The sequence below is a fragment of the Pseudaeromonas sp. HNCC25DJ180 genome, from assembly GCF_055413345.1.
In genome coordinates this window covers 1-57671 of sequence record NZ_JBVAYF010000015.1, presented here as the reverse complement: position 1 = coordinate 57671, position 57671 = coordinate 1, and the positions used below count along the sequence as shown (strand labels likewise).

Annotated in this window: 44 protein-coding genes, 1 tRNA gene and 1 rRNA gene (1 of these 46 running past the window's edge); 17 read left to right on the top strand and 29 right to left on the bottom strand. The window is 57.3% G+C overall.

The window, feature by feature from the left end; all coding sequences use genetic code 11:
- The 5 genes from ACZYTD_RS14185 to ACZYTD_RS14165 form a co-directional block, all read right to left on the bottom strand.
- Nucleotides 1-1343, bottom strand: the 5' portion of a protein-coding gene (locus tag ACZYTD_RS14185) for a hypothetical protein (protein ID WP_463892962.1). 79 nt of this gene lie to the left of the window's left edge; 1343 of the gene's 1422 nt are visible here — the first part of the coding sequence; it begins with the start codon at nt 1341-1343; its stop codon lies beyond the left edge, outside the window.
- 680 nt (nt 1344-2023) lie between these two features.
- The gene (locus ACZYTD_RS14180) at nt 2024-2764 is read right to left on the bottom strand and encodes a phosphoadenylyl-sulfate reductase (protein ID WP_463892961.1); all 741 of its coding nucleotides are present in this window, start codon (nt 2762-2764) and stop codon (nt 2024-2026) included.
- Nucleotides 2757-4463, bottom strand: coding sequence for an assimilatory sulfite reductase (NADPH) hemoprotein subunit (cysI, locus tag ACZYTD_RS14175; RefSeq protein WP_463892959.1), 1707 nt, complete (start codon nt 4461-4463; stop codon nt 2757-2759). Before cysI ends, ACZYTD_RS14180 begins: the two co-directional genes overlap by 8 nt.
- On the bottom strand, nt 4463-6280 hold the full coding sequence (locus ACZYTD_RS14170) for an assimilatory sulfite reductase (NADPH) flavoprotein subunit (RefSeq protein ID WP_463892957.1): 1818 nt from the start codon (nt 6278-6280) through the stop codon (nt 4463-4465). The genes cysI and ACZYTD_RS14170 overlap by 1 nt, the downstream gene beginning before the upstream one ends.
- Before the next feature lie 353 nt (nt 6281-6633).
- Entirely contained in the window at nt 6634-7266 is a 633-nt protein-coding gene (locus ACZYTD_RS14165) for a TIGR04219 family outer membrane beta-barrel protein (RefSeq protein ID WP_463892956.1), read from the bottom strand.
- A 165-nt stretch (nt 7267-7431) separates the two neighbouring features.
- On the opposite strand from ACZYTD_RS14165, the gene ACZYTD_RS14160 reads away from it, so the two are divergent.
- The gene (locus ACZYTD_RS14160; protein ID WP_463892954.1) at nt 7432-8310 is read left to right on the top strand and encodes a transporter; all 879 of its coding nucleotides are present in this window, start codon (nt 7432-7434) and stop codon (nt 8308-8310) included.
- A 64-nt stretch (nt 8311-8374) separates the two neighbouring features.
- Here the strand turns inward: ACZYTD_RS14160 and ilvN are convergent, their stop codons facing one another.
- The 5 genes from ilvN to ACZYTD_RS14135 all read right to left on the bottom strand — a co-directional run bounded on the left by ilvN (nt 8375) and on the right by ACZYTD_RS14135 (nt 12919).
- The gene (gene ilvN / locus ACZYTD_RS14155; RefSeq protein WP_463892953.1) at nt 8375-8872 is read right to left on the bottom strand and encodes an acetolactate synthase small subunit; all 498 of its coding nucleotides are present in this window, start codon (nt 8870-8872) and stop codon (nt 8375-8377) included.
- Nucleotides 8872-10590, bottom strand: a complete 1719-nt coding sequence (locus ACZYTD_RS14150; protein WP_463892951.1) for an acetolactate synthase 3 large subunit — start codon at nt 10588-10590, stop codon at nt 8872-8874. Before ACZYTD_RS14150 ends, ilvN begins: the two co-directional genes overlap by 1 nt.
- A gap of 466 nt (nt 10591-11056) precedes the next feature.
- Nucleotides 11057-11221, bottom strand: a complete 165-nt coding sequence (locus ACZYTD_RS14145) for a hypothetical protein (RefSeq protein ID WP_463892950.1) — start codon at nt 11219-11221, stop codon at nt 11057-11059.
- Nucleotides 11222-11317: 96 nt separating this feature from the next.
- Nucleotides 11318-12415 (bottom strand): MJ1255/VC2487 family glycosyltransferase, encoded by a 1098-nt coding sequence (locus tag ACZYTD_RS14140; RefSeq protein WP_463892949.1) that lies wholly within the window; start codon nt 12413-12415, stop codon nt 11318-11320.
- A gap of 9 nt (nt 12416-12424) precedes the next feature.
- Nucleotides 12425-12919 (bottom strand): phosphatase PAP2 family protein, encoded by a 495-nt coding sequence (locus tag ACZYTD_RS14135; RefSeq protein WP_463892947.1) that lies wholly within the window; start codon nt 12917-12919, stop codon nt 12425-12427.
- Nucleotides 12920-13311: 392 nt separating this feature from the next.
- Between ACZYTD_RS14135 and leuA the strand changes: the two genes are divergently transcribed.
- The 4 genes from leuA to leuD are packed head-to-tail and all read left to right on the top strand — an operon-like array spanning nt 13312 to nt 18000.
- Nucleotides 13312-14877, top strand: a complete 1566-nt coding sequence (leuA, locus tag ACZYTD_RS14130; RefSeq protein WP_463892945.1) for a 2-isopropylmalate synthase — start codon at nt 13312-13314, stop codon at nt 14875-14877.
- A complete protein-coding gene (gene leuB / locus ACZYTD_RS14125; protein WP_463892944.1) occupies nt 14877-15974 on the top strand; it encodes a 3-isopropylmalate dehydrogenase in 1098 nt (365 codons plus the stop codon). Before leuA ends, leuB begins: the two co-directional genes overlap by 1 nt.
- 3 nt (nt 15975-15977) lie before the next feature.
- Complete coding sequence (leuC, locus tag ACZYTD_RS14120) at nt 15978-17390, top strand: 3-isopropylmalate dehydratase large subunit (RefSeq protein WP_463892942.1); 1413 nt, start codon at nt 15978-15980, stop codon at nt 17388-17390.
- 10 nt (nt 17391-17400) lie between these two features.
- The gene (gene leuD, locus ACZYTD_RS14115) at nt 17401-18000 is read left to right on the top strand and encodes a 3-isopropylmalate dehydratase small subunit (protein WP_463892941.1); all 600 of its coding nucleotides are present in this window, start codon (nt 17401-17403) and stop codon (nt 17998-18000) included.
- Between the two features lie 351 nt (nt 18001-18351).
- On the opposite strand, the gene ACZYTD_RS14110 is transcribed toward leuD, so the two are convergent.
- The 8 genes from ACZYTD_RS14110 to ACZYTD_RS14075 form a co-directional block, all read right to left on the bottom strand.
- Nucleotides 18352-19620: a cytosine deaminase gene (locus tag ACZYTD_RS14110; protein ID WP_463892940.1), complete on the bottom strand. Its 1269-nt coding sequence runs from the start codon at nt 19618-19620 to the stop codon at nt 18352-18354.
- 170 nt (nt 19621-19790) lie between these two features.
- Nucleotides 19791-21179 (bottom strand): glycoside hydrolase family 53 protein, encoded by a 1389-nt coding sequence (locus tag ACZYTD_RS14105; protein ID WP_463892938.1) that lies wholly within the window; start codon nt 21177-21179, stop codon nt 19791-19793.
- Nucleotides 21180-21529: 350 nt separating this feature from the next.
- Nucleotides 21530-21862 carry a glucose PTS transporter subunit EIIB gene (locus ACZYTD_RS14100; protein ID WP_463892936.1) on the bottom strand — a complete coding sequence of 111 codons (333 nt, stop codon included), beginning with the start codon at nt 21860-21862 and terminating at the stop codon, nt 21530-21532.
- Nucleotides 21863-21961: 99 nt separating this feature from the next.
- Nucleotides 21962-24022: a beta-galactosidase gene (locus ACZYTD_RS14095; RefSeq protein ID WP_463892934.1), complete on the bottom strand. Its 2061-nt coding sequence runs from the start codon at nt 24020-24022 to the stop codon at nt 21962-21964.
- Nucleotides 24023-24092: 70 nt separating this feature from the next.
- A complete protein-coding gene (locus tag ACZYTD_RS14090) occupies nt 24093-25304 on the bottom strand; it encodes a glycoside hydrolase family 53 protein (protein WP_463892932.1) in 1212 nt (403 codons plus the stop codon).
- Nucleotides 25305-25322: 18 nt separating this feature from the next.
- The gene (locus ACZYTD_RS14085) at nt 25323-26174 is read right to left on the bottom strand and encodes a sugar ABC transporter permease (protein ID WP_463892930.1); all 852 of its coding nucleotides are present in this window, start codon (nt 26172-26174) and stop codon (nt 25323-25325) included.
- A 12-nt stretch (nt 26175-26186) separates the two neighbouring features.
- Nucleotides 26187-27491, bottom strand: a complete 1305-nt coding sequence (locus ACZYTD_RS14080) for a carbohydrate ABC transporter permease (protein ID WP_463892929.1) — start codon at nt 27489-27491, stop codon at nt 26187-26189.
- Between the two features lie 79 nt (nt 27492-27570).
- Nucleotides 27571-28806: an extracellular solute-binding protein gene (locus tag ACZYTD_RS14075; protein WP_463892927.1), complete on the bottom strand. Its 1236-nt coding sequence runs from the start codon at nt 28804-28806 to the stop codon at nt 27571-27573.
- Between the two features lie 591 nt (nt 28807-29397).
- Between ACZYTD_RS14075 and ACZYTD_RS14070 the strand changes: the two genes are divergently transcribed.
- The 3 genes from ACZYTD_RS14070 to ACZYTD_RS14060 all read left to right on the top strand — a co-directional run bounded on the left by ACZYTD_RS14070 (nt 29398) and on the right by ACZYTD_RS14060 (nt 33694).
- Nucleotides 29398-30480, top strand: a complete 1083-nt coding sequence (locus ACZYTD_RS14070; protein WP_463892925.1) for an ABC transporter ATP-binding protein — start codon at nt 29398-29400, stop codon at nt 30478-30480.
- A 649-nt stretch (nt 30481-31129) separates the two neighbouring features.
- Nucleotides 31130-33151 carry a methyl-accepting chemotaxis protein gene (locus ACZYTD_RS14065; RefSeq protein ID WP_463892923.1) on the top strand — a complete coding sequence of 674 codons (2022 nt, stop codon included), beginning with the start codon at nt 31130-31132 and terminating at the stop codon, nt 33149-33151.
- Between the two features lie 111 nt (nt 33152-33262).
- Complete coding sequence (locus ACZYTD_RS14060) at nt 33263-33694, top strand: early set domain-containing protein (RefSeq protein WP_463892921.1); 432 nt, start codon at nt 33263-33265, stop codon at nt 33692-33694.
- 772 nt (nt 33695-34466) lie between these two features.
- On the opposite strand, the gene ACZYTD_RS14055 is transcribed toward ACZYTD_RS14060, so the two are convergent.
- From ACZYTD_RS14055 to galR, 4 genes are all read right to left on the bottom strand, one after another.
- Nucleotides 34467-35420, bottom strand: a complete 954-nt coding sequence (locus ACZYTD_RS14055; protein ID WP_463892919.1) for a 5'-nucleotidase — start codon at nt 35418-35420, stop codon at nt 34467-34469.
- A gap of 523 nt (nt 35421-35943) precedes the next feature.
- Complete coding sequence (locus ACZYTD_RS14050; RefSeq protein WP_463892917.1) at nt 35944-37065, bottom strand: glycoside hydrolase family 53 protein; 1122 nt, start codon at nt 37063-37065, stop codon at nt 35944-35946.
- A gap of 71 nt (nt 37066-37136) precedes the next feature.
- Complete coding sequence (gene lamB, locus ACZYTD_RS14045; RefSeq protein WP_463892915.1) at nt 37137-38387, bottom strand: maltoporin LamB; 1251 nt, start codon at nt 38385-38387, stop codon at nt 37137-37139.
- 757 nt (nt 38388-39144) lie between these two features.
- Complete coding sequence (gene galR, locus ACZYTD_RS14040) at nt 39145-40155, bottom strand: HTH-type transcriptional regulator GalR (RefSeq protein WP_463892913.1); 1011 nt, start codon at nt 40153-40155, stop codon at nt 39145-39147.
- Between the two features lie 334 nt (nt 40156-40489).
- Here galR and galE point away from each other — a divergent pair, with 334 nt between their 5' ends.
- The 6 genes from galE (at nt 40490) to ACZYTD_RS14010 (ending at nt 47990) form a co-directional block, all read left to right on the top strand.
- Nucleotides 40490-41512, top strand: a complete 1023-nt coding sequence (gene galE, locus ACZYTD_RS14035) for a UDP-glucose 4-epimerase GalE (RefSeq protein WP_463892911.1) — start codon at nt 40490-40492, stop codon at nt 41510-41512.
- Between the two features lie 49 nt (nt 41513-41561).
- Nucleotides 41562-42602 carry a galactose-1-phosphate uridylyltransferase gene (gene galT, locus ACZYTD_RS14030; RefSeq protein WP_463892909.1) on the top strand — a complete coding sequence of 347 codons (1041 nt, stop codon included), beginning with the start codon at nt 41562-41564 and terminating at the stop codon, nt 42600-42602.
- A 16-nt stretch (nt 42603-42618) separates the two neighbouring features.
- Nucleotides 42619-43779, top strand: coding sequence for a galactokinase (gene galK, locus ACZYTD_RS14025; protein WP_463892907.1), 1161 nt, complete (start codon nt 42619-42621; stop codon nt 43777-43779).
- Nucleotides 43780-43786: 7 nt separating this feature from the next.
- Nucleotides 43787-44845, top strand: coding sequence for a galactose-1-epimerase (gene galM / locus ACZYTD_RS14020; RefSeq protein ID WP_463892905.1), 1059 nt, complete (start codon nt 43787-43789; stop codon nt 44843-44845).
- A 387-nt stretch (nt 44846-45232) separates the two neighbouring features.
- Nucleotides 45233-46939 (top strand): ABC transporter ATP-binding protein/permease, encoded by a 1707-nt coding sequence (locus ACZYTD_RS14015; RefSeq protein ID WP_463892903.1) that lies wholly within the window; start codon nt 45233-45235, stop codon nt 46937-46939.
- 64 nt (nt 46940-47003) lie between these two features.
- A complete protein-coding gene (locus tag ACZYTD_RS14010; protein WP_463892901.1) occupies nt 47004-47990 on the top strand; it encodes a transglutaminase domain-containing protein in 987 nt (328 codons plus the stop codon).
- Here ACZYTD_RS14010 and ACZYTD_RS14005 read toward each other — a convergent pair.
- Entirely contained in the window at nt 47939-48208 is a 270-nt protein-coding gene (locus tag ACZYTD_RS14005; protein ID WP_463893089.1) for a PilZ domain-containing protein, read from the bottom strand. The genes ACZYTD_RS14010 and ACZYTD_RS14005 overlap by 52 nt on opposite strands.
- Nucleotides 48209-48439: 231 nt before the next feature.
- On the opposite strand from ACZYTD_RS14005, the gene thiB reads away from it, so the two are divergent.
- From thiB to thiQ, 3 genes are all read left to right on the top strand, one after another.
- Nucleotides 48440-49432, top strand: coding sequence for a thiamine ABC transporter substrate binding subunit (gene thiB / locus ACZYTD_RS14000; RefSeq protein WP_463892899.1), 993 nt, complete (start codon nt 48440-48442; stop codon nt 49430-49432).
- Between the two features lie 75 nt (nt 49433-49507).
- Nucleotides 49508-51154, top strand: coding sequence for a thiamine/thiamine pyrophosphate ABC transporter permease (thiP, locus tag ACZYTD_RS13995; protein ID WP_463892897.1), 1647 nt, complete (start codon nt 49508-49510; stop codon nt 51152-51154).
- The gene (thiQ, locus tag ACZYTD_RS13990; RefSeq protein ID WP_463892895.1) at nt 51138-51866 is read left to right on the top strand and encodes a thiamine ABC transporter ATP-binding protein; all 729 of its coding nucleotides are present in this window, start codon (nt 51138-51140) and stop codon (nt 51864-51866) included. Before thiP ends, thiQ begins: the two co-directional genes overlap by 17 nt.
- 11 nt (nt 51867-51877) lie before the next feature.
- On the opposite strand, the gene ACZYTD_RS13985 is transcribed toward thiQ, so the two are convergent.
- The 6 genes from ACZYTD_RS13985 to ACZYTD_RS13960 all read right to left on the bottom strand — a co-directional run bounded on the left by ACZYTD_RS13985 (nt 51878) and on the right by ACZYTD_RS13960 (nt 57615).
- Nucleotides 51878-53260 carry a PhoH family protein gene (locus ACZYTD_RS13985; protein ID WP_463892894.1) on the bottom strand — a complete coding sequence of 461 codons (1383 nt, stop codon included), beginning with the start codon at nt 53258-53260 and terminating at the stop codon, nt 51878-51880.
- 238 nt (nt 53261-53498) lie between these two features.
- Entirely contained in the window at nt 53499-54170 is a 672-nt protein-coding gene (locus tag ACZYTD_RS13980; RefSeq protein WP_463893087.1) for a TSCPD domain-containing protein, read from the bottom strand.
- A 64-nt stretch (nt 54171-54234) separates the two neighbouring features.
- Nucleotides 54235-56379, bottom strand: coding sequence for an adenosylcobalamin-dependent ribonucleoside-diphosphate reductase (locus ACZYTD_RS13975; protein ID WP_463892893.1), 2145 nt, complete (start codon nt 56377-56379; stop codon nt 54235-54237).
- A gap of 329 nt (nt 56380-56708) precedes the next feature.
- Nucleotides 56709-57185, bottom strand: coding sequence for an early set domain-containing protein (locus ACZYTD_RS13970; protein WP_463892891.1), 477 nt, complete (start codon nt 57183-57185; stop codon nt 56709-56711).
- A gap of 223 nt (nt 57186-57408) precedes the next feature.
- Nucleotides 57409-57523 (bottom strand): 5S ribosomal RNA (gene rrf, locus ACZYTD_RS13965).
- A gap of 16 nt (nt 57524-57539) precedes the next feature.
- Nucleotides 57540-57615, bottom strand: a tRNA-Thr gene (locus tag ACZYTD_RS13960).
- Nucleotides 57616-57671: the final 56 nt, after the last annotated feature.

Sequence of the window (57671 nt, the reverse complement as noted above, 5' to 3'; positions counted from 1 at the left end):
TTTCTAACATCTTCTGATTTACTTTCAATTACTTTTATAAGACTTTTAAAGCCAGGGATTTTATCAAGTTTTTCTATGGAGTCGGTAAGTTTTGTACTCTTATCCAATACATCAATAATCGGATGATCTGCCTTATTGTAATCAGATATTAACTTACCAGGGTTTTCTTGGCTTGCATCAAGAACATTGTATAACAACTTTATTTTCAACTCTGTTGAAATACTATCGCTTTCTATTTCCTGTATCTGACTTGAGAGGCCTTCAAATGTTTTGCTCAAAACTTCCTTATGCGTATACTCTTCAACCAAACGCTTAGATAAATTGATTCTTTTGTTAGAAAAATATGCAAGCCATAGAAAAGGTAAATATATCGGCAATATTGCCAAAACAATCCTAGGAATATCAAGAATAACAGCTTCCAACGTTTTCCCTTGGTACATCATATAGATGCTAACACCAAAAGGTATAATTGAAACCATTACAAGACCGAGCAATGCCCAGTTAAAGCTTGCATCTGAACGTCTTATTTCTGCAAGCTCTGCAATTCTTTTTTCTGAATAAGCATGACTAAGTCCAGCAGTGAGTGCTCCAGGTAGCAATGATTTTATTTTCGTTAAAATAGAACCATATTCAGACTCACTCCGCTCAACTGACTTATCTAAATTTTCTTTGCAAGAGTTTAGATGGTGTTGAAATTCATTCTTAGCCATCACTTGAAAACCAGATAATTCTTTCCTTATATTTAACATCTCATCTTTAATTTGCTTGTATGAATATTCTAGTTGATCTCTTAATCCATCAATATGACGTTCTTCGTTCGTCTCAGGGTCTTCTTCTTCATATCCATATATTTCATAATACAGATCGTCAATTTCACTTTTCCGTTTATTGATATTTGTGAAGGCAGCATTAATTTTTGATATTAAATCCTTACCCGAAGTATAAAATGACTCTAAATCAGAAAGCCTCTGCGTTAAATCATCTTTATTTTCATAGATAGAATTAATTACATCCACTTTGTTTGTTAAAGCATCTATTATCTCGATACAATTTTGCGCAGTTTCTGTTGTGCTATTTATAAAATCAATTTTTTGCGATACAGAAGCATAGCTATTCTCAATGCCATTGATTTTAGCATTTACATTTGCAACTAACGATTCAAGAGTATTCTTGTGTTCGAAGCATTTGTTTTTAAACTCAGCAGCTTTTTTGGAGTGTTGTCTTGCTTCCTTTTCGATTTCAGGTGTTTTCTTAGTAACCAGCTCCTCTAACTCAACCAGCCTAGCCCATGTTTTTTCTCTTTCGACATTAAGAAAATCTAGTGTTATTAGATTACTATCCATGATTTATCCCTTGTGAAAATAATCTTTTTATTAAAAAACAACCATCGAATAATTGGCGTTCTCCGCATTCCAGAGTGAAATTACGCCTTCAACTTGCAGCTGTCACATCACCGATAGCGAGATGGCTGCGCCACCTCACCAGCTTGATAGCTATATGGCTCTAGGCTAACGCAAACGTTTTTCAGATGAAACCGCCAAGGATTAAGCCAGATCAAGCTTTGCCCGGTTTTTAGCCAAAAATCCGCAAAACCCCAAGCCGTTTGTCGGGCCGAGGGGCCAAATCGGGGTTTGGACGGAATTGAGTATTCCGGCCCCGATTTGGCGCGAGGGCAAGGATAGCCCGAGCGGATTGCGAAGCCATGGATGGCGTAGCGAGGCCTTTTCCCCCTTGCCGCCCCCGCCAACGGCAGGTTGGCAATTCTCCCTAGCCAAGGGGCGGAACCAGATCAACAAAACCGAGTTTGACAACCCTTCGACAAGCTCAGGGCGAACGGTTGGTGTAGTCAGACAGGTACGCGCAAACCCCGCCCCTGCCCTCCCCTTGAAAAAAGGGGAGGGAGCAAGACAAAAGCTTCGCAAGCTCAGTTGCCAAGCCCGGCAGCGGGCCACGCGGCCAGCAACGCAAACACCAAGGGCGCCTCTCGGCGCCCTTGGCAATTACAGCGATGACAGGACTGTCATCAACCCCCTTCATGCAGCCCGCATTCGCGTTTTAGGCCGAAGAAGCGGGTCTCTTCTTCACTCATACCCGGTTCCCACTTGGTGGTGGTGTGGGTGTCGCCGACCGAGAGGTAGCCTTGCTCCCAGAGTGGGTGGTAGGGCAGGTCGTGCTCCTTGAAGTAGTAGAAGACATCCTTATTGCTCCAGTCGATGACCGGCAGGAACTTGAAGCGGCCGCGCTGGATGGCCAGCACTGGCAGGTTGCCACGGCTGCCGGATTGCTCGCGGCGCAGGCCGGAGAACCAGGTCCTGGCGTTCAGCTCGCTCAAGGCCCGGGCCATGGGCTCGACCTTGTTCAGCTGGTTGTAGCGCTCAATCCCTTCGACGCCCTGCTCCCAGAGCTTGCCGTAGCGCGCCTCTTGCCAGGCGGCCGACAGCTCGGCACGGTAGACCTTCAGGTTAAGCTGCAAACGCTCGGTAAGCTCATCGATAAACTGGTAGGTCTCGGGGAAGAGATAGCCGGTGTCGGTGAGGATCACCGGAATATCGCGCTTTTGCTGGCTGATCAGATGCAGCATCAGCGCCGCCTGGATGCCAAAGCTCGAGGAGAGCACAAACTCGCCCGGCAGATGCTCCAGAGCCCAGGCCACCCGCTCCTGGGCGCTTAAGGCTTCAAGCTCGGCATTGGTATCCGCCAGGGCCGCCACCTGCTGCTCTTTCGTGAGGGCCAGCAGGCCCTCCAGATCCAACCGCTTAGTCATAGAAGTCTCTCGCAGAATCGATCACCGGCTTGACGATACCGGCGCGGATCACGAAGTCACCAAAGCCCTCCCCTGCCTCGCGCTCGCTGGCCCAGCGGCCCACTAGCGTGTCGATCTCGGCGAGGATCTGCGGCTCGGTGATGTTCTCGCGGTACATGCGCGGAATACGGGTGCCCGCCACGTTGCCACCGATATAGAAGTTGTAGCGCCCCGGCGCCTTGCCCACCAGACCGATCTCCGCCAACATGGCGCGACCGCAACCGTTGGGGCAGCCGGTGACACGGAAGATGATGCTCTCATCCGGTATGCCGTGCTTGGCCAGCACCCCTTCGATCTGGGTGACAAAGGCGGGCAGGAAGCGCTCGGCTTCGGCCATGGCCAGCGGGCAGGTCGGCAGGGCCACACAGGCCATGGACTCTTCGCGCTGTCTGGAGACCGGGGCCAACAGACCATACTGGATGGCCAGCGCCTCGATGGTCGCCTTCTGCTCGGCGGGGACGCCGGCGATGATCAGGTTCTGATTCGCCGTCATACGCAGATCGCCCTGATGCACCTTGGCAATCTCGGCCAGCCCCGTCTTGATGGGCTTGCCAGGGAAATCCAGGATACGGCCATTCTCGATAAACAGGGTCAGATGGTGCTTGCCATCGATGCCCTCTACCCAACCGAAACGATCGCCACGGCTGGTGAACTCATAAGCACGGCTATCTGCAAACTTCACACCGGCACGCTTCTCCACCTCGGCCTTGAAGGCCTCGACACCGACGCGCTCGAGGGTGTACTTGGTCTTGGCGTTCTTGCGGTTGACCCGGTTGCCCCAGTCGCGCTGGGTGGTGACCACAGCCGCCGCCACCGCTAGCGTGTGCTCCTTGGGGATAAAGCCAAAGTCGTCGGCCTTGCGCGGGAAGGTCTCCTTCTCGCCGTGAGTCATGGCCAGACCGCCACCCACCAGCACGTTAAAGCCCACCAGCTCGCCATTTTCGGCAATGGCCACGAAGTTCAGATCGTTGGCGTGCACATCGATATCGTTGTGCGGCGGGATCACGACCGTGGTCTTGAACTTGCGCGGCAGGTAGTTGGAGCCGAGGATTGGCTCCTCATCCGGCCCCAGCTTCTCGCCATCCAGCCAGATCTCGGCATAGGCGCGGGTCTTGGGCAGCAGATGCTCGGAGATGGCCTTGGCCCACTCGTAGGCTTCGGCATGCAGCTTGGACTCCACCGGATTGCTGGTGCACAGCACGTTGCGGTTTACATCCCCTGCCGTGGCTATGGAGTCCATGCCGTACTGGTTCAGGGTCTGGTGCATCAGCTTGATATTGGGCTTGAGCACGCCGTGGAACTGGAAGGTCTGGCGCGTGGTCAGACGGATGCTGCCATACATAGTATGGTCACGGGCAAACTCGTCGATGGCCAGCCACTGGGTCGGGGTGATGATGCCGCCGGGCATACGGGCGCGCAGCATGACGTTATGCAGCGGCTCGAGTTTTTGCTGGGCGCGCTCGGCACGGATGTCGCGGTCATCCTGCTGATACATGCCGTGAAAGCGGATCAGCTGGAAGTTATCGCCGTTGAAGCCGCCGGTGAGGGGATCGCGCAGATCCTGCTCTATGGTGCCACGCAGAAAGTTGCTCTCGCGCTTTAGGCGCTCGTTGTCAGCCAGAGGCCCTTCAACCGGGCCGGGAACAGTTTGGTAGCTCATCAGTAGACATCCCTCTGGTAGCGCTTGGCGCGACGCAATTCATTCAAATACTCTTCGGCCGCTTCGCGATCTTTGTTGCCGTACTGGGCAATGATATCGATCAGGGCTTCCTGCACATCCTTGGCCATGCGATTGGCATCGCCGCAGACGTAGAAGTGGGCACCCTGCTCCAGCCAGGCATAGACTTCGGCACCCTGCTCGCGCAGGCGATCCTGCACATAGATCTTTTGCGCCTGATCGCGACTGAAGGCCAGATCGATCTTGGAAAGCAGACCGGACTTGACGTACTTCTGCCACTCCACCTGATAGAGGAAATCCTGGGTGAAGTGGGGGTTGCCGAAAATCAGCCAGTTCTTGCCACTGGCGCCATCGGCGTCACGCTGCTGGATAAAGGCGCGGAACGGCGCAATGCCGGTGCCCGGGCCCACCATGATGACCGGCGTATTGCCATCCTCCGGCAGACGGAAGTTATCGTTATGCTCGACAAACACTCGCAGCTGGCTCCCCTCGGCCAGACGATCGGCCAGGTAAGAAGAAGCACCGCCGGAGCGCACCGTGCCATCGGCCTGCGGGTAACGCACCACACCGACGGTCAGATGCACCTCTTCCTCTACCTCGGCCTGAGATGAGGCGATGGAGTACATGCGCGGGGTAAGCGGACGCAAGAGCGCCACCAGCTGCTCGGCGGCCAGTGCCTGCGGATAACGCTTAAGCACATCGACGATCTGGGCAGAAGCCGCCAGCGCCGTGGTCTGGGCCTTGTCGGCAGCAATGGCCTTTAACTCGGCATTGTCAGAGTGCTCCGCCAGACCGCTGATAAAGCCGCCATGCAGACGGGTCAGCTCGAAGTGGCGGGTCAAGGCTTCGCTAAGCGCAAGGCTCTTGCCTTCCACGCTCACGCTTTCGCTACCGGAGAGGCCAGTCAGCGCCAGCACCTCGGCCACCAGGGCGGCATCGTTATCAAACCAGACACCCAGGGCATCACCGGGCTGATAGCTGATGCCAGACTCTTCCAACGAGATCTCGATATGGCGGATATCCTTGGTGGAGTCGCGGCCGGTGATCTTCTGGTTGGTAGAGAGCATCGCCAGATAGGGGTTGAACTTGTCGTACTGGCTATGAGCCGTGGCAACACCGGCCACCCCTGATGCGATTCCAGAGGCGGCAGAGGCAGAGCCACCTAAGGTAGCAGCCAGGGCAGAAACCGCCTGCTCGGCCCACTCGGCGGCAGCGGCGCGATAATCCACATCAAGATCGGCACGGGCCAGCACACGCTCGGCACCACCCTGCTCCAGATGGGCATCAAAATCCTTGCCCGCCTGGCAGAAGAATTCGTAAGAGGAGTCGCCCAGCCCCAGCACGGCGAATTTAAGACCATCGAGCTTGCCCAGCTTGCCCGCCTTGAGCTGACCGAGCAGATCCACGGCGTTCTCCGGCGGCTCGCCCTCACCCAGGGTGCTGGTGACAACGATAAGATGGGTCTCTTTTTTCAGCTGCTTGGGCTTGAAGTCGCTCATGCTGGCAAGCTGCACCTGCAGCCCCTTGCCTAACGCCTGCGATTTGATGGACTCGGCCACGCCCTTGGCATTGCCAGTCTGGGAGCCGTAAAGAATGGTAAGCGTGCCCGCTGGCACACTGGCGGTGGTGGCCACACCCGCATCGCCACCGGCAGCCACAGCACCACCGGCCTGGGCCAGACCAAACAGATAACCACTGGCCCAGATCAGCTCATGAGCCGAAAATCCGGCCACGGCCTCGGCCAGTCTGGAGAGTTGCGGTACGGGCAGTACCGCTGCTTGTGTTCCCTTTGAAGTCATATCGCCGATTTCCCTCTACTCTGATGGTCCCAGCTTAAGGAGTGCTTATATGCTTATCAAAGAACAAAACCGCATTTTTAATTCCATTTAGACATAAACGATATAAATAACCCATTTTAAGGCCGCTGATCCCTAATCATGTTGGTCATCCACCATAGGGTTTAATGGCTCATGAATGCGGTGACGGGATCACCTTTAAGCCGACCTTAGGCCTCAGGGACGAGTACCAACGAAAGTGGGTGTCCCCGTTGAACTCACGAATGAACTCACGAAAGTGGGTGTCCCGGTTGAACTCGGATATAAAAAAGGAGCACAAAAGTGCTCCTTTTTGACCTCATCTGATAACAGAAGAGTTAGAAGCGGTATTCCGCCCCGGCAAACCAGCCATCCATGCGCTGGGCAAACTCCACACCATCCATCTCATCATCCATGCGCACGTTGCGGTAACCGGCGCGCAGCTTGAACTTGGCGACCAGCTCCATAGCCATACCGATACGATAGTCATGGGAGTGGTTACCGTCCCAGGAAGAAACCCGCGCATCGGCAAAGCCGCTAACCGTAGTACCGGGAATATTGGCATCGGCCTGCAGATAAGCCATGGGGATGGTATCTTTGTAACTCTTACCGTTGAAGTCACCATCCAACTGACGGATATCCAAGCCACCGCCAATCCCGAACAGATCGTTATCAAACAACCGGTAATAGAGCGCCAGATCCCAGGCCCCCAGCTCATTGCTAAGCCCACTCCCTTGGCTGCTCAGATCCGAGTGCTGCAGATTGACGTTAGGAAGAAAGGGAAAGCCGTGGCGCAGATCGACCCAATAGGTCCACAAGGAGGGGTCATCGTAGTTAGAGCCGACCCCCTGGATTTGACCAGTCGGTGTCGGATACCAGTAGTCAGCCCCCAGACCCAGGCTCAGATCTGACGCCTGACTCTTACCAACCAGGGCCAGCAGACAAGCTGCCGCCAATAAACCCTTCTTCATCTCCAGAAACCTCTTGTTGTTCATCATTGGTCGACATTCTACTCATGCCCGATGAAAAACCCAGAAAATTCATGGAGTGACATACTCAGCCCCCCGGCACAGGAAAGACTGTTTTTGCGTAAGGATCGCCTAAACTTATTTCAGATTCCTCAGCTGGAGTTGACGATGAAAACTGCCGGTTCAACTACAGCCCCCCTGCTCACCCTTCTAGTCGTTGCCTACGCCTCACCCCTATTGGCCGTCGAGTTACAACCCGGTACCTATACCCCCCAGCCAGCAGGCACCCGAATTCTGGATCTGACCTATGCCCATCTGGAGCGGGATGCCCTCTACAGCAAGGGGAAGAAATTGCCCCTGGATCCGCTGCTGATCCTGGATCTGGTGCAGGTGCGGGGGCGCTACCATCTGCCCGTGGAGGGAAGCGCCATTTCCGCCAGCTTCTCATTTTATTGTGGCAATAATCGGGGCGCCAGGGCACTGACAAGCTGGGGCAGCCAGAGCGGCTGTAGCGATCTGCTGCTGGGCATGACCTACTGGCCCCTGCATGATCTCAAGAAGGGGCAATTTTTAGGGTTAACCCCCTATATTTCCCTACCCACCGGAGAGTATGACCCCTCCCGCCCCTACAATTTTGGCGAGAACCGTTACAGCGTCGGCCTCAACAGCGGCTACGCCTTCCACCTCTCTCCCAAGTTAAGCAACGAGTTGCTGGGGGATATCCAGCTCTTTGGCGAAAACGATGACTACCTGAACGGCCATAGCCTCAAGCAGCAGCCCCTGCTGACCCTGCAGTACCATCTGCGCTACCAGCTCACGCCAAGCGGCAAGCTTTTTGCCTCCTATCTGCATGACTGGGCCAGCGCCACCAGCCTTGACGGCAAGGCTCAACACAATGGCAGGAATAATGGCCGCTACCGGATTGGCTATCAGCAGATGGTGAGCAAGACATGGCAGTTACAACTCAGTTGGGGGGCTGACCTGCAGGTGGAAAACGGGTTGCGGGAATCTGAGCGCCTGCTGCTGCGCAGTGTTTGGCTGTTCTAGATTCCATGATCGAAAAAAACCCGCCGAAGCGGGTTTGGGATATTACAAGTTTCAGGGGATTCGATCAGGCGTGCAGGGCGCGCTCGCCGCGGGCAATACCACAGACGCCGCTGCGCACCACCTCGACAATCTCGGTGGCCTGCTTCAGGGTGCCGATGAAGGCATCCAGCTTGTCGCTGGTCCCCACCAACTGCACCGTATAGAGCTCGGAGGTGACATCCACTATCTGGCCACGGAAGATCTCGGCCAGACGCTTCACCTCATCCCGTGAGTCCGGGGTGTTGGCCCGGCTCTTCACCAGCATGATCTCACGCTCTATGTGGCTGCCTTCGGTAATGTCGGAGACCTTGAGCACATCCACCAGCTTGTGCAGCTGTTTGGTGATCTGCTCTATCACCCGCTCATCACCCAAAGTCACGATCGTCATCCGCGACAGGGTCGGATCCTCGGTCGGTGCCACAGTCAGGGTTTCGATGTTATAACCGCGTTGGGAAAACAGACCGACCACACGACTCAGGGCACCGGATTCGTTTTCCAGTAAAACTGAAATTAAATGTCGCATCAGGTACGCTCCGTCTTGCTCAACCACATCTCATCCATGCCACCAAACTTGATCTGCATCGGATACACATGCTCGTCAGGATCAACCGCGATATCCATGAATACCAAGCGGTTCTTCAGCGAGAAGGCATACTCCATCGCCTCTTCCAGTTTGGCAGGATCATCCACCTTGATCCCCACATGACCATACGCCTCAGCCAGTTTGACGAAGTCCGGCAAGGATTCCATGTAGGAGTGGCTGTGACGACCGCCGTAGAACATCTTCTGCCACTGCTTGACCATGCCCAGGGCGCGGTTATTCATGGTGATGATCTTCACCGGAATACCGTACTGCAGACAGGTAGAGAGCTCCTGGATGTTCATCTGGATGGAGCCATCTCCGGTCACACAGGCGACCACCGCATCCGGGTGAGCAAACTGCACCCCCATAGCGGCCGGCAGACCAAAGCCCATGGTGCCGAGGCCCCCTGAGTTGATCCACTGCCGTGGCTCGGCAAACGGGTAGTAGAGGGCCGTAAACATCTGGTGCTGGCCCACATCCGAGGCCACATAGGCCTTGCCTTCTGTCACCTTGTAGAGCGTCTCGATCACCTGTTGTGGCTTGATGATGCTGCTGCTCTTCTCGTAGGAGAGGCAACGTTTGGCACGCCAACCGTCGATCTGCTCCCACCAATCCGCCAGCGCACCATCATCGATCTCGAGTCCCAGTTCGGCCACAGCCTCCAGCATCTGATCCAGTACGGTATCAACCGCACCCACGATAGGCACATCTACCTGCACCGTCTTGGAGATGGAGGTGGGATCGATATCCACATGGATTATCTTGGCGTGAGGACAGAACTTGGCCACATTGTTGGTGACCCGATCGTCAAAACGCGCACCAATGGCCACAATCAGATCCGCATTGTGCATGGTGTTGTTGGCTTCGAAGGTGCCGTGCATACCCAGCATACCCACAAACTGGCTGTGAGTTCCTGGGAAGGCACCCAGCCCCATCAAGGTGCTGGTCACCGGCAGGCTGAACAGCTCAGCCAGACGACGGACCTGCTCCTTGCCGTTGGAGAGCACGGCGCCGCCACCCACATAGAGTACCGGCTTCTTGGCTTCAGCCAACATCTTGACCGCACGCTTGATCTGCCCCTTATGCCCGGCTTTGCTCGGGTTATAGGAGCGCATGCTGACCGACTTGGGATACTCGTAGGGGAACTTCTCTTTCGGGTTCTGCACATCCTTGGGCAAATCCACCACCACAGGGCCGGGACGGCCGGTGGAGGCGATATAGAACGCCTTCTTGATGGCCATCGGGATTTCGGACGCGGTCTTACACAGGAAGCTGTGTTTCACCACAGGACGCGAAATACCGATCATGTCCACTTCCTGGAAGGCATCTTCGCCGATCAGGGTGGTTGGCACCTGACCGGAGAGGATCACCATAGGAATGGAGTCCATGTAGGCGGTGGCAATACCGGTAATACAGTTGGTTGCGCCTGGACCTGAGGTCACCAGCGCTGCGCCGACCCGGCCGGTCGAACGGGCAAAACCATCAGCCATGTGGATAGCCGCCTGCTCATGGCGCACTAACACATGCTCAATTTTGCTATTTTCAAAAAGGGCGTCATAGATATCGAGCACCGAACCGCCGGGGTAACCAAAGATATGGTCCACCCCTTCGTCTTCCAGCGCACGAACCACCATCTCCGCGCCTGATAACATCTCCATGATACAAGCCCTCCAGGCTTTACTTTGTAAGGTCGGTGGGATATCGGCTCCCTTGCGCCAAGCTCGCTTGACAGGTAAGGCTATGCTCAGTCCCCTGATTGGGGCGACTCAGCATAACCTTTTGAATAGACGGGTTATTATTCGAGCAAAACCCTGTCACAGACTGAGAATGGAAAATTGACCTTACCCCGCTTCGTGCTGCTTGTCCATGGATTTGCCGCATCATAAGAGTGCAGCAATTCACCATCCTTGCACATAACGCCAGAGCCGCCGCAACCAGCCAGATATTATCTGGTTAGAGTAAGAGATAACTTTATCTATTTTCCGGGAAATGGCTTTTTTACAGATAAAAACAAAACATCCTCGCCTCTCTGCCGATAGAAGCTGGACATACCTCCGCAGATAGCAGCAAGAAGCCCGGCGACTGGCCGGGCTTCTAACTCAGTGGTGCCCCGGTTATGAGCACTCAATCGCTAGGCTTTTCTTCTTCCAGCCCTTCGTCTTGCCAAATCTGATGCTCCTTGTCGGATTGCTCCGTTAACTGGATGGACATCCCCATGGTCGCCAGCTCCTCCAGCGTCAAATTATCGGCCAGATGCACCTCTTCGCCTCGTTGATTCTTGAACATCATAGATCACCTCCTGACCTTGGCTACCTCTTGCCACAGGCAGGAGATAGCAAAACGACTCGGTATCACCTTAAAGCCTAGCAGAGAGTTGGCGAGGGCTCAGGCTTTCAGCGGCAAGGTGCAACCCATGGTCTCAGCCATACCTAACTCAGCCAGACGATCACAGACTAACTCGGGGAAACTGACCCGCCGCCACATGCGTTCGATGAGCAGGCTGATGGGCTCATTCCCACCGGCTGCCAACCAGCGGGCGATACCATCGGCCACATCCGGATAGTGCACACAACCGGGCGCCTCACTATTGAGCCAACTGCGCACCGCCCCCGGATCCAGGCTCTGCATCACCTCGCCCAACCCCAACATCTCCAGCGTCATGGCGTTGGTCTGTTGTTCAAACTGTCCTTGCAGGGGTTTGAGCAGCAGTTTCTTGCCCAGACTCAAGGCCTCGGAGGCCAGCTCAAACCCGGCATTGGAGATGACACCGTGGCTACGCGCCAACGCCTGCTTGAAGGCATCTCGACTCTGGGGGTAGTAGTGAATATTGCCGACCACATGAGGCTGATGAATATCCGGGTGATAGCAACGAAACTCGACACCGCGATAGCGGGAGAGCAGCTCGTGGATGGCCCGGGTCGACTCAAAGGGTAGATAAACCAGTATGGTGCCATCCTCACGCTCGGGGACGATCGAGTCGATGATGGGCGGCAGTATGGGAAAGCCAAAGTGGAACCAGTGCAGTCCCACCGCCTTGGTGACCGGCGCATAGTGACGCATTATGCTGCGGGAGACGAGATCGTCCCCGGCGCGGGGAATGCCATAGCCAAAGGAGGCCTGATGGCTGATGCCGATAGTGGGTACCTTCTGCCGCTTGGCCGCCCAGGCGGTCAAGGGCTCAAAGTCGCTGAACACCTTGTCATAGCCAGAAAAATCCAGCTGTTGCATATCTTGCCAGAACTGGCGCGGGCGGTTTTGCCGCAGGGTTTGCCACAAGTCCACCTGACCATCATGGCTGAAGAAGGTGAGCCCAGGGTAGGCGCGGTAGGCGCCAAACTCCTGCATGTCGAAATAGGCATCGGCCGCACGACCACTGAAGAGAAAATCCACCTCAATGCCGTGCCGTTGCATCGCCACCGCCAAGGAGCGGCAGCGACTGATGTGGCCATTGCCGGTTCCCTGCACGCCATAAAGTATCCGCATCAATAATCCTTACAGTAGAACCAAACCGGCACAGCTAGCACCCAGCAAGGCTCCGGCTATGAGGTCGGTCAGATAGTGCACGCCCAACAGGAGGCGAGAAGCACCAATAAACAGCGCCCAGAGAAAGGCACCTGCCGCCGCGGCTGGATAGAAGTTGGCCACCAGACAAGCCATGACAAACGCCGCGGCGGTATGGCCCGAGGGCAGGCTGTAGCGATCCGAGGGGCGAATGAAGACCGGCAGGCCGCTGGGCCGCTCGCGCTTGATCCGATTCTTCAACAACAGATAGAGGGGGAGCTCGATGGCAAAGGTGGTGAGGCCAGTCAGCAAGAAGAGCTGGCCACGGGCCCCATCCCACCAGGCGAGCCCCAAGGCCAGCAACAGATAGAGGGGGCCATCGCCAGTGCGCGATATCAGTCGGCTCAGCCTGGCCTGCAGCTGGTTATAGCCATGTAATAGACAGAGCTGGCTCAAACGCAGATCCCAACGGGTGATGTGATTCATGGCTTGCCCTCCTGGTGGCCTCAAACACAACGGAGCTCTGTGTACCGCCTACGGTTAATTGACGGTTTTTTCACCCCATAGAGGCCAGACTAGGCGCTGCAGATGACAGCGCCTTGACCGAAATGTCACAACTTGATGACAGCGCCAGGGGATAGATCAGTTGACTTTTTTTCGAAAAATCGCTATTGCTATTAGCCATTGCCCAGAAGGACTTTGCTTAAATATGCGCTTTGCTCATCTGCTACTACTACTAAGCCTAAACGTGGTATCTCGCGCGGGTTAGTCGTAGCTGAATGTCAGCAGACCAAATTTCACACAAACCCGTGCGCCAGCACGGGTTTTTTATTACAGCTTTCTGGCGCACGGACGAATAGACAAGAGAGGATGTCATCATGTCAGATCGGGTCATCATATTTGATACCACCTTACGAGACGGCGAACAGGCACTCGCCGCCAGCCTGACGGTCAAAGAGAAGCTGCAAATCGCGCTGGCGCTGGAGCGGCTGGGGGTTGACGTCATGGAGGTGGGGTTCCCGATCTCCTCTCCTGGCGACTTTGAATCGGTACAGACCATAGCCCGTCATGTGAAAAATAGCCGGGTCTGTGCCCTCTCACGCGCCCTGGAAAAGGACATCTTCGCCGCCGCCGAAGCGCTGAAGGTGGCCGAACAGTTCCGCATCCACACTTTCCTCGCCACCTCCACCATCCATGTGGAGAGCAAGCTGCGCAAGAGCTTCGAAGATGTGCTGGAAATGGGTGCAAATGCAGTTAAATATGCAAGAAAATTCACAGATGATGTTGAATTCTCCTGTGAAGATGCGGGCCGGACGCCGATTGACAATCTCTGCCGCATGGTGGAAGCCGCTATCAAGGCCGGTGCCACCACGGTCAACATCCCGGATACGGTCGGTTATACCGTCCCTTCGGAGTTTGGCGGTATCATCCAGACCCTGTTCAACCGGGTGCCGAACATCGACAAAGCCATCATCTCGGTACACTGCCACGACGATCTGGGCCTCTCGGTAGCCAACTCCATCAGCGCCGTGCAGATGGGCGCCCGCCAGATCGAGTGTACCTTGAACGGCATAGGCGAGCGGGCCGGCAACTGTTCGCTGGAAGAGGTGGCGATGATTTTACGCACCCGCGCCGACCTGCTGGGGCTCACCACCAACATCAAGCATCAGGAGATACACCGCACCAGTCAGCTGGTGAGTCGCCTGTGCAACATGCCGATCCAGCCCAACAAGGCGATAGTCGGCGCCAACGCCTTCTCCCATAGCTCGGGTATTCATCAAGATGGCGTACTGAAAGCCAAGAATACCTATGAGATCATCACCCCCGAGAGCATAGGTCTGAATCAGAACACCCTGAATATGACCTCCCGCTCCGGCCGCCATGTGATCAAGCATCGCATGGAGCTGATGGGCTACGCCGAGGGGAGCTACGATCTGGACGAGCTCTATACCAGCTTCCTGAAGCTGGCCGACAAGAAGGGGCAGGTGTTCGATTATGATCTGGAAGCCCTGCTCTTCTTCAGTCAGATCCAGGAGGAGCCCGAGCAATTCAAGCTCGATTACCTGAGCGTGCTCTCCGGCGGCAGCGTGATGGCCACCGCCAGCGTACGCATGAGAGTGAGCGGTGATATGGTGTGTGAAGCCGCCACCGGTAATGGCCCGGTCGATGCCGTCTATCAGTGCATCAACCGCATCACAGGCTACGACATCCGCATCGACAAGTATGAGTTGAAGAGCAAGGGCGAAGGTAAAGACGCCCTGGGTCAGGTGGATATCGTCGCCGAGTATGAGGGACGCAAGTTCCACGGCATGGGATTGGCTACCGATATAGTGGAGTCGTCCGCCCAGGCCCTGGTCCATGTGATGAACAACATCCACCGCGCCTGCCAGGTGGCGGAGAAAAAAGAACAAATTTCGCAAAAATCCAAGTTGGAGACTATCTGATGACAGGAAGTTACAAGATCGCCGTACTGCCCGGCGATGGCATTGGCCCGGAAGTCATGGCCGAAGCCCGCAAGGTACTGGCCGCGGTATCTACCTCTTTCGACATGAGCTTCGAGTTCAGCGAGCATGACGTGGGCGGCATCGCCATCGATAACCACGGCTGCCCGCTGCCCAAGAGCACGCTGGAAGCCTGTGAAGCCGCTGACGCCGTGCTGTTCGGCTCGGTCGGTGGCCCCAAGTGGGAGCACCTGGCGCCTAACGACCAGCCGGAGCGCGGCGCCCTGCTGCCCCTGCGCGGTCACTTCAAGCTCTTCTGTAACCTGCGCCCGGCCCAGATCCACCAAGGGCTGAACGCCCTCTCCCCGCTGCGCGCCGATATCTCCGATCGCGGCTTCGACATCGTCTGTGTGCGCGAGCTGACTGGCGGCATCTACTTCGGCCAGCCCAAGGGGCGTGAAGGCGAAGGCGCCATGGAGAAGGCCTTCGATACCGAGGTCTATCACAGATACGAGATCGAGCGCATCGCCAAGATCGCCTTCGAGTCGGCCCGCGGGCGCCGCAAGAAAGTCACCTCCATCGACAAGGCCAACGTGCTGCAAAGCTCCATACTCTGGCGTCAGGTGGTGACCGAAGTGGCCAAGGCGTACCCGGACGTCACCCTGCAGCACATGTATATCGACAATGCCACCATGCAGCTGGTCAAGGATCCCTCCCAGTTCGATATCCTGCTCTGCTCCAATCTGTTCGGTGACATCCTCTCCGACGAGTGCGCCATGATCACCGGCTCCATGGGCATGCTGCCCTCAGCCAGCCTCAACGCCGATGGCTTTGGTCTCTATGAGCCAGCCGGTGGCTCGGCGCCGGATATCGCAGGCAAGGGTATCGCCAATCCGGTGGCCCAGATCCTCTCCGCCGCCCTGATGTTGCGCTACAGCTTCAAGCAAGAAGCCGCCGCCCAGGCCATAGAGCGCGCCGTGGCCGAGACCCTGGCCGCAGGCTACCTGACCGGTGACCTGCTGCAAGGCGCCGGCAAGCATCCAGTACAAAGCACCAGCGACATGGGTAGCCAGATCGCTGCCCGCATCCGGGAGATTTAATTCATGGCCAAGACGCTTTATCAGAAGGTTTTTGAAGCCCATGTGGTCCACGAGGCCGCCGGCGAAACCCCCATCATCTACATAGACCGCCACCTGGTCCATGAAGTGACCAGCCCGCAAGCCTTTGACGGCCTGCGCCAGATGGGCCGTAAGGTACGCCGTACCGATCGCACCTGGGCCACCATGGATCACAACGTCTCCACCCAATCCTGCGACATCAACGCCTCCGGCGAGATGGCCCGGGTGCAGATGCAGACCCTGATCCAGAACTGCGATGACTTCGGTGTGCCCCTCTATGGCCTGGGCCATAAGTGGCAGGGCGTGGTTCACGTCATGGGCCCGGAGATCGGTCTGACGCTGCCGGGCACCACTATCGTCTGTGGCGACTCCCATACCGCCACCCACGGCGCGTTCGGCGCCCTGGCCTTCGGCATCGGCACCTCGGAAGTGGAGCATGTGCTGGCCACCCAGACCCTGAAACAATCCCGCGCCAAGACCCTGAAGATCGAGATCAAGGGCAAGGTTGCCCCTGGCATCAGCGCCAAGGACATCATACTCGCCATTATCGGTAAGACAGGCACAGCCGGTGGTACCGGTTATGTGGTGGAGTTCTGTGGTGAAGCCATCGCCGCGCTGACCATGGAAGAGCGGATGACAGTCTGCAACATGGCCATCGAGATGGGTGCCAAAGCCGGTCTGATTGCACCGGACGAAACCACCTTCGCCTACCTCAAGGGTCGTCCCTTTGCGCCCAAGGATGCCGACTGGGAGGCTGCCGTCGCCAGCTGGCGCACCCTGCACACCGATGCTGACGCCCAGTTTGATGCGGTACTCGAACTCGATGGCGCCACTATCGCGCCGCAGGTGACCTGGGGCACCAACCCGGGTCAAGTGATCGGCATCGATCAAGCTATCCCGGCGCCCAGTGATTTCAGCGATGCGGTTGCCCAGCACTCCTGCGCCAAGGCGCTGGAGTATATGGCTATCGAGGCCGGCAAGAAGCTCACCGAGGTGGCCATCGACAAGGTCTTCATCGGCTCCTGCACCAATGGCCGCATCGAAGATATGCGCGCCGCGGCCGATATCGCCAAGGCGGCGCTGGCCAAGGGTCAGAAGGTCGCAGCCGGCGTACAAGCCCTGGTGGTTCCGGGCTCCCAGCAGGTGAAGAAACAGGCCGAAGAAGAGGGATTGGACAAGATCTTTGTCGAGGCGGGTTTTGAATGGCGTCTGCCAGGCTGCTCCATGTGCCTGGCCATGAACAATGACCGCCTGCAACCGGGCGAGCGCTGTGCCGCCACCAGCAACCGTAACTTCGAGGGTCGTCAGGGCCGCGGCGGGCGCACCCATCTGGTGAGCCCGGCCATGGCGGCTGCGGCGGCGATTGCCGGTCACTTTGTCGATATTCGCGAGCTGTAAGGAGAGCGCCATGCAAGAGTTCAAACAACATACCGGGCTGGCCGCACCACTGGATGCCGCCAACGTCGATACCGACCAGATCATCCCCAAGCAGTTTCTGCAGAAGGTTTCCAAGCTGGGCTTTGGCAAGCACCTGTTCCACGACTGGCGCTTCCTGGATGATGCCGGTGAGCACGCCAACCCCGAGTTCGTGCTGAACGCCCCGCGCTACGCCGGTGCCAGTATCCTGCTGGCCCGGGAAAACTTCGGTAACGGCTCCAGCCGCGAACACGCGCCCTGGGCGCTGGCCGACTACGGTTTGCGCGCCATTATCGCCCCCAGCTTTGCCGATATTTTTTACGGCAACTCGCTGAACAACGGTCTGCTGGTGGTGCGTCTGAAGGCCGAGGAAGTGGATGCCCTGTTCACGCTGGTAGAAGCCAATGAAGGCCAGACCATCACGGTCGATCTGGAACACAAGCAGGTACGTGCCGGGGATCTGAGCTTTGACTTCGAGATCGACGAGTTCCGCCGCTACTGCATCATGAACGGTCTGGACAATATCGGTCTGACCCTGCAGCACGGCGACGACATCGATGCCTTTGAAGCCAAGCAACCCGCCTGGCTGTAAGCACCCAGTCGCTTCATCTACGCCATAAACCAGAACGGCCCCGCGGGGCCGTTTTTTATGGCTCTGGCCCAGTTACCTGTTGAGCGTCCCAGCTACATCGACAAGGTGGCGCACGCTGACTCGCCGTGAACCCATCCATGGGGGCTCCGCCGCGCCATCCCTAGCGCAGAGGGTCAGCTTAGCGCTACCTAAGTCGCTGTGATGGATCGGAACCGCTCGTTAGAGGAGTGGAGTCTGGACGAAAAGCAGGCCGTTGGTGGCAGGGATGCCACCATCGAGTCTGCGCTCGTCCGGACTCCAGGCCTACATTTGAGCTGGATCTATCAACGCATAACTGGGATCGCGCCTTTTTTATGGGCGGCGAAAATCGACGCGCTCGCTTGGCTCCAGCTCAATTTCGTACTCGGCCGGACGGCAGCGGGCAATCACCCGGCCATCGCGGATGGAGTAACGCACCGGCACCTGACGGCGCAGGGCATCGAAGCCCGACTCGGCGGGCAAGATGATGAGCGAGCCACGCTTGCCCAGCTCGATGCCATAATCGGCCAGTTGCAGGGTGCGGGCACTGTTACTGGAGATGAGCCGCAGGCTCTCATCTATCTCCTCATACCCCATCATCTGACAGACATGCAGACCCATATGCAGCACCTGGAGCAGGTTGGCCGTCCCCAGCGGATACCAGGGGTCGAACACATCATCGTGACCGAAGCAGACATTGAGCCCGGCCGCTAGCAGCTCCTTGACCCGGGTGATGCCGCGACGTTTGGGGTAGTCGTCGAAACGCCCCTGCAGATGGATGTTCACCAGCGGGTTGGCGACAAAGTTGAGATCCGCCAGTTTCAGCAGCCGGAACAGCCGCGAGGCGTAGGCGCCGTTGTAGGAGTGCATGGCGGTGGTGTGACTGGCCGTCACCCGCGCCCCCAGCCCATCGCGCTGGGTGAGCCAGGCCAGCGTCTCCAAGAAGCGCGACTGCTCGTCATCGATCTCGTCACAGTGCACGTCGATGAGCTTGTCGTAGCGCTGGGCCAGGGCAAACGCCCTGTGCAGGGACTCCACTCCCAGCTCGCGGGTGAACTCGAAGTGCGGTATGGCCCCCACCACATCGGCGCCCAGGCGCAGCGCCTCTTCGAGCAGCGCCTCGCCATTGGGATAAGAGAGGATGCCCTCCTGGGGAAAGGCCACCAACTGCAGATCCAGATAGGGGGCCACCTCGGCCTTCACCTCCAGCAACGCCTTGAGCGCCAGCAAGGAGGGGTCGGAGACATCCACATGGCTGCGCACCGCCTGGATGCCATTGGCCATCTGCCACTTGAGGGTCTGCCAGGCGCGCTGCTTCACATCTTCGTGGGTCAGCGTGGCCTTGCGCTCGGCCCAACGCTCGATCCCCTCAAACAGGGTGCCGGAGCGGTTCCAGGCCGGTTGCCCGGCGGTTTGGGTGCCATCCAGATGGATATGGGGCTCGACAAAGGGCGCCATGGCCAGCCCCCCTTCCCCATCCAGGCTGGGGCCCTCGTAGCCAAGATCGTCGGCCATCGGACTAATCTGGGTAAAGCAGCCATCCAGGATCAGCAATTGCCACAACCCAGGCTCATTGGCCAGACGCACATTACGGATCAGCATAGCCACTCCCCTTCACTTCAATTTATCGATCGCGTTTTAGTTATCTGACCCCAGTTTATTCCCGCTGTCGACCACTAGACCAAGTGGCATGAAAAAAGCGGGATCGCTAACCGATCCCGCCTCTCATCTCAGCCCGCAGATCTGGCTGCGGTGCTCTTAACCCATGTCTCTCACGGGGCAGCAAACGCGGCCAGAGCGGGCAGCGCATCGCCGTGGAAGTCGAACAGCGCCTGATTCTCCCAGGCGTTGCCCACATTGCCCGAGGTTTGCAGGTAGCTCATACCGGCATCGCTGGCCCAGGTGGCATCGACCGGCAACCAGTCCGGCTCCCAATAGACAAAGCCCAGCCCCAGCTGATTGGGCACCGCCTTCAGCGCCCCACGCAGATCCTGCAGAAAATTCAGCTGACCAGCCGGGGTCGCCGGATAGCCGCCACTCGTCGCCTCATTAGGGCCAAAGCCATTACCCAGCGAGTCGGCGTTATCTGTGGTGAAGGCATAAGCCGTCTCCACTATCATCAGGGGTTTGCCATAGCGACTCACCATGTCATTCATGTTGCTCTGCAAACCACTCATAGGGCCATGCCAATAGGGGTAGTAGGAGAGCCCGATAATATCGAAGGGCACATTGCGCTTGGTGATCTCGTCAAACCACCAGCGGAAAGTACCATTGTCCCCCCCCTTGGCCAGGTGCAGTATGATCTTGGCGCCATTAACTCGAGCCGCAGCCGTCTCGGCAGCGCGGACTCCCGAGATCCCGGCATTGAGCAGTTTGGCCAGCATGTCAAAGCCGCCACTGCCATCACCCCAGTTTTTGCCGGTTGGCCACAACAGGCCGGAGTTGAGCTCATTACCGACCTGCACATACTCAGGAGCCACGCCCTGAGCAATCAACTCAGTGACCATCTGCTGGGTGTAGCTCTTAACCTGGGCGACCAGGGCATCATCACTCAGTGCTTGCCACGCCTTGGGCTTGAACTGTTGGGCAGGGTCAGTCCAGAAGTCGCTGTAGTGCAGATCCAGCAGGAAGCGCATCTTGGCCGCCTTGGCCCGCTTGGCCAGTCGCGTCACGCGAGCCAGATCGCTATCGCCCCCACCATAGGCCACACCCGTGGCCGACTTAGGATCCACCCACAGGCGCAGACGCACCAGGTTCACCCCCTGCGCCTGCAACAGGGTGAAGAGATCCTGGGTCACGCCATGTTGTTGAAAGCTGCCGCCCGCCTGCTCTACCGCGTCGAGCATGGAGAGATCCACGCCGCGCGTCGTCAAGGCACCGCTCATCTCAACGGCAGCCGTATCACCGCTTGAGCCAGCAATGTTGGAAGCGGAGTCATCAGTCGAGGGGGTTGAGGTCGACGGCGTCGAGGCTGATGGTGTGGTAGATGGCGTCGTTGATGGCGTGCTGGTTGACGGGCGAGTTGTGTCACTGCTGCTCTGGCTAGCCGCCGGAGTGCCACCACCGCCACACCCCACCAGCAGCCCAGACAACAACAAATAGCAGAGAACAGCCCTAGGCCAGGGCCCCAGCTGGCGCGGCATGATTCGGGTCATCGACATGGTCAGATCATCCTTTTATTGAGTCAATTATGACAACGAGGCAACTCAGACAGAGTCCCCCTCCAAGGCGACCAAGATAACAGAGTCACCCCAGGCAGAGAGTGATAACGGTTACACAAATTTATAAAAAAGATCTTTCCCCAGCAGAAAGAGGGAGCCGACACACGGCCTCGGCTGGAGTGCACCTTGCGGTGACAGTGGGTGAAATTAGAGGGAATGGCGAGATTTGGCAAAAAAAGTGGCCATATTGAGTGACATATTCCCAATATGGCCAAGCAGCGGGATAACAAAGTAGTTCCGAGATAGACTATAGCGCCTCCCCAAATAGAAGGGAAACCGCTACCACCACATTAGTGATCCAGATCACCCAACTCAAACCAGCTCTCCAACTCCCGGCGCAGATTGTCCGAACGTTTGCCAAAGATGGCCTGCACCTCATGCCCCACTATCACCACGCCTATGGCACCCAGTTGCTGCAGCTTGGCACTGTTGACCAACCCCAGCGCCTTCACCTCCACGCGCAGGCGTGTGAGACAGGCATCAAAGCTGAAGATGTTCTCCTTGCCACCGAAGGCCGCCACCAAGCTCAGAATATTGGCCTCATCCATGCTCAACTCCTTCTCTTGCGGTTTATCTCCCAGCGCCAAGGTAAACAGACGCTTGAAATCCTGCATCTTGATCATGCTTCTCTCCTTGTGTTGCTCACTTGCGTTGCCCCAGGGGCCGCCCCTGCATCAGCCATTAAGCAGTGAGAAAAAAGCCCGCCGAAGCGGGCTCAGGGGTTAAGCCAGGGCTCGACGCAGCACCCGGCAACCATAGCCGGTTAACGTCAGCTCTCGACCCAACGGCTCGGCCGTGGTCATCTCCTCATAACCAGCGGGCAGGCTCACCACCTGGGATAGGCCTGTGTAGTTCTGGATGAACACAAACTCCTGCTCACCATCCCGCCGACTCTGGGCCGTGACACCATAAGGCAACTCGGCAGCCAGGGCGCGCGGCAGGTGGAGCTCACCGGCCAGTTGGCCGAAGAAGTCCCGCTGGAACGCCAGATCGTTGCGTGACGCCACATAGTAGGCGCGACCGCAACCATGGTCATGCACAGTGACCGCCGGCTCACCGGCGTAGAAGTCGCTCTGATAGCGAGCCAGGGCGCGAGCCCCCTCCAACTGGATCCGCTCGCACAGATGGGTCACAGCATAGGGGCCGCGCAGCCCCAACTCGTTGCCATCAATGCCCGTGATGCCATTGCGTTCATGATCATACAGAGCGTCTATCTCCTCGGCCCAGATGCCGAGGATGGGACGCAGCGGGCCAGGGAAGCCCCCCAGATGACAGAGGTCGGATTCGTTGACTATGCCGCTCCAGTAGCTGGCGACAAAGTTGCCACCGGCCTGGACGAAGGCGTCCACCCGCTCGGCAAAGCCCTCGCGCACCATGTAGAGCATGGGGGCGATCACCAGCTGATACTGGCTCAAGTCGCAGTCGGCATTGATCACATCCACCGCTATCCCCAGCTCCCAGAAGGGACGATAGTGTTCTGCCACCGTCTTCTCATAGAAGAGCCCCTCATTGCGCGGCCCCTGGGCATTGTCCATGGCCCAGCGGCTCTCCCAGTCGAAGATGATGGCGACTTTCGCCGCCACCCGACTACCGACCACGGGTGCCAACTGGCTCAAGATCTCCCCTAGCGCCTGGACTTCACGGCCAACCCGGGTGTTGAGATGGCCGACGTGGTCCACCACGGCGCCGTGGAACTTCTCCACCGAGCCCCGGCTCTTGCGCCATTGGAAATACTGAACCGAGTCGGAGCCGTGCGCCACCGCCTGCAGGGAGGAGAGAATATGCATCCCCGGCTTCTTCAACTTGCTGATGGACTGCCAGTTGGTGAGGCTGGGCGTGGACTCCATCAAGAAGAAGGGCTTACCCCCTTTGAGTGTCCGCATCAGATCGTGGTACATGGCGATATAGGCCGCCAGGGTGCACTCATCCTCGGCGTTGTGCCACATGGGGTAGCTGTCCCAGGAGATGAAGTCGATGACCTTGGCCAACTGCCAATAGTCATAGTCGTAGAAGTACTCCATGAAGTTGGTGGTCACCGGAATGGCCGGATTCTCCGCCTTCAACGGCTTGATCTCTTCGGCGCAGAAGTCGGTTACCTGAGCGGTATTGAAGCGCTTCCAGTCCAGATTCAAACCATGGATCGACATCTCACCCTGGGGCGCAGGAGACGCTATCTGTTCCCAGTCGGTGAAGGTATGGCTCCAGAAGGTGCTCCACCACGCCTGATTCAGGGCCTCCAGCGTGCCATAGCGGGCCTTGAGCCAGTCACGGAACTGGGCCTGGCACAGCTCGCAGTGACACTCGCCACCATATTCGTTGGAGATGTGCCAGGCGATGACGCCCGGGTGGTGGGCATAGCGCTTGGCCAGAACCGTGTTGATCTGCCGCACCTTCTCCCGGTACACAGGCGATGTCAGGCAGTGGTTATGACGGCCGCCATGCAGCGCCTTGACCCGCTCCTTGCTCACCCGCAGCACTTCCGGGAATTGAGTGGAAAGCCAGGCCGGGCGCGCGCCACTCGGCGTGGCCAAGAAGACATAGATGCCATTGGCGTAGAGAGTATCCAGCACCTGATCCAGCCAGCCGAACTCGTAGCGCCCCTCTTCGGGCTCTATGCCTGACCAACTGAAGATGCCCACTGACATGACGTTGCAGCGGGTCTGCTTCATCATCTCGATATCGCGAGCCAGCACCTCAGGGTTATCCAACCACTGATCCGGGTTGTAATCGGCCCCATGCAACAGCACAGGCACCTTGTCACTCAAGGGGGGAAACTTACTCATCTTTTCCTCCAGGGAAACGATAAAAAGCGGCACCCAACCCAGCTAGGGTGTTGGGTGCCGTGGCGTGAAATCAGTTAAATACTTTGATGGAGGGGAGCACATGACCCTGACAGTCAAACAGCGCCTGGTTTTCCCGGGCATTGCCCTCCTTCCAGTCGTCGTTGTTGTACTTCATACCCGCCTTGGTGGCCCAAGTCGCACCTGATGTTGGCAACCAAGCCGGTTCCCAGTAGAAGATCCCCTTGCCGCGATTGGCTGGGACCTCGACTATGCTCTGCATCAGATCGTGCAGGAAGTCGGCCTGACCCTGAACTGTGGCCGGATAACCGCCATCGGTCGCCTCCTTGGCACCGAAGTTGTTCTCGGCGTTATCACAGTTCGCCGTGCTGTAACCATAGGCCGCTTCCACCACGATCACATCTTTGTTATAGCGCTTGCTGATGTCATCCATGTTGTACTTGAGGGCGCTGATGGGGCCGTTCCAGTAGGTGTAGAAGGAGAGACCAATCACATCGAAGGGCACGTTGCGCTTGGTGATCTCATCAAACCACCAGGTGAAGGTGTCATTCTTGGTGCCTTCCGCCAGGTGCAACATGATCTTGACGTTATCCTTGGCCGTGAGGTTCTCTTTCACCCCGTTAACGCCCGCCTTCAACAGACCCGCCAGACGGTCAAACTCGCCGCCGTTCTGACCCCAGCTCTTGCCCTCCGGCCACATCATGCCACCGTTGATCTCGTTACCGATCTGCACCATATCTGGCAGCACACCCGCCTTCTTGAATTCGGCAATGGTGCTCTTGGTGTAGTCATGCAGGGCTTGAGTCATCTGCTCGATATTCATCTTGGCCCAGGCCTTCGGCTTATTCTGGCGACCCGGATCGGTCCAGAAATCGCTGTAGTGGAAGTCCAGCAGGAACTTCATGCCATTGGCCTTGGCGCGCTTGGCCAGGGCAATGGTGGTGGCCAGATCGTTATTGCCGCCACCGTAACCCTTCCCCGCCGCATCCTTAGGGTCATTCCAGATCCGCAGGCGAATATAGTTAAAGCCGTTCTCTTTGAGGATCTGCATGGCGTCTTTCTCTACGCCCTGCTCATCGAAGTACTTGCCGCCGTGCTTCTCCACTTCGGCCAGCATGGAGACATCGGCCCCCTTGATAAAGTCGGATGCCATACCCGCGACCGGCTTGATGGTGACCTGTTCGGCGGCCTGAGCCACCAGTGGCAGGGTCAGGGTTCCGGTGGCCAGCATGGCGGCCAGTAACAAACTCGTTTTCAGCTTCATTGTTCGCATCCTGTGTAGTTAGCCCTTGGTCCCGCCGGCGGTCAGGCCAGAGACAAAGTATTTCTGCAGTGAGAGGTAGAGGATCGCCACGGGCACGGCAATGAGCACGGCACCGGCGGCATAGGTGGTGTAGCTGGCCCCCATCTTCTGGGAGACCAGGTTGTAGAGGCCGATCGGCAGGGTGAACTTGTCTGGCGTACGCAATATGGTACTGGCCAGGATGAAGTCACCCAGGGGGCCGGTGAAGGAGAAGAGCGCCACCACGGCGATGATCGGCTTGGAGAGCGGCATGATGATCTCGATGAAGATGCGGAAGTTACCGGCACCATCCATGCGGGCCGACTCGTCCAGATCCTTAGGGATGGCATCCAGATAGCCCTTCATCAGATAGGTATTCATCGGGATCATGCCGCCCACATAGACCAGCACCAGGGCCAGATGACTATTGATGAGACCCAGCATCTGCGCCAGCACGAAGATGGCGATCAAGGCCGAGAACTGGGGGATCATCTGCAGCAGCAGGAACAGCATCAACCCATTCTGCCGCCCGCGGAAACGAAAGCGGGAGAAGGCATAGGCGGTGAAGCTGACACTGATGAGCGTGAGCACCATGGTCAGCACACTGATCTTCATGGAGTTCCAGTACCAGGCGGCATAGTCGATATTGCCGTTGAACAACTCCCGATAGTGCAAGAAGGAGAGGTTCTCCGGGATGATCGAGGTGTTGAGCAAACTGTTACCCGGGTTCAGAGAGGCACCAATGGTCCACACCAGGGGGTAGATGATGATGACTGACACCATGAACAGCAGCAGATATGAGAGGCCCAATCTGATGAAATTACTTTTTTTGACGCTGTGTTTAACACTCATGCTCTGCGCTCCTTAGGCCATGTCGTCTTGCTTGAAGGAGTTGGTCGCGCGGAACTGCCACAACGCGATACCGACCACGAAAATGGACAACAAGATGGTGATGCTGGCCGCAATCGCATACTGGGAGGAGGACATGGTCAGCTTGTAGATCCAGGAGACCAGGATATCCGTCCCACCCGCGTTGGAACCCATAACCGCCGGGCCACCGTTGTTGAACAGGTAGATGATGTTGAAGTTGTTGAAGTTAAAGGTGTACTGGGTGATGAGGATCGGGGCAATCGAGTAGAGCACCAGCGGCAGCGTGATGGTGGTCAGCTTGTGCCAGGTGGTGGCGCCATCGATAGTCGCCGCCTCGTAGAGATCATCCGGTATTGCCTGCAACACGCCGGTAGTCATGGCGAAGACGAAGGGGAAACCCAGCCAGGTCTGCATCAGGATCAGCGCCGTCTTGGTCCAGAAGGGATCGGTCATCCACGCCTTGGGTTCTATCCCCAAGGAGGCCAGGATGCCGTTGTTGATGACCCCGAAGGTCTCGTTAAACATACCGGCAAACACCAGAATGGTGACGAAACCCGGCACCGCCCACGGCAAGATCAGTATGGTGCGAATGAGCGGCTTGAAGCGCAGATCCTTCTGGTTTACCAGTATGGCCAGCAGCACGCCCACGGAGCACTGCAGCGTGGTGGCGATCAGAGTCCAGATCACGGTCCATTGCAGCACATCGAAGAAGGTGGAGCGCCACAAGTCCAGACGGAAGATGTTGAAGAAGTTCCTGAGCCCCACCCAGTCCACCAGCTTGGCCGGCGGCGTGTGGTAGAGATCGTAGTTGGTAAAGGCGATGGAGAAGCCGAAGATGATGGGGAAGACCACCACGAACACCAGCAGGATAAAGCCCGGGGTGATCATCAGGTAGGGGAAGCCTTCGCTCAGCAGCAGTTGATACTGCTTCTTGACGCCCATCAGAGCCTGACCCTGATCCCGCTTCTCACCACAGAGGTAAGCATCGCGGAGACTCCAGTAGTAGACGCCGACACCGAAGGTCGCGACTATGGCGCTGATGACCCCTTTGGCCAACAGAAACACCGAGTTATCCCGCGGCAATTCGCTACCCAGGGTAAACAGCCCCCAGAAGCCCATCCGCAGAAACTCATGAAAGACACTGAAAAAACAGGCCAGAATGACGAAGAAGATCGCGCCCTTAACCACTTGCCGATTGTAAATCTGGCCCAGCCCAGGGATGAGCGATAACAGCATCGCCACCTTGGCATGATGGGTTTTAGCTCCGATCTGCGCGATACCGCTGGAATCGACAACCACAATACACCTCCTATCCATTAAAAACATGGGCGCCAGACGGCCTAGCGCCCATGTTGGCAGATCATGACGCTACGAATCGTTATTGGTTATTGGCGTGATTCGCTTCGATCTGCATGTTGATATTTTTCACCGCCGCTTCCAGCGCCGCCTTCACATCCTGCTTGCCGGTGACACCCAGTTGCAGCGCGCTGTTGGCCGGGGTCCACACTTCCTGCATCTCGGGTACGCTAGGCATAGGGATGGCGTAACCGGCCTGAATGGCCACGGCACGGGACTTCTCATCGTTCTTGATGATGGGGTCATCGATCAGCGCCTTCACTGGCGGGATTTCACCGGTCAGCTGGAAGCGTTGCTTGGCGTATTTAGCCTGGTTGATGAACTCCACAAACTTCTGGGCCAGCGCTTTTTGCTGGGAGTAGGTGGAGACGCTGTAGCCCTTCACGCCCAGGAAGGAGCGCATATGCTCGCCATTGGGCAGCAGGGGCAGCGGCGCCACACCGTAGTTCACGCCCGCATCCTTATAGGGCTGGAAGGCCCAAGGACCCGTGATGACGGCGGCGGCCTTCTTCTCGGTGAAGAGAGAGTCAATGGCGTTGGCGCCGGTTTCACCGACGATACCGGCCGGGAAGAGGCCATTGGCATAGAAACTCTTCAGGAAGCTGACCGCAGCGATCGCCCCCTGATTGGCCAGACCCACATCCTTGACGTTCAAGGAGCCGTTGCCGTTTTGACCGAAGATGTAACCCCCCATGCCGGCGAGCACACCGTAGGAGTAGTAGATCTCGTCAAACTTGGCCAGCAGACCATACTTGCCCGCCGCACGCTGGGTCTTGGAGAAGGCGATCAGATCGTCAAACTTCTCCGGCGCTTTTGGCAGCAGATCCTTGTTGTAGACCAGGACTATGGTTTCCACCGCCTTGGGAATACCGTAGAGCTTGCCGTCATAGGTCTGAGCATCGACGGCAGGCTTGGTGAAGGTCGCCAGATAGGCGGGGTCAACCTTGAGTTCGCTGATCAGCCCCTGCACCACGGCAGTACCGACCTGATCATGGGGCAACACCAGCACATCCGGACCTATGCCCGCCGGGCCATCCAGACGCAGCTTCTCGATCTGCTGGGCGTAGGGCATCTCCAGCACCTTCACCTTTACCTGATTCTGGGCCTCGAACTCCTTGATGGCTTCACTGATGCCATTGGACTTCTTGATATCTTCCCACACCAGCAGCTCGCCTTCGGCAGCCATGACGGCCTTGCTGAATACACCCGCCACACCCAGTGACATCATGACGACCGCGGTTAATGTCTTAATCTTCATCGTTGCTCCTTGACCCTATTCAGGCGAAAACCATGGCTAACCATTTCGCGGTAGCGACTCATTCAGATGCGGTGTTTTCACAACCAGGCCATCTGGATCCTCTTAAGTCACTGCCAACCTACCCATATGCTGACTTGCTGCTGCGACATCTGGTGGAAAGCACCTGGCTGAACCAACCGTTCTCACAGCACATCGACACACTAACAATTTGATTAAAAAGAACTTTGCACTCTGGCAGTGAGTCGTTTCAGAACTTCTGCTGACAAGAGCCCGGCATCACACCTCGCCGCAGTCTGTTACATAAGTTGGGGTAACGATTACACCAGATGTGATTAAGTTAAGCGGAGCGCGTCCTGTCTGCCAGTGCCAGATGCAAAGGGTGTGATCTTATGCACAAAAGCAACAGCACTTAGTGCAAGCGATTACACCACGCTGTTATATTGGCTTCACCGCAGCAGCGAATGGTGGCGTGCCCTTTCATCTCAGGCGAGGCGCCTGGATAGCGAAGTAGCACTTCTGATGTACGCCATGGGCCGGACACTCGGCACTTAACATTCAGTGAACTTTATTATTATCAAGGAGTTAAACAAGATGGCGAGTATCAGACTGCATAATGTCATCAAGCGTTTTGGCAAAAACGTGACGCTGCATAATGTGAATCTCGATGTGCAAGATGGTGAGTTCACCGTCTTCGTCGGTCCCTCCGGCTGTGGCAAATCCACCCTGCTGCGCATGATAGCGGGCCTGGAAGAGATCTCAGACGGTGAAATCTCCATCGGGGATACGGTCGTCAATGACGTGGCCCCCGCACACCGTGGGGTCGCCATGGTGTTTCAGTCCTACGCCCTCTACCCACATATGACGGTAGCCGAAAATATGGGTTACGGCCTCAAGGTCAACGGCGTGCCGAAAGAGGAGATCCAGCATCAGGTCGGCATGGTGGCCAAAACCTTGCAGCTTTCCCACCTGCTGGATCGCAAACCCAAGCAACTCTCGGGTGGCCAGCGCCAGCGGGTCGCCATTGGTCGCGCCATAGTGCGCAACCCCAAGGTGTTCCTGTTCGATGAACCCCTCTCCAACCTGGATGCCGAGCTACGGGTCGAGATGCGTCTGCACATTGCCAAGCTGCACCAGGAGCTGAAGACCACCATGATCTATGTGACCCACGATCAGGTGGAGGCCATGACCCTGGCCGACAAGATAGTGGTAATGAACTATGGCAAGGTGGAGCAGGTGGGCTCGCCCATGGATCTCTACTACAAACCGACCAACCAGTTTGTGGCCGGCTTTATCGGTTCACCCAAGATGAATTTTCTGCCCGCCCGCCTGATCCGCTGGTCACCGCACGAAATAGAGGTGCGCATCGCCGACCAGTTACAACTCACTCTGCCCATCGCCATACAGCAGCAGGCCGAAGGCAGCAACCTCACCCTGGGCCTGCGCCCCGAGCATGTGCTGCCCGATGGCAGTGGCATTCATCTGGCCTTTACCTGCGAGGTGGTCGAGCGTCTGGGTAACAGCACCTACCTGTTTGGTCAGTGCTGTGGCATCGATAACTTCAAGCTGCTGCTGGCCGGCGACAATGCCTTCAAGCCCTATCAACAGCTGGATGTCTTCTTCTCCCCGGAACACTGTTTGGTCTTCAACAGTGACGGGATCCGCGTCAGTCAATAAGCCCACCGTCACGTCCCCGAGCCCCCCGCCAGTCGGGGGGCTTTTCTATCCGGGATCTCGAATCCCGAACGTTTCACCCGCCCCAAACTGCAACGCCTCCCCTCACACCCATGCCACGCCAAGCCACTCCAGTGCCTGTCTCTTATACACATCTTTAGTCGATTGGTGAGATAAATGCCGAAAAAAGCTTCGAACAGCGCCTCCCCCTGCCAAGGGGGAGGTTGGGAGGGGGTGGCTTTTGATGTTTCACAAGCTAAAAAGCAGACCCCACCCCAACCCTCCCCTTGAAAAAAGGGGAGGGAGCCTCAGCTTCCCTGGATTTTTCATTAACAGGATGGGAGTTGTGCACAAGAGTCAGAACCAATGCCACACCAATAACAGGCCTCCCCTCATGCCGCACTGAAATGAGAGCAGGATCGCAACCCACAACACTGGCTCTGCAACCGTGCAAGAAAATAATGTAATCGGTACCACCAATAAGGTAAGTTTTATCTGCAACGTGACTATATCAAACCCAGCACCGCTCGTTACCCAACAAATAACCGGGCTAAAGCCCTGTAAAATAGCGGGTGATGGTTTACCACGTCGGCTCGACCGCCGAGGGGATGGGTGAAAATTAAGGTGTAACCGATAACAAAGGTGGCTCACTATGAACCGTTTTTCCATCATTCAACGCATCGTCTTTGCCTTCGGTTTCATCATTGCCTTGATGATACTGGCGGTAGTGATGGCCCTGCACTCAGGGCAACAGCTGGCATCCCAAGTCAATATCCTGGCCGGGCAAGTGGCTCCCATGCTGGTGCAGAGCCGCGCTGTCACCAAGGATCTCTTCTCCCTGGACAAGGAGCTGCATAGCCTGCTGGCCCAAGCAGATAGCCAGAGCCTGGCTCACGGCAAGGCACGGCTAGAGCAATGGCAAACGACCTTTAGCCATGACGTGCAGTCCCTGGAGCACAAAGCCCAGCAGGAACCCGCCGTACTGCAGAAACTGGCGAGCCTCAAAGAGCAGCAGAGCATCTACTGGCAACTGGCCTCGCAGCTGGTGACCCTCTATGCCACCAACCTGGAGAACCAGCAAAAAATCGCCCAAAGCAGTGACATCACCGCCAGCAGTAAACGGCTGCTCAAGGAGATGGCACGGCTGGTCGCCCCGCTGGGGAGCCACTATACCGTGGGTCTGAGCCATAACTTGGCCAACAACCTGGAGCTGCTGGCCGATGCCAGCCAGGAGGCATTGAAACAGAATAACCCGCAACTGGTGGGCAAACGCCTGGAGGCCAACCGTCAGCTGGTGAACAAACTGCAAGCCCAACGCAAGGAGCTGGCCGCCGAGCTGCTCAAACAGGAGAGCGCCTTCGGTGGCGCCATCGAGTTCGAAGCCAGCGTGGGGCACTTGCTGGATCAACTGTTAAACGATGCCGCAGGCGCGCAGGGGTTGTTGGCTCGTCATCTGGGCCTGACCGAAGAGAGCAGCCAACTCCGCAACCAGAGTGAGCAGGCCACCCGCATCATAGACAGCGTATTGGGCGAGCTGGCCGACATAGATGCCGCCGTCGATCAGCAGATGCAAAGTCGAGTCACCCGCTCCCAACAGGTGTTGGAGCAGCTTAAGTCCGTGCTCTACATCGGCCTGGGGGTCGCCCTGCTACTGGCTACCCTGGTGCTGTGGCGCGTTATCGCCGCCATCCGTACCCCCATGCAACAGACGCTGAAGGTGTTGAGTGCCCTGAGCCAGGGCGATATGACGCAACAGATCCGCTACGACCAAGGTGATGAGTTTGGCCAGTTGGCCAGCGGCATCAATGGCCTGGCCCAGGAGATGCGGGCCATGCTGTGCCAGGTGGTGCAGAGTGCCAATGAGCTAGGCGCCGTTGCCAATCGCAACCAGATCACCCTGGAGCAGACTCACCAGCAACTGGAGCAACAGCGCAGCGAAACGGCAGGCGTCGCCGCCGCCATGGTGGAGATGGAACACACGGTCGGCGATGTGGCCAGTGCCGCCCACCACTCACTGCAATCCGTGATGGCGGTGACCCGCAAGGCGGATGAGGGGCGCGCCATCAGTGATGGCACCATAGCCCGCATCAATCAACTGGCCAGCCAACTCCAGGGCTCGCAACAGGTGATCGAAGAGGTGCATGGTCTGAGCGTCAACATAGGCGGCATCCTGGATGTGATCAGCCAAATCGCCGAACAGACCAACCTGCTGGCCTTGAATGCCGCCATCGAAGCCGCCCGGGCTGGCGATCAGGGGCGCGGTTTCGCCGTGGTCGCCGGTGAGGTCCGCAACCTGGCACACAGAACGGCCGCCTCGACCTCGGAGATCCAGGCCATGATCAGCGCCTTGCAATCCAGCGTCCGCCAAGCCGTGGAGGCGATCCGCACCAGTGGTCAAGTGATGGCCATCTGCACCCAGGATAGTGATGACACCAAGCAGGCCATCAACACCATCTCCGATGAGTTGCAGCACATAGCCGATCTCAGCAGCCAAATTGCCGCCGCCGCCGAACAGCAGCAGTGCACCAGCGCCGAAATTGCCAGAAACATGAACAACATCAATGGCATTGCCGATAACAACCGCACCGCACTCACCCAGGTGGCCCATACCAGCGGCCAGCTGCAGCAGCTATCGCAAGCCCAACAGGAGCTGGTGCAACGATTCACCCTCTAACGCTGGCGGAGCGGCAGCGGGCCGCTCCCCTGCCCCCAAAGCCCTTGCGCGACGAGGTCTTTGGGAGCCGGCACCGCCGCTCACCCCCCAGTAACCCATCAAGCGAGGAAGATGATGTTTAAGAAGATGATATTAGCCGCCACCCTGCTGGCCTGTGCCCAGCCCCTTCTGGCCGCGGAGAGCACAGCCGATAGCGCCGCCAACCGCCCCCTGTTTTTGCGTGGTGAGATGAACAATTGGGAAGCCCCCCAGGCCCAGCAACTGCAACAGAGCGAGGCAGGCGTACTCAGCGCCAAGGCCGTACTGCAAGCCAGCCATGGCGCCTACAAGTTCAAATTTGCCGATGAGAAGTGGAAGGGCGATAGCACCTATGGCGTCTTTGACCCGACCAGCAAGGTAGAGCTGGGCAAGCCAGTCATAGTCAAATCCGGTTATCAGTGGGGCGACATCAAGTTTACCCCGCCAGCAGATGGCACCTACGAGTTTGTACTGGATCGCCGGGATGCCACTAAGCTGCAGGTCACGGTAAAAGCGGCTAACTGACCCTTAGCCAGCCCGGCCTAGGCTGACAAAAGCCTAACGCCAGAGCGCCGCACCAGATTGCGGCACCAAACTGGGTGTCCCTTCCCTTGCCAAAATTTCCCACCCGCAACCGGGACACCCAGTTTCCAGCTCGGGCCTCGTGACTTGGCCCAGAGCGTGGACACCCGCGCACCAACCAGTGGCAAGACAACCGCAGGGCTGAGAGATTACTTCCGGCAACCCCAGCTACGCCATAAAGCCCGCTTGCTGGACTATCGTGGTGTTGAACGGCTGGGTGCCAATTGGTCGTCTTTGGGCTTGGGCGAAACAGAAAAGAGCGATAAACGAAGAGAAAGGGAAAAGGAATAACATGCAGAGGCACGACCATAACTATGGATGTAGTGACATAGTGAACCAGGATCTGGCGCCGCTGTTCTCCCTCCCCTTTTTTCAAGGGGAGGGTCGGGGTGGGGTTAAGCTCTTGAGCGCTAGAAACCAGCCCGTTAGGTTGAATAACATGAAGCCCAGCGTTTACCACGACACCGATTTAAAAAACCAGATTTTCTTTTCTTGCGAACGCGTTGGGCTTCGCCTGCTCAGCCCAAGCGACACGCCTTATCCATAATATAATGTATCCTCCATTATTAATTAAAAATGAGCCTAAGCAGGTGCGATTAGCGAAGCGTAATCGCACAAATCAATTTAATCCCTATGTAGTTCTCAAACAAACAACAAATAACTTTAGATGACATGTGGAATATAACACTGAACACTTATGACTTCATGCGTACGATTACGCTTCGCTAATCGCATCTACAAGATCTTTATTTGCTACGCCAAACGGAATATGCACAGACGGAAGCACTTTTGATGCAGGGTCAAGATGAACTCTCTGATCGTCAAAGAAGATATGAGGATCGAGAACCTCTAAAATTGAACTTTTATCTATACCACCTAAGAAAAAAGCCTCATTTACGGTGATCCCCCAGTCTCGCATAGTATTTATTACACGTTCATGTGACGGGGCATTTCTAGCAGTGACAATTGATATTCGTAGTTTTGGTTTATATAAAGAATCGACCAAAACTTTTTCTTGTTCTTTTTGCTGCACAATGGATAGCTTTTGTAAGAACTCTTTTAATGGTCCAGGATTATGAGTTATATGAACTTTTTCCGCTTCATGTTGATGAAATTGCCCGAGGTCATGTGTTTTTTGATAAATGCTCTCTGCTTCATCGTCAGCAATGACACCATCAAAGTCAAACGCTACCCGCAACTCATTGTCGCCAATAATATCCATGTGTTTTGAATCTAAAACTTGACCCGCAGGATAGCCCGCTAAAATAGCTTGCTTTACATCCACTTCGTTTGCCGAAAGAAATAGACTAATAGATAAAGAAGGAATATATCTATGGGGATCTCTCCCTTGTAAAAATACTGCCCTGGTCATGCCTAACCCATAATGTTGGATAGATTTCATGACCCGCAGGCCTGTGTCAGGATCATTTCTAGACAATAAGATAACTTCAATTGGCGGATCTTTTGGTGAAATTTCGTTGATAGATAAAAGTCTTTTGATAAATGGAAAGGCAACGCCTGGTTTCAGAGGTATGTTTTCATTATCCCGTTGGAAAGACCTATATTTTTCTTCGCCATCGTCACGAAAAACTGCATCTGAATCTGATAATTCAAATAGAGCACTTGATGCCAAGCCAATTACAAGTCGATTACTTAAATCATATGGCATAGAGATATCCTAAGTTACTTAACATTTTAGTTATGGAGCGCCTCAAGATTCTCTAGCTACCCGCCACAGACTTGCGGCTATCACAGTGCCAAGACGCGAAACGGCCTGTCGGTGATGGTAGCCGTCTTGCGCTTTTTGAGTCCTTAGGCTAGCGCAATCGTTTCACTCAGGGAATGGGCTCGAATGGGAAAGGTCATATTTATTAGGTTTTTTTTCAGTGGCGGGGTTCTGCCAGCGGAACCCCATCTGCGCGTTGGCATGGGGTTGAGTGACTAATCAATGCGGTGGAGGTAACCATTAAGCCGACCGTAGGCCTCAGGGAGGGATTAACGGTGCGTCGGCATAAGGTTATCCCTATGCCGCTCTAGCCCCAACACATAATGGGAACCGCGCCAAAACCTCATCCCGGCCTTCCCTAGGAAAATGGGGAAGGAGCCAAGCAGAGCGTCCCCCGTGGCGCTCGCCCTCTCTTCCCCTATAGTGGGCTCCCCCCCCCTCTGCCCGACACGCTACACCTTGGGCGTTATTGCGCCGCTTTCCCGAAGGTCTTGAGCCCCGGCAGCGCACGGCCCTGGAAGTCAAACAGGGTCACGTTGTCCCACTCATCCCCGGCGCCAGCCTTCCAGCCTGCTCCGGGGTGCGGAATAAAATCGGGCTCCCAGTAGATCACCCCTTCACCCCGACCTTGCGGCACCGCCTTGACGGTTTGCCACAGCGCCGTCAAAAACTGTTGCTGGCCTTGCTGCGTCATCGGATAGGTCTCAGATCCGGTCGAGGTGTAGATGTTCTGCTGGCTGTCGCCGTTGCCCGTGGTCCAGGGATAGGCGGTCTCGACCACGATCACCGGTTTGGCATAGCGCTGGCTCAAATCATCCATATTCTGTTGCAGATCGGCCAGGGCACCGTGCCAGACCGGATAGAAGGAGAGACCGATGACATCAAATTGCACACCGCGCTCCAACATGGCATCAAACCAGCGACGACAGCGGCCATTGTCACCACCGGCATCCAGATGCAGCACCACCCGCGAGCTCGGTGATATCTCCTTCACGGCACGGGCACCGGCCTTGATAAAGCTCGCCAGATTATCCCATTCCGGGACCCGGCCCAGCGGCCAGAGCAGGCCGTTGGAGATCTCGTTGCCTACCTGTACCTCTGCAGGGGTCACCCCGGCGTCTTTGAGCTGCTGCATTACATCCCGGGTAAAGGCGTACAGTTTTTCGCTCACTGCGGCCGCATCCAGCTTGCGCCAGGCTACCGGCATAGTCTGCTTGCCCGGATCCGCCCACCAGTCGCTGTAGTGGAAGTCGATCATCACCTGTAAACCCGCCGCCTCGGCCCGCTTGGCCATGGCGACCACATGGGCCGGATTGTTGTAGCCTTCCGGCCCGCTCTGATCAGACGGGAACTCGGTATACTTGCCCGGCTCGTTCCACACCTTGAGGCGAATGCGGTTCACCCCATGACGCTTGAGGATCACCAGCAGATCTTCGGCCGACTTGGCGTCATGGTCATAAAACTTGGCCCCGGCCGCTTCGAGTTGCGGCAAATGGGAAATATCGGCACCGACAATCGGTGCGGCCTGCGCCGCCGACAGCACTCCGGCAGTCAGCAACATCACAAGCGCTAGCGCTCGGGTCATCATGCTTGGGCTCTCCAAGGTCTTTCACCAAAGAAAAAGGGGAGCCTTGAGGCTCCCCTTGTCGCTGCAATCGCTTACCACCAGGCTTCGGCTTGCACGCCGAAGTTCATGGTGTTGTTGTCCTGCTTGCTATTGAAGGTCTTGTCGTTCTCCCCATCCTTCAGATAGCTGGCGTAGACACGGATCTCCGGGCGCGCCCAGAAACCCGGGCCGGCAGACCAGGCTTGCGCCAGAGTGTACTTCTGACCACCCTGTTTGTATTCGTTACCGGCGTTGTAGGTATCCTTCTGGGAGAAGGTCCCCGCCTCGACTATGCTCTTCATCACATCGGTCCATTGGTACTGAGCACGCACCACCAAAGAGAGCAGAGTGGAGTTATCAGTGAACGCATCTTTGCTGTCGACATCGCCATACGTCAGCACATGGTTAAACATGGCCTTCTCACCCAGCGGCAATTCACCGGTATTGATGATGCGATACCCCTTGGCCTCGGAGGCATCACTCCAGATGTCATACCAACCGCCACCTTGGGAGACCATGTTCTGGGCCAGCCCCTTGTCGGCATACTGCAGCACTGTCTTGTTGCTGCCACCCAGCATCTCCTGGCTCAACTCACCGGTCAACATGACCCCATTCTTTGCATCATAGTTGCCACCGACCGCTTTCTGCTCATCAGTCGGATTGGGCATGGCATAGTCGATGCCAAACTCGGTCCAGGCTCCCTTCCAAGGCTTCAGGCCGGCATAGCGCACGTCCAGGTAATTGATGTTGACGTCATTATTTTGCAATTTGTCATTCACATCGGTGCCATCACCGCGGATCCAGGCGGCAGACAGTGTACCTGGGCCGGCCTGCAGCCCTTCAATGCCCGCCCCGGCGCCGGAGACGTTCCAGTACTTCACGTCTATGATGTGCAGGTCATGACGTTGGTAATAACGCTTGCCGACCCACACCATGGCCTCTGGTGCCGCCCCAATCAATCCCTTGCTCTGGACGTTGAACTGGCGCAAGGCAAACGTCGCGTCATTGGAGGAACCCGTGGCTTCCCAATCGTTGGAGCCGTCAGAATTCATGCTGAACATGCTGTCCACATAGAAACTCTTGCCGCCCTTGTTGTAGAGCTCCTGACCCAAACCAATTTCGGTATAAGTATCGGCTTCGTTGCCCAGACGCCCCACCTTGGTCTTCTGCCACTCCTGGATGCTGCCATCCTGAGATACGCCGACACCAGAGCGGAAATAACCAGTGAAGTTAACGGCAGATGCCGAGGTGGCAGTCAGCGCAAGGGCCAGGGCCACTGAAGTAGCGAGCAATTTAGCTTTCATAGAAATTCCTTTATTCATAGTCACTTACTATATGGAGTATGCCAGCAGGCCACAGGTAAACGCTTTCACTGGCGCAGGTGAATTATAGGAAGTTAGTACCAGTAAATGACATGACATGACTCACAAAATGAGATCGTTTTACTAAATCACTTGATATCTCGTAAGCATCAGCTGAGTTTAAAATCATATCTACATGATTACAAAAGGAATTATAAAAGCAAAACCAAGTGTAATTGATTACACTAATTTTGTAATGAGTGCGTCACGAGGCCAAGCGAAGCGTTTTTTCGCCCCATTTCGTCATGGCAGAGAGCCATTGGAGCAGAGATCGCAGGCCGAGCCCCTCCCAACCTCCCCAGGGAAAGGAGCAGGTGCAGTTCGAGCTCTTTTTTGTCGTTGGCGTGCCCAACCTCAATGCGGGTCGCTCGCCGTTTTCGTCAACATGATATAGGGACATTGGCATAGGGGCATACGGTCGCCCCGAGTACGGAGGGTGAGCAGGAGTCAACGGCAGCAAAGAGATGGGGCGTGAATGGCAGAGGTGTATCGAGCGCTCCGAAGCGGCGGTAAGTAGGCGGCACAGCGCCATGGAACGAAAGGCGCCGCAGCCCATGGCCCCAGAGCTTCTGCTGAACCTGATCAGGAGGGCGCGGTAGATCAGAAGGGCGGTGCGACCAACCCGGTAGCGGCCCGCCGCGCAGCAGTAGGTGTTGCGCGGCAAACCAAAACGGGGGCGATAACCTTTAACCGCGAGCCGTTAACTGCGGTGCGTTAGGTTACTCACCGAGTGCCGACGGACCAGAGTCGGACTGAACATGTTAGTGGTTTCCGGCAAAGGCGCCCCCTGGGAGAGGGCCACCGCCAGTTCGGCGGCCTGGGTCGCCATCGCCGCTACCGGATAACGCACCGTGGTCAAACGCGGACGCAGGTAACGGGCGATCAGCACATCATCAAAGCCCACCAGCGAGATATCCTGGGGCACCTCAATGCCGTTGTCACTCAGCACGGAGAGCGCCCCGGCGGCCATGGAGTCGTTGTAGCAGACCACGGCCGTCAGATTGCGCCCCCGGCCCAGCAGCTCAGTCATTGCCTCTTCTCCCCCCATCTCATTGGGCGCCCCGCGCGAGATGAGCCGCTCATCCACGGCAATACCGTGTTCCTTCAAGGCATCCAGATAGCCCTGCAAGCGATCCTCGGAGTCAGAGATCTGATGGTTAGAACAGAGGAAACCTATCTTCTGGTGCCCCTCCTGGATCAGATGCCGGGTGGCCAACCAGGCGCCGTGGTGATCGTCCAGGGCGATGCAGCGGGATTCGTAACCAGGCAGGATGCGATTGATGAGCACCATGCCAGGCACGTGGCTCATCAGCAGGGCCAGTTCGGCATCCGGCAACATCTTGGCATGCACCACCAGACCCGCACAGCGATGACGGATCAGCTGCTCTATGGCCTGCTTCTCCTGCTTGGCATCGTGGTAACCGTTACCGATCAGCAGGAAATTCCCCGTGGCCTGGGCCACCTGCTCCACCGCCTTGACCATGGTGCCGAAGAAGGGATCGGATACATCCGCAACCACCAACCCCAGGGTCTCCGCGCTCTGGTGCGCCAGGGCCCGGGCATTGGCATTGGGGTGGTAATTGAGTTCAGCCATCGCCTTGAGCACGGCGGCCCGCGATGCCTGGCTGGCCTTGGGGGAATCATTGATCACGCGAGACACGGTTGCGACCGAGACCCCGGACAACAGTGCAACATCCTTGATTGTAGCCATCTTATTTACCCGCTGGTTTACCGCTGATTACACAGACTTTAGGTCCGATTGTGTCGTGATATTACCGATGTTTTCTCTTTATTACACAGCCTTTTATCCAAAGCGGCCGCAGAGTCATGGGCAACACGTCACACAGTGAAAATAATTACACTCACCTTACCGAAGGCATGAGGCGAAAACCCGTCAAACAGGCAGATGCGTGATAAGGATCACACTATAAAGCAGAAAAACACTTCCAAACCGGACCATGGCGGGATTAAAGTTAGGGTAATCGATTACACTTAACGTAATCACTGGTTTTATCTCGATTAAGACCGCAAGCAGGGAGTGAAATATGCGCAAAATCCTCGTCACGGGTGGAACTGGTTACATAGGCAGTCACACCTGTTTACAGTTACTCGCCGCCGGCATGAATCCGGTACTGCTCGACAACTTCTGCAACAGCAAACCCAGCGTCATGGCCCGTATCGAACAGCTTAGCGGCCAGCGCCCCACTCTCTATCAGGGGGATATTCGCGACGCCGCCCTGCTGGATCGCATCTTCGCCGAGCAGCAGATCGATGCGGTGATCCACTTCGCCGGGCTCAAGGCGGTGGGCGAGTCCATGCAAAAACCACTGGAATATTATGAGAACAACGTCAGCGGCACCCTGGTGTTGCTGCAGGCCATGGCCCGCGCCGGCGTGAAAAACTTCATTTTCAGCTCCTCCGCCACCGTCTATGGCGACCCGCAGCAGGTCCCTATCACAGAAGCCTCACCCACCCTGCAAGCCACTAACCCCTATGGCCAGAGCAAGCTGATGGTCGAACTGATGGTCAAGGACTTTGCCCGCGCCGCACCGGATTGGTCCCTGACCCTGCTGCGCTACTTCAACCCGGTCGGGGCGCATCCCAGCGGCCTGATGGGGGAAGACCCCCAGGGCATACCCAACAACCTGATGCCCTTTATCGCCCAAGTGGCCGTGGGGCGGCGTGAACACCTGAGCGTGTTCGGAGGGGACTACCCCACAGCCGATGGCACAGGGGTGCGCGATTACATCCATGTGATGGATCTGGCCGATGGCCATGTGGCGGCCCTCCAGGCCAAGCAGGATCAACCTGGGGTACACATCTACAACCTGGGAACCGGTCTCGGCTACAGCGTGCTGCAGATGGTGGCCGCCTTCTCCCGCGCCTGTGGCCGAGATCTGCCCTATGTCATAGCCCCGCGCCGCGCCGGTGACATAGCCCAGTGCTGGGCCGACCCCGGCAAGGCTCGCGAGGAGCTAGGTTGGCAGGCCAGCCGCGGCCTGGATGAGATGACCGCCGACACCTGGCGCTGGCAATCCCAAAACCCGAACGGTTACCCGGACGCCTGAGCCCCATTGGCTAGAGCCCATTTGCGCAGTTTAGAACAAGGACACAACCATGTTATTTGAACCAACCGACCACCCCCATCGTCGCTTTAACCCACTCAAAGGGGAGTGGGTGCTGGTCTCCCCGCACCGGGCCAAGCGCCCCTGGCAGGGACAACAGGATGAACCGGATCGTACCGTGCGCCCACCGCACGACCCCGAGTGCTTCCTCTGCGCCGGCAATACCCGCGTCACAGGGGATGTGAACCCGGACTATAAGAACACCTTCGTCTTCACCAATGACTTTGCCGCCCTGATGGTGGATACCCCGGCCGCGCCGCACAGCGACGATCCGCTGTTTCAGCTGCAGAGTGCCCGCGGCACCAGTCGGGTCATCTGCTTCTCACCGGATCACAGCAAGACCCTGCCCGAGCTCTCGCTTCCGGCGCTGGGCGCGGTAGTCGATACCTGGTGTGAACAAACGGCGGAGCTGGGCCGCAGCTACCCCTGGATCCAGGTATTTGAAAACAAAGGCAGCATGATGGGTTGCTCCAATCCGCACCCCCATGGCCAAGTCTGGGCCAACAGCTTCCTGCCCAATGAAGCCGCCGCCGAGGAGCGCACCCAGGCCGCCTATTTCGCCGAACAGGGCCGCCCTCTGCTGCTGGACTATACCCGCCGGGAAGAGGCCGATGGCAGCCGTACCGTGGTGGAAACCGAATACTGGATCGCCGTGGTGCCCTACTGGGCGGCGTGGCCCTTCGAAACTCTGCTGCTGCCGAAGTTTGCGGTTCAGCAACTGCCCCAGCTCTCCGCGGCCCAACGCCAGGATCTGGCCATAGCCCTGAAGAAGCTGACCAGCCGTTACGACAACCTGTTCCAGTGCTCCTTCCCCTACTCCATGGGCTGGCACGGTGCCCCCTTCAATGGTGAAGAGGCCCCCCATTGGCAGTTGCACGCCCACTTCTATCCGCCCCTGCTGCGTTCAGCCAGTGTGCGCAAATTCATGGTCGGCTACGAAATGTTGGCCGAAACCCAGCGGGATCTGACCGCCGAGCAAGCCGCCGAGCGGTTGCGCGCCGTCAGTGACATCCATTTTCGTGAACAACTCTAAGAATGTTGAGGCCCCTATGAGCACTAATGCCCTGTTACAGACTACCCAGAGTCTCTTTAACCGCCTGTTTGGCTATCAGCCCAGCCTGGATATCCAGGCGCCGGGTCGGGTCAACCTGATTGGCGAACACACAGACTACAATGATGGCTTCGTGCTGCCTTGTGCCATCGACTACCAGACGGTGATCAGCGCCTCCCCACGCCAAGGCAGTGTGGTCCGCGTGGTCGCGGCCGACTACCAGGAGCAGCAGGATCGCTTCGACCTGAGTGTGCCCATCGAACCCCACCCCGAATACATGTGGGCCAACTATGTGCGCGGTGTGGTCAAGTGTCTGCTGGAGCGTGGTTATCACCTGGGCGGCGCCGATCTGGTGATCAGCGGCAACGTGCCACAGGGCGCGGGCCTGAGCTCCTCCGCCTCCTTGGAGGTAGCCGTGGGTCAGACTTTCAAGGCCCTCTACCATCTTGAGATCAGCCAAGCCGACATCGCCCTCAATGGCCAGCAGGCCGAGAACCACTTCGTTGGCTGTAACTGCGGCATCATGGATCAATTCATCTCGGCACTGGGTCAACCCGGCCATGCCCTGCTCATCGACTGCCGCACCCTGGAGACTCGCGCCGTGGCCATGCCCGCCGGTGTGGATGTGCTCATCGTCAACTCCAACGTCCGTCGCGGCCTGGTAGATAGCGAGTACAACACCCGCCGTCAGCAGTGTGAAGCGGCCGCCAACCACTTCGGCGTCAAAGCCCTGCGGGATCTGAACCTGGAGCAGTTCGAAGCTAGATCTCAGGAGCTGGATCCGGTGGTTGCTCAGCGCGCCCGCCATGTGATCACCGAAAACGCCCGCACCCTGGAGGCGGCTGACGTGCTGGCCCGTGGCGATCTGACCCGCATGGCCGAGCTGATGGCAGAATCCCATGCCTCCATGCGCGATGACTTCGCCATCACAGTGCCGCCCATCGATACCCTGGTAAACCTCATCAAGGAGCAGTTGGGCCCACACGGTGGGGTGCGCATGACGGGCGGTGGCTTCGGTGGCTGCATAGTGGCCCTGGTGCCAAGCGCCATGACAGCCCAGGTGTGTGAGGTGATAACCGCGCGCTATCCAGCCGAGACTGGACTGCAGCCGACCCTCTACATCTGCCAACCTTCGGCCGGTGCCGGCACCCTGCTCTGAGGTCAAGATGAACACAGAGACGCTAACGGTGGATGGCACTCCTGAGATCGATTGCTATGCGGATGAGCCTAGGCTCATCCGCCTGCAAAATCGCAACGGCATGCAACTGACTCTGATGGACTGGGGGGCGACTTGGCTCTCCTGTCTCGTCCCCCTCACCACAGGGGAGCAGCGGGAGGTGCTGCTGGGCTGTGCCAGTGCTGCACAATACTGCCAGCAGCAGGCCTATCTGGGGGCCACAGTGGGGCGCTATGCCAACCGCATAGCCAAAGGACACCTGCCCTACCCGGGCGGGGATCGCCAACTGAGCACCAACCAGGCAGGCAACACCCTGCACGGTGGGATCGAGGGCTTCGACAAACGCCGCTGGCAGATAGCCGAGCAGAGCTCGAGTCATGTGTGCTTCACCCTGCACTCGCCAGATGGCGATCAAGGCTTCCCCGGTGAGCTGACGCTCTGGGTCAGCTACCGTCTGGATGAGGAGAACCGGGTACGCATCGAGATGCAGGCCAAGAGTGATGCCCTCACGCCCGTCAATCTGACCAATCACGCCTACTTCAACCTGGATGGCGAGCCAGCTGATGGCGCAATCCGGGATGTACGCCAGCACAGCTTGCGGCTCAATTCCGCCCAGATGGTGCCCACCGATCAGTCAGGCATCCCCTTGGGACAACTGCACCCGGTGGCCGGCACTGGCTTTGACTTTCGCAAGAGCAAGCCGCTGGCCCAGGACTTTTTGCTGGATGCCCAGCAGCAACAGGCCAAGGGCTATGACCACAGCTATCGGCTGGATGCCAACGCCGATGAACTGGCGGCAGAGCTTGTCGCCAGCGATGGTCGTCTGCGCCTGCAACTGGCCACCAGCCTGCCCGGGTTACAGCTCTACACGGGTAACTATCTGGCGGGGACCCCGGATCGCTCGGGGGGCCACTACCCGGATTATGCCGGTGTGGCGCTGGAGCCTCAGTTCCTGCCCGACAGCCTCCACCATGCCTGGCCGCAGCCTAGCTGTTGGCTGGCACCGGGGCAGAGTTACCATCACTGGATCGACTATCGTTTTAGCTAATGACTGGGCTGCTCGCAGCCCTGCTTCATCGGTAGACCCCCTACCCAGCCCCGCCTCTTGTTACCAAACCGCTACCTGGTGCTATCAACGACCCACCTATCGCCCATGCGGCCACATCATGCGGCCACATAGAGCACACCTGCCTGTATCCGCTTGGAGCGGGAACAGTGGCAAGCGGCTACGTCTGGCACGGCTCGCTTTAATATGCCCCCATTGCCCCGCTCAAGCGCTTGAGCGCACATTAAGCTGCTGAATTGCGAATGGTTTGGCGACCATTCATTGCTTTGTCGCCCGAGGGTCGGTAACAATCGGGGCAGCGCGGCCTGAAGAATCAACCATGCAAGGTTGGCGAGCCGAAATCAGTGAGTTAATCAGGGAGTGTTGGTTATGAGTGCAAATCCACCGGTCAAACACCTGTGGCCCAATTTCTGGCGGCTGCTCAAGCCCTACTGGGTATCGAAAGAGGGGCGCAAAGGGTGGGTGCTACTGCTGTTGATCCTGATCCTGACCGGGGGGAGCGTCTATCTCGCCAAGAGCTTCAACAGTTGGTACAACGACTTCTATAACTCCATGCAAAACTACGATCTGCCCGGGTTCAAAAAATCTCTGCTGATCTTCTGTGGTCTAGCTTCGCTGCATGTGGTGGTCTCTGTGTACCTCTCCTACTTTCGCCAAATGCTCAGCATCAATTGGCGACGCTGGTTGACTAACCACATAATGGAAACCTGGCTAGATAAGGGCAACTACTACCGACTGCAACTCACTGATACCAAAACAGATAACCCGGATCAGCGGATCGCCGAGGATATCAGCCAGTTCGTCACCAATACCCTCAGCTTATCATTGGGCATACTGACCGACCTGGCCATGCTGGTCACCTTCGTGACTGTGCTATGGACTCTCTCCACACCACTGGATTTTGAGTTGCTGGGCCACGCCATCCACCTGCCCCAAGGCTATATGGTCTGGATGACCCTGGGTTACGCCATCATTGGTACGCTCTTCACCTTTGTCATTGGTCGCCCGCTGGTACAACTTAACTTCAACCAGCAGCGGTTTGAGGCCGATTTTCGTTTCTCGCTGATCCGTCTGCGGGAAAATGCCGAATCTATTGCCCTGTATAAGGGTGAAGAGGAGGAGGGCAAGCTGCTGGGGGGCCGCTTCACGCATGTGGTTGGCAACTACTTCCAACTGATGAGACGGCAAAAGAAACTGGGCTTCTTCACCTTTGGCTACAACCAGGCCGCCGTCATCTTCCCCTTTATCGTCGGGGCCCCCAGCTATTTTGCCAAGGTGATCCAGCTCGGTGGTTTGATCCAGATTTCGTCTGCCTTTGGTCGCGTACAGGACTCCCTCTCCACCCTGATCAACAACTTTATCGGCTTGGCCGAGTGGAAGGCAGTGGTGGATCGTCTCTCTACCTTCCAACAAGGGTTGGATCACACCGAAGGCCTACCCCATATCGAACCTGAGCGTAGCGGCGACGCCCTGCAACTGCGGGAGCTGGAGGTCAACCATCCACTCAATGGCGCCCTGATGCAGGCCGCCAACTGGCAATTGCAACCGGGTGAATCCCTGCTGATCCAGGGGCCCTCTGGCTGTGGTAAGTCCACCCTGTTACGCACCCTGGCCGGGCTCTGGCCATTCGCCACCGGCGGCGTGGCCTATCCGCTGGCCGGGGAGGTGCTCTTCTTGAGCCAGAAACCCTACCTGCCCCTGGGCACACTGCGTGAGGCCTTGTGCTATCCGCTGACCCCGCAACATGATGCTGAGCTGCTGCCCCTGCTGAAGGAGGTCGGCCTGGAGCCACTGGCGCCGCGCCTGGATGATAACGAGCTCTGGTCCCATATACTGAGTGTGGGCGAGCAGCAGCGCATCGCCTTTGCCCGCGCCCTCTTGGTCAAACCCAGCCTGCTCTTTATGGATGAGGCCAGCTCGGCATTGGATGAGAGCAGTGAAGCCAGGCTCTATACTCTACTTAAAGAGCGCCTGCCCCACACTATTATGGTCAGTGTCGGCCATCGCAGCACACTGCAGCCATTCCATAACCGCCTGCTGCGCTGGCAGCCGGAGGGTGAGTGGCAGTTTGCCTAAAGGGTTATCGCGACGGCCCGCGCCAACTTAGGCGCGGGCAGCGTGTATCTATTGAGGAGTCAAGATGAAGGCAACCAGGCGCTCGCTCTGCCATCGGCTCACCCTGGTTGGCCTGCTCTGCCTGAGTCTGAGCCCGCCGCTTCTGGCCAAGCAACTGAGCTTTCATCGGGAAGCTAACAGCCTGAGCTATCGCTGGCTCCCGCCCAAGCAGGTTGCCGATGGCGCCCCGCAGAGCCTGACCCTGACCCTCTCCGCCGAGAGCAATATCCGGTTTTTTAGCGCCTGGCGCCCCGAGGCGGTGAAGCGCACCCTCTACACGCGCATCCTGGCCGCCGCACGCCAAACCTGGCCCAAGGTGATCTTCGAACTGCACCAGCAGCCCGAATGGCGCCTGGATTATCGTCATGTGGAGCCCAGCCAACTGGCCGAGCTGGCGCAGTGGCTGCAAGAGGAGGAGAAAACAGAGTTCCAGACCCTGCTGCAGGAGAACTACCTGCAACAAGCCCAGGATCCGCTGGGCGTCTCCGGCATCAAGCCGGATCATACCCGCATCATAGCCGAGAGTGGTGCCGAGCTGGGCGATGCCGCCGAGGCGCTGCTGCAGGCTGCAGGAGGGGATGGGATTGAGCCGCGCCAGTTGCTCACCTACCTGCTGGCCTTTGTGCAATCCATTCCCTATGACAAGTTACAGAGTGATGATGGCAACCGCGGCACAGGCTACCTGCTACCCAGACAGGTATTGAGCGAGAATCGGGGTGACTGCGACAGCAAGGTGGCGCTGCTGGCGACCCTGCTGCAATACCTCAGACCCGAGATCAACCAGGCGCTGATCTTTATCCCCAACCATGCCCTGCTGGGCGTTGCCATCCCCGCCCAAGCCGGGGAAGAGAGCCTGAGCATTGGCGGCGAGAGCCTGCTGCTGGTGGAGCCCACAGGCCCAGCCGAACTGCCCCCCGGCCAACTGGGGCCGGAGAGCCAGCTCTACATTCACGCGGGCAGCTATGTGGCCGAATCGCTGGCTAGCGATACAAACTCCACCCCCAGCCGATAGGCCGCGCCATCTGGCTCGCTACGCAGCACCCTGGCCTGGGCCTGAAACGGCGGCAGGGCATTGCTGGCAGTAGCGAGGCTCACCAGCAGCAAGACCCCTTGATCCACGGGCTCACTCAGCTCTATAGCCATACCATTGGCACTCAGATCGCGACAGACACCAACCAATGGCTTGCCCGCCAACAACAGCGTGACAGGAGCATCGATCACCAGGCGCATAAAAGCGCGTCTTTCCTTACCCTTTTGCTCTAACACAGTGCCTCCTTAGATACACAACAGAGGTAGGAGCCCCCCCTCTGCACAGCAAGCCCGTAGCTGGCTGGTATTCATTGATAAAGGTCAATAGAATGGCCGTTTGCCGTCAGGGCTGGCCTCCATACGCTCATGATGTGTGTCGCCACTCGCTTGTCAGTGGCAAGCCCCCTAATCCTAGCCATCAGGAGTCCTCTTATGCGTCAGCTACTCTCCATCGCCCCCCTGTTACTCCTGTTGCTGCCGACCACCAGCGTCCAGGCCAAAGAGCAGTTGACCATTTACACCTACGACTCCTTCGCCTCGGACTGGGGTCCAGGCCCCAAGATCAAACAGGCCTTTGAAAAAGAGTGTGGCTGCCAGATCGAGTTTGTGCCACTCGAGGATGGTGTTGCCATTCTTAACCGGCTGAAATTAGAGGGGAAGCACACAAAAGCCGACCTGGTGATAGGGATGGATGAAGCCATGCTGGCCGAGGCCCGCAAGAGCCAGCTCTTTGCCGAACATGGTGTCGCTCTCGCGCCGCTGGCCCTACCGGGAGGCTGGCAAGACAAGACCTTCCTGCCCTTTGACTATGGCTACTTCGCCTTCGTCTATGATGGCAGCAAGCTGAAAAACCCGCCCAAGAGCCTCAATGAAATGGCCTCACGCCCGGAGCTGAAGATCATCTATGAAGATCCACGCACCAGCACCCCGGGCCAGGGCTTGCTGTTATGGGTCAAGCAGACCCAGGGGGATAACGCCGCCGCCTTGTGGCAACAGTTGAGTAAGCAGACAGTGACCGTCACCAAGGGGTGGAGCGAAGCCTATGGCATGTTCCTCAAGGGCGAAGCGGATCTGGTGCTCTCCTATACCAGTTCCCCGGCCTACCACCGTCTGGCCGAGCAGAAGCAGCAATACCATGCTGCCCTGTTCGACGAGGGACACTATCGCCAGGTGGAGGTGGCCGCCAGCCTACGCAGCAGCTCACATCCACAACTGGCCCAGCGTTTTATGCAGTTCATGCTCAGCGACAGCGTCCAGAGCCTGATCCCGACCGGCAACTGGATGTACCCGGTGACCAAGGTGGCCTTGCCTGACGGCTTCAACCAGAATGAACTGCCAGCCAAGAGCCTGCACTTTAGTGAACAGGAGATAGCCGCTGGGCGTAAGGGGTGGATCCAGGAGTGGCTGCAAGCCGCTAGCCACTAAGACCTCGCAGCACCTCAGGGCAGTGACCTGCGCATTGCCCCCTTATCTCTCTTCTTCAGCCGACAGGATACCCCCTTGCCGACCCCACGTTCGCATCAGGTTCAGCCCTCAGGCTATCCACGCCACGAAGCTAGATTCTGGTGGTTCAGTGGCGCCCTGGTGTTGGGGCTGCTCATGTTGTGCGGCCTGGCCCCCCTGTTGGCGCTACTGATCAAGGGGGGCAGCGAACCAGAGGTTATCTGGCAAGACCCCTACCTGCGCCATGTGATTGGCTTCAGTCTGCTGCAGGCCACGCTCTCTACCCTGTTGAGTCTGGGGCTGGCCCTGCCTGTGGCCCGGGCCCTGCATCGCCGCCGCTTCCCTGGTCGCGCCCTGCTGCTGCGGTTGTTTGGCATATCGCTGGTACTGCCCGTGATCATAGCCCTCTTCGGCCTGGTGGCTGTGCATGGTCAGCACGGCTGGCTGGCCCGCCTGCTGGCCAGTGTGGGGATCGAGAGCGGCCGTTATCTCTATGGCCTGGGCGGCATACTGCTGGCTCACCTCTTCTTCAACATGCCACTGGCCGCCCGCTGGCTGCTATTTGCCCTGGAGGGGATCCCGCGTGAAAACTGGCGCCTGGCCAGCCAACTAGGCATGGGCCAAGGCGCCCTCTGGCGCTACCTGGAGTGGCCCGCCCTGCGTGGGCAACTGGCCCCGCTGGCCAGCCTCATCTTCGTGCTCTGCTTCTCCAGCTTCACCACTGTCATGGCCTTGGGCGGCGGACCGGGTGCCACCACGCTGGAGGTCGCCGTCTACCAGGCCCTGCGTTTTGACTTCGCCTTGGGGACAGCGGCACAGTTGGCCTGCGCCCATCTGCTGCTCTGTGGTCTGGCCCTGGCACTGCATCACAAGCTGGCGCGCCCCACCCCCAGCCAGCAGAGTCAAGGCCAACCCTGCCTGCGACCCGACGGCCACAACTGGTCTGCCCGCTTGCAGGATGGCATCTGGCTCAGCCTGGCCGCTCTGCTGTTTCTGCCGCCACTGCTGGCCATCATCACAGCCGGCATGCAACCTAGCCTCTGGCTGGCCCTCACCTCCCCCCGATTGTGGCAGGCGCTCTGGACTTCGCTGCAAATTGGCGGCTCTGCCGCCCTGCTGGCCACCCTGCTCTCATTGGGGCTGCTGATGACCAGCCGCCACCTGCGCCTGCGCAGGCGAGCCCCTCATTGGGCCACCCTGCTGGAGTCCAGCGGTTCACTCATACTGCTGGTGCCTACCGCCGTACTGAGTACCGGCCTCTTCATCCTGCTGTTGCCCATCACGGATCTCTTCAGCCTGGGCTTTTGGCTGGTGATCTTGTTAAATGCCCTCTCCTGCCTGCCCTATACCCTACGCACCCTGCAACCCGTGATGCAGGAGGCCATAGTGCGCTATGAGCGGCTGGCCCTGAGTCTGGGGCTCACGGGGTGGGCCCGCTGGCGCTATCTGGAGTGGCCCCTGCTGCGCGCCGGTCTGGGACGCGCACTCGCCCTGGCCGCCGTCTTCTCGCTAGGGGATCTGGGGGCCGTGGCCATGTTTGGCAGCAGCCACTTGCAGACCCTGCCCTGGCTCTTGTATCAACAGCTGGGCAGCTATCAACTGGAGCAGGCCGGCGCCACCGCCCTGCTGTTACTAACTCTATGTCTCGGCCTGCTCTGGCTGGTCGAGCGCGGCGTAGGAGGCCAAGATGCCCGGAACCAATGAGCTAAAGTGTGATGACCTCACCCTCTGCCGGGGGCCAGATCGCTTTGCCTTTACCCTGAGCCTGCAACCTGGTGAGCTGCTGGTGGTGATAGGCCCCAGCGGCGCAGGCAAGAGCACCCTGCTGGATCTGCTGGCTGGCTTTGCGCTACCCGACTCAGGCTGCCTCACGCTGGCGGGAGCCGATCTCTTGGCCCTGCCCCCGGCGGAGCGCCCCTTCACCACCCTGTTTCAGAGCCACAACCTGTTTGAGCATCTCAGCGTGGCCCAGAATATCGGCCTGGGAGTGAACCCCAATCTCAAGTTGAGCCCAAGCCAACAGCAGGATGTGGTGCAAGCGGCCAGCCGCCTGGGGCTGGCCGGCCTGCTGGAGCGCCGCCCGCCCGAGCTTTCCGGCGGCCAGCAACAGAGAGTCGCCCTGGCCCGCTGTCTGGTGCGGGCCCGCCCCTTTTTACTGCTGGATGAACCCTTCTCGGCCCTGGATCCGGCCCTGCGACAGGAGATGCTGCAGGAGGTGCAGAGGCTGGCTCATGAGGAGGGGAAAGGGGTACTGCTCATCTCCCACCATCCGGAGGAGGCTCGCCAGGTAGCCGATCGCCTCGCGCTGCTGCAAGAGGGCACTATCCGCTATCTGGGAGCAGTCAGTGAGCTGGACAACCACGCCAATGACGACATGGCCCGCTACTTGGGGCGGGCCATGACGACAGAGCAGTAAAACCGGAGTGGCTAGAGGTTTTCTTCGGCAAACGAGGCCAGACGGCTGCGGATCACGCCATTGAGGTAGACGTTGGCACTGCCTTCGAAATCCTTGAAGCGTTCGACTATGTAGGTCAGCCCCGAGGTGACGGGGGTCAGGTAGGTGGAGTCAATCTGCGCCAAGTTACCGGAGCAGATGAGCTTGGTCCCCTCACCACAGCGGGTTATGATGGTCTTGAGCTGGGAAGCGGTGAGGTTCTGGCACTCATCCAGCAACACGAAGGTGTTTTGCAGACTGCGCCCACGCATGAAGTTGACCGATTTGAACTGAATGTTGGCCTTCTCCATTATGTAGGCCAGCGAGGTATCCTTGCTCACATCATGCTTATGCAGCACCTCCAGGGTATCAGTGACTGCCGCCAACCAAGGCAGCATCTTCTCCTCTTCGGTCCCAGGCAGGAAGCCGATACTCTCGGCTATCTCCGGGGTATTGCGGGTGACTATGATGCGCTCATAGATGCCCCGCTCCACCACCAGCTCCAGCGCCGCCGCCATGGCGAGCAGGGTCTTACCGCAACCGGCCGGCCCGGTCAGGATCACCAGGTCCAGGGTCGGATCCAGCAGGGCATCCAGCGCCATGGCCTGATAGATATTCTTCGGATGCACCCCCCAGGCATGCCGCCCCATCAGCCGCTCGCGACCCAGATCCTTGATCTGCAACCGTCCGCCCTCCTGAGCATGAACCCGAGCGGCAAAGCTGTCGGAACTATCCAGCAGATACTGGTTGATATGGGTATCCGGCAGCAGCTTCTCATCCACCCAGTGGAAGACATCCCGGCCACTGCTCAGGCTCTCGCACTCCCCCACCTGATCCCAGAACTGCCCCTTGAGCTGCTGGAACCCCTTGGCCAGCAGGCGGATATCATCGATCAGCTGATCGGTACGGTAATCTTCCACATGCTTAAGCCCGGCGCCCTTGGCCTTGAGCCGCATGTTGATATCTTTGGTCACCAGCACCACGGTACGTTCCGGGTGCTTCTTCTGCAGGTAGAGGGCGGCATTGATGATGCGGTTGTCGTTCTCCTTGTTGGTGAACACCTCCTCCCCTTCCGGCAGATGATGATCGGCAAAGATGGCCAACCGGCCACTGCAGTTTTCCCCGACCCGGTTGCCCAGGAAGATGCCTTCGGCTATCTGCTCTGGAGTTGCATCCCGGAACACATCCTCCATGGTGCGAATGGCAACGCGGGCCTCGCGGCTCACATCTTTTTGCCGATCCTTGATGTTGTCGAGCTCTTCAAGCACCGTCATGGGCACCATGACGTCATGTTCTTGGAAGGAGTAGATAGCGAGGGGTTCGTGCAGTAGCACATTGGTATCGAGGACAAACAACTTGCGCGCATCGCAGTCCATAGGCAGCCTCCTTGGATGGCTAGGTGATCCGGTTGATGACACTGACATGTCAGTTAGAGCACAGCCGGATGACAGGGCGATGACTTTAAGCTACGCCCCTAGCTGATCCACTGCAACAACTTGGCAACAGCTATCCCCAAGAGAAGGAAAAATATCTTACCCAACGCACAGTTAGCTATAAAAAACCGGAGCACAGGCTCCGGTTTTTTATGATCGGCTACTCAGGGTCAAGTTCGACTCAACCGCACTTGGAGTCACCGCAATTGAGGCAGGTCATGCAACCATCTTTCTGGATCACCGCCTTGGTGTGGCACTTGTAGCAGAGAGTCGCATTCGGCGGAAAGCTCCCCACCTCATCCTCACCCGGTACCTCAGCCGCCAGCTCAGCCTGCTTCTTGGCCAGAAACTCCTGCTGATGCTCATCCAGCCCGGCGCTCTTGAGCATGCCAATTTCCACCAGATGCTGCTCTATGACATTGCCAATCTCGGCGATCAGCGAAGGTACATACTTCCCCTTGTTCCAGTAGCCACCACGCGGATCGAACACCGAACGCAACTCCTCCACCAGGAAGGTGATATCCCCCCCTTTGCGGAACACGGCCGAGATGATGCGGGTCAGACCCACAATCCACTGATAGTGCTCCATGCTCTTGGAGTTGATGAAGATTTCGAACGGGCGGCGGATCTCATGCTCCGTCCCCTCATTCAGCACCATGTCGTTGATGGTGATGAAGAGTGAGTGCTCGGAGATATGCTCCGGTGTCTTCAGCTTGTAGGTGGTGCCCATCAAGCGCTCTGGTCGCTGCACGGTTTCATGCATCTGCACCACGCGGGCCGCCTCTTGCTGAGCCTGCTCTTCCTTACTCTTGACCTTGAAGCCCACTATCTTGCTTTGAATTTTCTTAACCATATCGGGTTCCACACTCTTGTGCTGACGCTCCGCCACAGGCGCGGCGCTGGAATTGGGCTTGACCTCAGAACTTGCCATAGTAGCCCTCTTTCAGGGCATCGTAGAGGTTGGCCGCTGAGTGGATCTCACCATCGTACTCCACCTCTTCATTGCCTTTGAGCTGGACCACTGAGCCATCCTCCAGGGCAAACTCATAGAGGGTATTCTCCAGATCCTGCTCCTTGACCAGCACCCCCTGGAAGGCTTCAGGATTGAAGCGGAACGTGGTGCACCCCTTGAGCCCCTGTTCATAAGCATACATGTAGATATGCTTGAACTCTTCGTAGGGGAAGTCAGTCGGCACGTTGGCGGTTTTCGAGATAGAGGAGTCAATCCAGCGCTGAGCCGCAGCCTGGATATCCACATGCTGGGTCGGCGCTATGTCATCGGCCGTGATGAAGTAATCCGGCAACCGAGTTTCATCGTCCTGACCATAGGGCATGGCCTTCTGGTTGATCAGAGCGCGGTAGGCCAGCAGCTCGAAGCTGTAGACATCCACACTCTCCTTGCTCTTCTTGCCCGGCTTGATGACGTTACGCACATAGTGATGCGCAAAGCTGGGCTCAATGCCGTTACTGGCATTATTCGCCAAGGAGAGCGATATGGTGCCCGTCGGCGCAATGGAGCTATGGTGCGTGAAACGACCGCCCTGCGCCGCCAATTCGGCCACCAGGTCGGGCTCAACCTCAGCCACCTGCTGCATATAGCGGCTGTACTTGGCATGCAGAATACGTCCTGGCAGTTTGTCACCCAGCTTGATGCCATCTTGCGCCATCTCCGGCCGCTTGCGCAGCATCTCGGCGGTGATCTCAAACTCCTGGCTCATGATAGGCGCGGGCCCCTTCTCCTTGGCCAACGCCAAAGACTCCTTCCAGCCGGTGATAGCCAGCTCCTGAGAGACCTGCTCGGTGAAGGCGACGGAAGAGGGAGAGCCATACTTGATGCCCAGCATGGTGAGTGTGGAGCCCAGCCCCAGGAAGCCCATCCCATGCCGCCGCTTGCTCTCTATCTCCTGACGCTGCTTCTCCAAGGGTAACTGGTTGATCTCCACCACGTTGTCCAGCATACGGGTAAAGATGCTCACCACCTTGCGGAAGGCACTCCAGTCAAAGTGGGCATGGGGGGTGAAGGGCTCACGAATAAATTTGGTGAGATTGATGGAGCCCAGCAGACAGGCACCATAAGGCGGCAGCGGTTGCTCACCACAGGGATTGGTGGCACGGATCTCCTCGCAGAACCAGTTGTTGTTCATCTGGTTCACCTTGTCGATGAGGATGAAACCTGGCTCGGCATAGTCATAGGTGGAGGTCATGATGACGTTCCACAGACGGCGTGCAGGCAAGCTCTTGTAGACACGGCAGGCAACCAACCCCTGCTCATTGACGACCACCCCCTCTTTGCTCGGCCAATCCGTCCACACCACATCACTGGCTGTCAGATCGGTTTTGTCGAGCTCGACCTCCTTCTTATTGAAGGGGAAGATCAGTTGCCACTCCTTGTCCTCCTTCACCGCCTCGATAAAGTCGCTGGTAATAAGCAAGGAGAGGTTGAATTGGCGCAACCGCCCCCCTTCACGCTTGGCCTGTACGAACTCCAGCACATCTGGATGACGGACATCCATGGTGCCCATCTGGGCGCCACGCCGCCCGCCAGCCGAGGAGACGGTGAAGCACATCTTGTCGTAGATATCCATGAAGGAGAGTGGGCCCGAGGTATAGGCGCCCGCTCCAGAGACAAAGGCACCCCGTGGCCGCAGAGTTGAAAAGTCATAGCCGATACCACATCCCGCCTTCAGGGTGAGGCCCGCCTCATGCACCTTATTGAGAATATCATCCATAGAATCGGCTATGGTGCCAGAGACGGTGCAGTTTATGGTGGAGGTCGCCGGCTTGTGTTCGAAGGCTCCGGCATTAGAGGTGATACGGCCAGCGGGGATGGCGCCGTTGCGCAGCGCCCACAAGAAGGGTTCGAACCAGGCTTGCGGATCCAGCTCCTGAGCTGCCAGCGCCTTGGCCACTCGACGATAAGTGTCATCTATCTCTTGATCGATAGGCTGACCATCTTTGCTCTTCAAGCGATATTTGCTATCCCAAATCTCTTTCGATGTCTCCTGCAAGGGGATAGTCAGAGTCATACCCTGGGCATCCTGCGCCATTTCAGTCTTAGCCATCGTCATTGCCTTCTCTTGCTAGTTGTTGATGTAAACCATGACAAACCTGCCAACTGTAGCAGGTGAAGCTCCCCCAAAATTGTGAACGCTGGGTCAAGAAGAAAAATCGCCCAAGAACACAACATCATGATGAACTTCTCAATAAACACACAACATGATGTGTTCACTATAGTCTGAGATAGGAAATTAGATGACAAAACAGGAAAGAAAACTAGCGCTTATTCAGGCAGGAACGATAAAAGATTCATTCATAAGGAATTTTAAATATCGCAGGGGAGTAGCCAACAAAAAGGCCCATCACATGGATGGGCCCTTTGACTAACTCAAGCTTACTTGCCAGCAGGCTTGATGTAGGTAACCGGCTTAGCACCACGAACGTCCAGGTAGAAGTCGTAGTCACCATCAACAGGCGGAGTGAACTTAACTTCTTCGAACTTGGAGTTCGGGTTCAGTTCAACTGGATCCTTTTCGAATACGCCAGGAGCGCTCAGGTAACCGAAGTTGGTACCCGGAGTCCAAGCAGAGTCAGCAAACTTGAACTTGTAGGGAGCCCAGTCTACCTTCAGCTTGTGAGCGGTAGCCTTGTAGACACCCTTCTCAACCATAACCAGCTTATACTCAGGCAGAGGAGCCCAAGGATTTTCTTCGGTGATTTCACCGCGCAGGTAGATTTCTTTACCGAATACATCAGCACCACCGGCAGCAGAACCACCAGCACCCGCAGCAGCGGTCTTACCATCGGAAGCACAGCCAGACATAACCAAGGCGCTGGCAGCAAACACCATCATCAACAGATTCTTAAACATAGACTTTCCTTCGTTCACTTGTTTATGGGTTTGAATTAATGGGGATTTTTACCAACCCCTCAGCCGTTATTAGACATGAATAGAAACCGAAAAAACCTGTTAGAGTTCACACTATCGCGTGTGGCGTCATGCCTGAGCACAATTGTGCGAGCTGCTTAGAGTTTTTCATGTCTGGAAAATGCGCAAAAGCAAAAACCCGCCATAGGCGGGTTTTTTAATGGGTGTTTGATAGTGTCCTACTCTCGCATGGCGAATGCCACACTACCATCGGCGCTACAACGTTTCACTTCTGTGTTCGGCATGGATACAGGTGGTTCCATTGCGCTATCGCCATCAAACAAAACTTTTTAAATCTGGTGCTGATACCCAGAGTCGAACTGGGGACCTCACCCTTACCAAGGGTGCGCTCTACCAACTGAGCCATATCAGCACGTATCTCGTGCTATATCCGGTCTGACCGTATATCTAATTTTGCTGCCTGCGAAA

What these genes read in the sequence shown, in the direction of transcription:
- ACZYTD_RS14060 (WP_463892921.1), top strand. Translation starts at nt 33,263, where the DNA reads ATGATGTTTAAGAAGATGATATTAGCCGCCACCCTGCTGGCCTGTGCC.
- leuB (WP_463892944.1), top strand. Translation starts at nt 14,877, where the DNA reads ATGACAGGAAGTTACAAGATCGCCGTACTGCCCGGCGATGGCATTGGC.
- ACZYTD_RS14090 (WP_463892932.1), bottom strand. Translation starts at nt 25,304, where the DNA reads ATGAAGCTGAAAACGAGTTTGTTACTGGCCGCCATGCTGGCCACCGGA.
- cysI (WP_463892959.1), bottom strand. Translation starts at nt 4,463, where the DNA reads ATGAGCTACCAAACTGTTCCCGGCCCGGTTGAAGGGCCTCTGGCTGAC.
- ACZYTD_RS14140 (WP_463892949.1), bottom strand. Translation starts at nt 12,415, where the DNA reads ATGCGGATACTTTATGGCGTGCAGGGAACCGGCAATGGCCACATCAGT.
- leuD (WP_463892941.1), top strand. Translation starts at nt 17,401, where the DNA reads ATGCAAGAGTTCAAACAACATACCGGGCTGGCCGCACCACTGGATGCC.
- ACZYTD_RS14150 (WP_463892951.1), bottom strand. Translation starts at nt 10,590, where the DNA reads ATGGAGATGTTATCAGGCGCGGAGATGGTGGTTCGTGCGCTGGAAGAC.
- ACZYTD_RS14075 (WP_463892927.1), bottom strand. Translation starts at nt 28,806, where the DNA reads ATGAAGATTAAGACATTAACCGCGGTCGTCATGATGTCACTGGGTGTG.
- ACZYTD_RS14145 (WP_463892950.1), bottom strand. Translation starts at nt 11,221, where the DNA reads ATGATGTTCAAGAATCAACGAGGCGAAGAGGTGCATCTGGCCGATAAT.
- ACZYTD_RS14010 (WP_463892901.1), top strand. Translation starts at nt 47,004, where the DNA reads ATGAAGGCAACCAGGCGCTCGCTCTGCCATCGGCTCACCCTGGTTGGC.
- ACZYTD_RS13980 (WP_463893087.1), bottom strand. Translation starts at nt 54,170, where the DNA reads ATGGTTAAGAAAATTCAAAGCAAGATAGTGGGCTTCAAGGTCAAGAGT.
- leuA (WP_463892945.1), top strand. Translation starts at nt 13,312, where the DNA reads ATGTCAGATCGGGTCATCATATTTGATACCACCTTACGAGACGGCGAA.
- galT (WP_463892909.1), top strand. Translation starts at nt 41,562, where the DNA reads ATGTTATTTGAACCAACCGACCACCCCCATCGTCGCTTTAACCCACTC.
- ACZYTD_RS14065 (WP_463892923.1), top strand. Translation starts at nt 31,130, where the DNA reads ATGAACCGTTTTTCCATCATTCAACGCATCGTCTTTGCCTTCGGTTTC.
- lamB (WP_463892915.1), bottom strand. Translation starts at nt 38,387, where the DNA reads ATGAAAGCTAAATTGCTCGCTACTTCAGTGGCCCTGGCCCTTGCGCTG.
- ACZYTD_RS14085 (WP_463892930.1), bottom strand. Translation starts at nt 26,174, where the DNA reads ATGAGTGTTAAACACAGCGTCAAAAAAAGTAATTTCATCAGATTGGGC.
- thiQ (WP_463892895.1), top strand. Translation starts at nt 51,138, where the DNA reads ATGCCCGGAACCAATGAGCTAAAGTGTGATGACCTCACCCTCTGCCGG.
- leuC (WP_463892942.1), top strand. Translation starts at nt 15,978, where the DNA reads ATGGCCAAGACGCTTTATCAGAAGGTTTTTGAAGCCCATGTGGTCCAC.
- galR (WP_463892913.1), bottom strand. Translation starts at nt 40,155, where the DNA reads ATGGCTACAATCAAGGATGTTGCACTGTTGTCCGGGGTCTCGGTCGCA.
- ACZYTD_RS14055 (WP_463892919.1), bottom strand. Translation starts at nt 35,420, where the DNA reads ATGCCATATGATTTAAGTAATCGACTTGTAATTGGCTTGGCATCAAGT.
- ACZYTD_RS13975 (WP_463892893.1), bottom strand. Translation starts at nt 56,379, where the DNA reads ATGGCTAAGACTGAAATGGCGCAGGATGCCCAGGGTATGACTCTGACT.
- galK (WP_463892907.1), top strand. Translation starts at nt 42,619, where the DNA reads ATGAGCACTAATGCCCTGTTACAGACTACCCAGAGTCTCTTTAACCGC.
- ACZYTD_RS14180 (WP_463892961.1), bottom strand. Translation starts at nt 2,764, where the DNA reads ATGACTAAGCGGTTGGATCTGGAGGGCCTGCTGGCCCTCACGAAAGAG.
- ACZYTD_RS13985 (WP_463892894.1), bottom strand. Translation starts at nt 53,260, where the DNA reads ATGGACTGCGATGCGCGCAAGTTGTTTGTCCTCGATACCAATGTGCTA.
- ACZYTD_RS14100 (WP_463892936.1), bottom strand. Translation starts at nt 21,862, where the DNA reads ATGATCAAGATGCAGGATTTCAAGCGTCTGTTTACCTTGGCGCTGGGA.
- ACZYTD_RS14165 (WP_463892956.1), bottom strand. Translation starts at nt 7,266, where the DNA reads ATGAAGAAGGGTTTATTGGCGGCAGCTTGTCTGCTGGCCCTGGTTGGT.
- galM (WP_463892905.1), top strand. Translation starts at nt 43,787, where the DNA reads ATGAACACAGAGACGCTAACGGTGGATGGCACTCCTGAGATCGATTGC.
- ACZYTD_RS14070 (WP_463892925.1), top strand. Translation starts at nt 29,398, where the DNA reads ATGGCGAGTATCAGACTGCATAATGTCATCAAGCGTTTTGGCAAAAAC.
- ilvN (WP_463892953.1), bottom strand. Translation starts at nt 8,872, where the DNA reads ATGCGACATTTAATTTCAGTTTTACTGGAAAACGAATCCGGTGCCCTG.
- ACZYTD_RS14050 (WP_463892917.1), bottom strand. Translation starts at nt 37,065, where the DNA reads ATGATGACCCGAGCGCTAGCGCTTGTGATGTTGCTGACTGCCGGAGTG.
- ACZYTD_RS14135 (WP_463892947.1), bottom strand. Translation starts at nt 12,919, where the DNA reads ATGAATCACATCACCCGTTGGGATCTGCGTTTGAGCCAGCTCTGTCTA.
- ACZYTD_RS14015 (WP_463892903.1), top strand. Translation starts at nt 45,233, where the DNA reads ATGAGTGCAAATCCACCGGTCAAACACCTGTGGCCCAATTTCTGGCGG.
- ACZYTD_RS14170 (WP_463892957.1), bottom strand. Translation starts at nt 6,280, where the DNA reads ATGACTTCAAAGGGAACACAAGCAGCGGTACTGCCCGTACCGCAACTC.
- ACZYTD_RS14095 (WP_463892934.1), bottom strand. Translation starts at nt 24,022, where the DNA reads ATGAGTAAGTTTCCCCCCTTGAGTGACAAGGTGCCTGTGCTGTTGCAT.
- ACZYTD_RS14105 (WP_463892938.1), bottom strand. Translation starts at nt 21,179, where the DNA reads ATGTCGATGACCCGAATCATGCCGCGCCAGCTGGGGCCCTGGCCTAGG.
- ACZYTD_RS13970 (WP_463892891.1), bottom strand. Translation starts at nt 57,185, where the DNA reads ATGTTTAAGAATCTGTTGATGATGGTGTTTGCTGCCAGCGCCTTGGTT.
- ACZYTD_RS14110 (WP_463892940.1), bottom strand. Translation starts at nt 19,620, where the DNA reads ATGCTGATCCGTAATGTGCGTCTGGCCAATGAGCCTGGGTTGTGGCAA.
- ACZYTD_RS14005 (WP_463893089.1), bottom strand. Translation starts at nt 48,208, where the DNA reads ATGCGCCTGGTGATCGATGCTCCTGTCACGCTGTTGTTGGCGGGCAAG.
- ACZYTD_RS14160 (WP_463892954.1), top strand. Translation starts at nt 7,432, where the DNA reads ATGAAAACTGCCGGTTCAACTACAGCCCCCCTGCTCACCCTTCTAGTC.
- thiB (WP_463892899.1), top strand. Translation starts at nt 48,440, where the DNA reads ATGCGTCAGCTACTCTCCATCGCCCCCCTGTTACTCCTGTTGCTGCCG.
- galE (WP_463892911.1), top strand. Translation starts at nt 40,490, where the DNA reads ATGCGCAAAATCCTCGTCACGGGTGGAACTGGTTACATAGGCAGTCAC.